We start from the raw sequence: 42,005 nt of genomic DNA on the forward strand, positions 1-42,005 counted from the left end.
ATTAAAAAATCAATTTACGAGAAAGATCTATTTACACAAAAGATTTGACAGTTTCATTTTTGTGTAGTAATATTAAAGGATGATAAATGTTTTTATTAATGATTAATGGAGGAGAAGTATGAGTTTAAAAGAGCTATTTAAAAGCAATGTGTTTCGAGCCTGCATTATTATCTTATTGTATGTTTTATACGCATTATTTGGGAGTTTTAGTGAATATTTATTTAAATATGCTCTGAATTCAATTACTGCTGGTAATTTTAATACATATGTTTATTGGCAAATAATGCAGTTTGTTTTAGCATTATTCACTTCGTTGCTTTTACCAATTACTACCGTTGTTTTCACTAGGCAGACGCAAAACTATCTGCATAAAATTCGGCAAGAAATCATGCATCATTACTATGATGAAAAAAGTGATGAAAAAGTCTCTAGTATGCAGAACCGATTAACAGCCAATTTAAAAATCTTATCAGATGATTATGCTACACCTTGGATTACTATTTTAAGTGGGGTTTTAGAGATTGTGATTGCTATTGTTTTACTAGCAAGCATGAACTGGATTCTAATTTTGGTTACTGCCATTTTAGCTGTGATTACACTTTTTGCTCCTAAAATTATGGAGAAGAAAACATCAGCTGCCACAGATAAAGTAAATAAAAAGAATGAAAAGCTGTTAAATACAATTGCTCATTGGCTTGGTGGATTGCAGGAACTACGTCGTTATAGTGCATACAGTCGTTTGGTTAAGCAAATTCATCGATCAAGTAGTGATTATGTGGACGCAAGTAAGGGTAGTGCAAAATTAAGAAGTGTAAGTTATTTGATTAATGCTTTTAGCACTTCAATTGCACAAATTGGTATGAGCTTTATTGCTGGAATCATGTTTTTGCTTAATATGATTTCATTCGGTGATTTTGCAGTTGCTAGTGGTTTTGCATTTACGATTTTTTCAGCAATTTGGAATATTACTCAGTCGTTAACGCAAGTTAAGTCAACTAAGGCTTTACGCGAACAGATTACCGATTTAAGAAAGCAAGTTCCTGATGAAAATAAAGATAAAGTATCAGCCTACGGTCTTAAAGTTTCAGGCTTGTCTGTAAAATACGATCAGGGGGAAACAATTTTTTATCCTGATTTTACAATAAAAAAAGGGCAGAAAGTTTTGCTTACTGGCGATTCAGGAACAGGAAAATCAACCTTGTTTAATGTTTTGTTAGGTAAGCTAAAACCTGAATCTGGTACGGTGACCTATCTAGATGAAAATGAAACTATCATTCCTGAAGGAAAAGCTAGAATTGGCAATATGCCGCAAAATCCAGTAGTTTTTCCCGCAACGATCAAAGAGAACATTACAATGTTTAACGAAAATTTGCAGGATAAGCTTCAAGATGTTGTTCAAGCAGTTCAACTCCAATCCGACTTAGCCAAAATGCCAGATGGTGTTAATACAACAATTGATCTAAAAAGTGAAAATTTGTCTGGTGGACAACGGCAAAAAGTTGTTTTAGCGCGAACGGAAATACACGAGCAATCGTTTGTTTTAATGGATGAAGTAACTAGTGCGATCGATCAAAAAGCTACCGAAAAAATCATTGATGAATTGCTCAAAACAGATCAAACTATTTTGATGATTGCTCACAACTTTACGCCAGAATTAAAAGCAAAATTTGATCAAGAAATTAAATTAAAAAGTAAGAAAGGGGATAAAGTAAGATGAATTTAAAAGCTTTTATTAAAACCAATCCAATTCGTTTCTGGTTAACTGCAATTGGTTGGATTATTATTCCTGCTTTATCAATTACCAATACTTACGTTGTACAAGAAGAGACGAATATCCTTTTAAGTCGTAATTGGACTAAGTTTATTTTAATCGATGTTCTTGCTTTTCTGATTATGTTAGTTGACTATGGTGTGAGTGCTTTAGTTGATTATCAGCAGCAGGCTCAGGTACAAGACTTAAATGATCAAGTTAGAGATAAAATTGTTAAGCGATATTATTATGACGGGAAAAAGCATACTGTTGCACAGATGCAAAATCGTTTGACTAATGATTTACAAATGCTTAACAATAACTACTTTATTAATGTCTTCTTATTGATTTATGGTGTGTCAACGATCGTTTTTGTTTTAATTTATCTTATTTTATTGAGTTGGCAATTATTGCTGGCTATTTGTTTGATGGTAGCTATTTCTCTTTTGCTGCCAAAGTTAACAGAAAAGCCGTTACAAAAAGCAACAGAATTAATTTCTGACAGCAATCAAAAATATTTAGATACATTAAATGATTGGTTATCTGGTCTGGATCAACTTCAACAATTTTTAGCTGGAGCTAAACTATTTTCCGTAATAGAAAAAACATCAAAAAAATTAGAAGATGCTAATGTTAAGCAAACGGCTTATATTAAACTGCTTAATGCTGTAAATGGAATTGTTTCCGCGGCTTTTGGTTTAGCATTGTTTGTGCTTGCTGGTTGGTTGGTTAAAAATCATCAAATTCCAATTGGTGCCTTATTGGTAGTCGGTAATTTTCGGTATTACTTAAATGGAGGAATTGATACACTTACTAACGGGTTAGGAGCAATGAAAGGTAGTAAAAAATTACTTGCCGAAGTTGATGAAGCTGCTAGTGATATTCCAGTGCAAGCTGAAAAAGACGTAGCTATGCCTAGTGTAATTAAGACAGAAGATTTAGTTTTAAAGTTTCCTAATGGAGAAAAATTGACTTATCCTGATCTTAAAATTAAGCAGGGTGAAAAGATTTTATTAACTGGTGATTCTGGTGCAGGTAAGTCTACTTTGTTTAAACTAATTTTAGGTGAACTTAAGCCTAGTGCAGGTAAAGTTGTTTATGAGGATAAGGCTGGTAAGAAAATTAATCCTGATTTGAGTAAGATAGGTTATTTACCGCAAGATCCAGTAGTTTTTCCAGCATCGATTGAAGAAAATATTACGATGTTTAATGAAAAACTGAATGGAAAAGTTAAACAAGTAATAAATGAAGTGAACTTTGCTGATGATATCGCTAAGTTTACTGAAGGACTAGATGAAAAGATTAATCTTGATAAGCTAAATATTTCCGGAGGTCAAAGACAAAAAATTGTATTGGCTAGAGCAAAAGTTCACAATAGTGATATTATCTTGATTGATGAGGGAACTAGTGCAATTGATCAGAAAGCTACAATGTTGATTTTGAAGAATTTATTGAAAAGCAAAACGACGATTGTTTTTATTGCCCATAACTTTAATGAAGGAATGCATCAGTTGTTTGATCGAGAGATTCATTTAGTAAAAGAATAGTTGAAGAAAGACACTGCATTTTTAGGGTTGCAGTGTCTTTACTTTAGTTTGGAAAGATATAGGTATTGAAACTGTTATTCTTATTTATTTTAAAATAGCTTAATAATTGATAAGCCATCCAGTCAGTATCGTCTGCTTCAAAAAATATTGAAGGATAATTTTGAAACATTTTAACTAGAATAGTTTCAATAAAATTATTAGAACTAAACCTATCCCAAGAACAGATGTATGCAATCTCGTTGTTTTCAGTGAATACAAGATTATCTATTTCTCCGAGTTCATTAGTACTATAATATCCAGTTTTTGTTGGAACTTCTTGGATAAACGTGTCAATATTAGCAGTTAATGGTGACACAGATTGATGAACTTGTTTGTAATATTTATAAAGTAATTGGCAACATGTTCTGTAATCGGGACTTTCTGTATTGAAAAAATGAAGAGATAATTTGTTATTGATCTCAATTTTTAAATCTTTTTTGTTAACGGTAAGCGTATAACAGTGTCGTTTGCAGATAAAACCATTTCTTAATAAAAAATCTACGATTGGATTTTCATTTGAATCAATCATGACTTGCAATGCTTGGTGCTCTGCTTGAACTATTTTTGAAAATGGAATATTTACAGAGTAATCACTTAGATTGAATTTTAGATAAATATATTTGTTATGAAAAAGATTGTGATAAGTAGAAATAGTGCCTAGATGCTTATCGTTATCAGTTACTTTGTAGATTTTAGGAGATATTTTTTCAATTTTTGTAGTCATTTTTTATCCTTTTGATAATTGAAATTAATTTTTGATCGGTTCCGTTTTTAATTATGAAGTTATAAATCGGTTCATAATTGAGCACAGGGAAAATAAGATCAGGATCAATTTTAGGTATAATGTCAATCATTGATTTCTTACTAATTACGTTGAGATTTTTAACTTCTTGAGCATTTCTTATCTTTCTTTTTGCTTGTGAAGGAGGATAACCTTGTCCCCAAGGCTGTTCAAAAAGATTTTTTATAGTCTGCTCAAAATTGATTTCACCACTCCAACCCCAATTAAGTCCTAGTGGAAAGGAGACAACACTGCCGTTATTGATATGACCAAAAAGAAAAGCATCTTGTGGAGTGGGGATATAACCACATTGAATATTAGGAAAAGTATTTCATGCAAGCATCATTCCTTGTCCAGAAGTACATCCTGTCACAATGAAGTCAGTCGCCTTGCTATTAATTAATAATGCAACAGCTAGGGAAACTTGCACGTAAGCTAGACTAGCCGAACTATCTTGATAAATACCAAAATTGAATACTTGATCATTGGATCCTACAGATTCTTGGATATACTTCTCTAATATGAAATTTTTACTTTTTTGCGATGTAGCTTGAATAATACCTATTTTCATAAGTTTTACCTCAAAGGTTTATTTTGAAAGCGCTTTATAATATTGTGTAGGAAAATAAATAAGAAGGTGAGCACAATGAAAGACAGAATTATTGTTGGAAATCCTGTTAAATTGAGTCATGTTTTAATCGGTATAATTGTGGTGATTTTTCTTTCACTGTTTTTAACAGGATTTGGTTATCAACCTTGGTGGCTATTTCTTATTGTACTAATTTTAGGCGTATTTGTCACTTTACCGACTTGTTTCAGTTCATATTGGCAAATTGATAGTAAGAATATCACATCTATCACTTATGATAGCAATGATGCACTAAAATTGCTGCAGTTACTTGGTTTGCGTAAAAAAGATAAGCAAATCATTAATTTGTCAGAGATAAAAAATGCTTCTGTTGTTTATCGTAAAAATTTGCGTCTCAGTCCCGTTGATTTTAATCCCGACTATCTAGATTTAATCTTAGATCTAAATAAAGGAACGAAGGTTACCTTATCACTTGGAAGTATTGATTATCAGAAACTAGATTCTATTCTAACTTTATTGGAGGATAAGGATACTGCAGTACATGATAAGCAGGGAGTTCAGCAATTATTGAAGGAAAATAAAAATTTGTTTAATCATTTTCACAGGAAAGAATGGACATCACTTTAGGTGAGTAAAAAACAGATAATTAGAGACTATTTCCAGTCATGGCTTAAACCAAATATTGAAGTTATTAAATCTATCTTTGATGAAAATGCTACATATAGTGAGTGCTATGGACCTATTTATAGAAATAAAAAGGAGATAATATATTGGTTTGAAAAATGGAACAAGCAGGGAAAAGTAATTGCTTGGCCAATAGAAAAGATATTAATTAATGAAAATACATGTATTGTTGAATGGCATTTTAAATGTAATTACCAGAAAAAAATTAGTGAATTTTACGGTATCTCAATTATAGATTTTAATGATCAAAATAAAATAATTTCAGTAAAAGAATATCAATCTAAATCTCAACATTATTATCCATATAGCAAATAAGACTTCTAGCCATGATAGGTTAGAAGCCTTATTTTGAATGATACAATCTAATTTCTATGGAAGAGATTACCAAACCAACTATGGTTCTTTTTAGCCTCTTCTTTTCGTCGTTGTTCACGATCTTCTAACATTGCCTTAGCCAGCATATCAACTGTTTGAGTTAATTGTGCTTGATTGTCTCGTTGTTGCTTATCTCTAAATGAACTACTATTTTGATACTTATTCATTAACGTATCATCATCAAGCCATTTATCAAAGTTTTCCACGTCAAGGATAAAGCCAGTACTAGTTTGTTGTGATGCAATGTGATATTTTCTAGGCAAATATTTAAAGTAGCGATCAAGCATAGTAGAGCCACTGTTTTTCGCCGTTTGATCGGAGATTTTATTGAAAAGCTCTTTATTGATTTGAGCTTTTAGCCGGTCATCTTGTTTAATAAATAAGATATCGCTACCAATTTTTGCTTGATTGATTAACATTCCCCAGTCATTTCGACCAACGAATAGGGAATAATCGTAATTTTCTTCAAAATACTTGCTGACTTGGTTATACATATCAAATTTATCAAGTGCAGTTTTTAAAACATGCTTGATTGGATATAAGAAGTCTCTTTCAATCTTCTGCGCGTCTTCAACACTAACGTTAGTAAAGAATTTTGCTAATTCAACTTGACAATATTTAAAAAGATCATCATTTGCACGGCTAAATAAGCTAGTTAATGCTGCATTACGTTGATCACTTCCACCTGAAAAAGTAGATTCAAAGCTTAAGTACCATAAACGACGCATAATTTCAGGCTTTAGTGAAAATTGTGATTTAATAGAGCTTTCTTGTCTATTCATCGTGAAAATGAATGCTGGTGAGGGATGAGTTAAATTACGGTTGTTAGTAACTTCCTTGATGAATCTTTCAAAGTAAGTACGCGTTGTAAGTTCAGGACTGACATCATCAATCATTAATGGACTTACAGGACCATTTGTATATACATAGTCACTTAGCGTGTTGGTAATTGTCATATTGATATTACTCTTGCCAAAGGCATAATTCTTTGGATCCATCATTCCACTATCTAAGAAATTATGAGCACCAATTAATTTAGCGGCTATTCTTTTCCCTAGGGTGGACTTACCAGTTCGACCTTGTCCGATTAGTGCTGTAGCAATAGGCACGTCCTCTCTAGATACGTTGCTTCCAGATAATTCATATAAATTGCGGATTTTCCAAAGCCATGGTGATTCATACAGAAACAACATAAAGTCACAAGCTTGCCAGCCTTCACCAACTTCTTTGTAAGTATTATATTCATGAGTGATATCACAGAAAAGCTGAAGTGCATTTTTTAATTGCTCTTCAGTTAAATCAGAAGTAATAACTTCAGAAGGGATGTTATCACCAATTTTAGAGGCTTGGAATAATTGACCATTATTGTAAAACTGAACAGGAACAGGGAAGAGATCTTCTTCTTTTTCAATTTGTGTTGTATCTGCTTTTGCCTTTTTGTCTTGACGAATAATGTGCTGAGTTAAGCTATATAAATCTTGCCCGATTGTATCTAGCTTACGTCTTTTATTGCCACCTTCACCAAATAAAGTAACTGTTTGTGAAGCAACAAGCTTTTCATTTTCAGATAATTTCTTTAATTCATCATCTTTGCTGTAATGGTCACGATACTTTTTGATCTCTTCAGCTGGAAGAATGATGATGTCTTTACCAGTTGAATTAGGACTATTTTTAATTTCTAGAGAAGAATCCTGCATCACATGAATGCGTAGCTCTTCTTTATCTTTGTCTTTTAAATAACCAGATAATTTTTTAGCATCAATGTATGTTGCAGCTTGATCAAGGTTATCCTGAAACATTTGTTGGTAGCAATTGAACAATGGATCAGAAGTATTGCCGTAGTCCCAAACTAATTGCTCCATATTTTTATTAACAGCCGCATCGGTAAGATTCATTGAACCCGAAAAGACGGAGTACTTGCTTTGATTTCTCATTAAATAAAGCTTAGTGTGAATCAAATTCTGTTTGGTGAAGAAAAGTTGTAAACTACCATCTAAAATGCGTTTAGTGAAGGTACTATCTTGGTGCTCGTAACTATATTCAATCAAATCACGACGCTTATTTAAAATTTGGTCAATTCTTTTGCCAATTGAATTTGATCCATTATCAGTTAGTCCAAGAATTAGTGTGATCTGGTCAAAACGTGGTAGAAGATTTTTCTCAATAAATTTAATGTTGGAAACAAAGGAAATACCTTTAAACTCAGAGAATTTATTTGATTCTCTTTGAAAATCAACTAATTGCCAAAAATCGGCATTGGAAATTAATTTTTGATCAGTATGATTGAGTATTTCTAATCCCATATGAAATCCTTTCGTGAGTATACAAATATTTGCTTTTAGTGTATCGTGAAAAATTGAATTAGAGCAAGGAAAAATTAAATTATCATTGAATTTATAAATTGGATTAAGTAAAATTTGATTCAAATAACGGTAGTAAAAAAATATATAATATGTTATTGCTTGGGAGACAATTATGACAACAGTATATTTTGTAAGACATGCTCAACCTGATTTATCAGTTCATGATGATTTAACACGTCCTTTGACAGAAAAGGGGTTGCAAGATAGAAAAAAAGTAACTGATTACTTTAGAGATAAACACATCGACCAAGCTTTTTCTAGTCCATTCAAGCGTGCAATTGATACAATTCAACCAGTTATAGACGAGAAGGAACTAACATTATCATCTATTTCTGACTTTAGAGAAAGAAAAATTGGTGATGAGTGGATTTCTAATTTTCATGAATATTGTGAAAGACAGTGGGAAGATTTTGATTATAAGCTAAGAAATGGCGAATCTTTAAAAGAGACGCAGAAGAGAAATGTTGTAGCTTTGAAGCTAGTTTTGTCCAAATATCAAGATCAAACTATGATTATTGGTGGACATGGTACAGCAATTGGATCAGTAATTAATTACTATGATCCAAGCTTTAAATATGAAGCCTTTGCTATGATCCAGCCAAAGAATCCATTTATTGTGAAAATGAACTTTGATGGAGAAAAATATTTGGAGTATAAAGTAGTTACTTTTTAGTAAAAAGATAATCTCATAAAGTAAAAATGGTAAATCAAGGTACTAATAACCAGATTTACCATTTTTTTATTTGTTATATTATAGCTTATGTTAAATTTTATCCTGAGCAATGAAATTATCATAAATGGTTTTGATAACTACTTCTTCATCTTGCCGTCTGGTACCAATCATAATTGAGATTTGGGATGCCCCCTGGTTAATCATTTGAATGGAGATGTTCTTTTTACCAAGAGGGTAAAGCAGGCTAGCACATAAAGTCAGCTTGTCCTTCATCCCTTCACCTACCACCATTGTGATCGCATAATCATCAATCCACTGCATTTGATCAGGATTTAGACTAGTTTGAATTTCATTACAGATAACATCAATTAACTGATCAGTTAGGACATCTTTTTTGAAAATAATGGTAATATCATCAATTCCTGATGGCATATGTTCATATGAAACGTGATGTTTTTGCAAAATTTCCATTAACTTCAAGGTGAAACCAGCACCTTTATTTAACATATATTTTCTTAAATAAAGGGCCGCGAAGTTTTTGCCTCCGGCAATACCTGTGATTGTGTGTTTAGGTATAAAGCCGTCCTCTGGTACGATCATTGTCCCAGGTTTTTCTGGAGCATTAGTATTTTTAACATTGACAGGAATTTCGCCTTGAATAGCAGGAATTAAGGCTTCATCGTGAAAGACGGAAAATCCCGCATAAGATAGTTCCCGCATTTCTTGATAAGTCATTCTTTTAATTGGCTTGGGCTGATCAACGATATGGGGATTGGCTGAAAAAATAGCATCGACATCGGTGAAGTTTTCATAAAGATCAGCGTTTAACCCCCTAGCTAGAATAGCACCGGTAATGTCAGAACCACCGCGAGAGAAAGTAGCAATATGTCCTGATGGTGTAATGCCATAGAAGCCAGGAAAAATGATCTTTTCATCTTTTGCAGCCTTAATTCTTTTTAAGTTCACATAAGTTTCAGGATTGACTTCAGCATTATTAGAAGTGCCAGTGACAATTAAACCTACATCTTTTGGCTCTAAAAATCGTGCTTTAATTCCTTGATGATTTAAAATTTTAGCAATCAAAATTGCATTAAGACGTTCTCCGTGTGCTTTAAAGGTTGCCATGCGGTAGTCATTATTAGGGTAACTTAGCTTCGGCAATGTAAGTAGAAGCTGCTTAATATCCTCTAATTCTGCTTCAGGCAGCTCAAAATATTGGGCAATTAATTCATAACGCTTAAAAATACGGGTAGCGATGTCTTGATAATTATTACTCCTCAAGCTCATATATGCGTAAGTGATCATTAGATCGGTTACTTTAATATCATCCTCAGTTCTTTTGCCCGGTGCTGAGACTACAACGACTTGTCTTTCGGGATCGGCATTAATAATACTTAGGGCCTTATCTACGCTATTACCTGAGGCTAGGGAAGAACCTCCAAATTTAACAACTTTCATATCTATTTTTCCTTAACTATTATTTCAAATCTAAAATTGAACTGATTTCTTTTTCCATATCATTTGGTTCAATAATTTTTTCGGTCTTGGGTTCACGATCAAAAAGGGCACGCACACCGATTGATAATTGACCGCCTAATTCATCATGCAATTCTTTAATTGCACCGACGCCAGTTTGCATACTAGGACCACCAGTGATGGCTTCATACACCGTTTCTGGGAACTTATATGGACTGGCCGTTGAAACAATGATCATTGGGGTTTGATCGCCGGTCTTCTTTTGATATTGATTTGCTACAAAAGAGCCAACAGCAGTATGTGGATCAATTACATAGCGGTCATAATTGTAGACCCGTTTGATTTCTGATTTAACCTCTTCTTCTGTTGCAAAACCAGCTGCAAAATTTTTTTGTAATTTAGTGAAAACTTCACCGCTAACTTGATAATGACCGCGTTGAGTCAATTGATTCATTAAACTAGCGACTTCATAGTTATTTTCGTCATAAAGGTCAAATAAAAGTCGTTCCAAATTGCTGGAAACTAGGATATCCATTGCTGGTGCATTGGTTAAATGGAACTTACGTCGCTTATCGTAGACACCATTATTAAAGAAATCAGTCAATACATTGTTTTCATTAGATGCACAAATCAACTTTTTAATAGGCAAACCTAATTTCTTAGCATAATATCCAGCTAGGATGTCACCAAAGTTACCTGTTGGCACAGCAAAGTTAACTTCGTCTCCTAGTTTAATTTCTTGTCTGCGTACTAATTGTCCATAGGTGTAGAGGTAGTAAGAAATTTGCGGAACCAGACGACCAATATTCATCGAATTAGCTGAAGAAAATTGATAGCCATTAGCATTAAGTCGGTTTTTGAAAGAATCATCGTTGAAGATTTTTTTAACTTCAGTTTGAGCATCGTCAAAGTTACCTTTGATTGCAATTGCACGCAAATTGTTGCCGCGTTGGCTGAGCATTTGCTTAAGTTGAACAGGACTAACGCCACCTTCAGGATAAAAGACTATGACATCGGTACCCTTTTGATTAGCAAAGCCACGCATTGATGCCGTACCAGTATCGCCAGAAGTAGCGGTTAAAATAATAATATCTTTAGCAATCTTTTCAATTTGAACAGCTCTGGTCATTAATTGTGGCAACATTTGCAAAGCTATATCTTTGAAGGCAAGGGTAGGACCGTGAAAAAGCTCCATGTAAAAACGGTTATCGTGCTTTTCGATTGGAACAATGCTGCGATCATCCCATTGTTCACTATAAGCGCTTTGAACTGCAGTGGTGATTTGCTCCTTAGTAAAGTCATCAAAGAATAAGCTAATAACCATGGCAGCGATTTGCTTGTAGGAAAGTTTGGATAAATCTTCTAACTTAAAATTAGCTTGAGGAAAGGCAACAGGCACGTAAAGCCCACCGTCTTGAGCTAAGCCTTGAATAATTGCTTGAGGTGCAGTTAAAGTGTTTTCTTTTGAACCTCTAGTACTACGATATTGCATAAACAATCTTCCTATCTTGTGAAATATTAATATTATAACTATTGTACCTTGATTAGCACCTATGATACAATCGTAAAAATAAGAAAATCATTAAAAAGAGGATAAGATCAAATGGCCATCAAAATTGCATTGCTTGGATTAGGAACAGTTGGTTCAGGTGTTTTAAAAATAATTAAAAATAATAAAAAGAAGATTAGACAAACAAGTGGTGAAGAAATCATCATTGAAAAAGCTCTAGTACGTAATCCAGAAAAACATCGTAATTTAGCTAACGAAGTGATGCTAACTACAAATTTCGATTCGATTTTGCAAGATCCCGAAATTAAAATTGTAGTTGAATTAATAGGTGGGCTTCATCCTGCTAAGGAATATATTACTGCAGCAATCAATGCTGGAAAAAATGTAGTTACGGCCAATAAAGACTTAATGGCAACTTTTGGTTCGGAATTGATTAATTTAGCTGCAAGTAAAAAGTGTGATTTAATGTATGATGCTAGCGTTGCAGGCGGGATCCCTATTTTGCGGACCTTGGCTACCTCTTATTCCAGTGACATTATTTCCGAAATTCAAGGAATTATTAATGGTACGACGAATTATATTTTGTCACAAATGGGGGAAAAGGGACTAAGTTACGAGGAAGCGCTGAAAAATGCTCAAGAGCTGGGCTTTGCGGAGGCTGATCCCACTAACGATGTTACAGGTAAGGATGCAGCATACAAGATTGTAATTTTAAGCAAGTTTGCTTTTGGTACTAAGATTAGTATTGATGATTTTACTATTCAAGGGATTAATAATCTAAAGGATTTTGACATTAAACAGGCTCAGAAGTTAGGCTATGTCATTAAGTTGATTGGGATTGCCCAAAATATTAATGGTAAATTATTTGTAGAAGTTGCTCCATGTTTGTTGCCAGAAAATGCGATTATGGCGCATATTAAAAATGAACTAAATGCTTTACAAATTAAGAGCCAAAGCCTAGGAACAGCAGTATTCACAGGCCCTGGTGCGGGTAGCTCTGCAACGGCTAATTCAGTCATGAGTGATGTGATTACTGAAATAAAAAACGTAGTGAAAAAGACCACCGGTCAGCCATTTAGTAATTTCTCCCATGTTATGCAATTAACAAGTTCGGAGGATGTGAAGTATTCCTATTATTTATCTTTCGAAGCAGAAGAGACCTTGTTTGATTTGAGTAAATTACTCTCTGATTTGGAAATTCCGGTTCGTGAGATTAAACAAGTACAATCAAGAATTGTAGTTGTAACCGAAAATATTAGTCGACAACAGCTCCAAGATTTAGCAATTCAAGATCAATATTTAAAAGCTAGCTATAAGATTTTACAGTAAAGGAAGGGAGAAAAATGATTATTAAAGCACCAGCTTCAACGGCAAATTTGGGCCCTGGCTTTGATTCACTTGGCATGGCGGTTTCACTTTATTTGGAAGTAGAAGTTTTAAGCTTAGCCGATCGCTTTCAGGTGGATCATGTGATGAAAGGAATTCCACATGATGAAAAAAACTTAATTGTTAAGACTGCACTAACAGTTTATCCAGGTTTACAACCGCTTCATTTACGCGTCAAAAGCAATATTCCGTTGGCTCATGGTTTAGGCAGCAGTTCAAGTGCTATTGCTGCCGGAATTGAATTGGCTAATCAAATTGGTAAGCTGGGACTATCAGATGAAGAAAGGGTTCAATTAGGAGCTAAAATCGAGGGACATCCTGATAATATTGCACCGACTATTTTGGGCGGCTTGGTTGTTGGTGCTGAAGTTAACCATCATTTTGATGCAGTTGAAGCACCACTTCCTCCATATGCGTTGGTGGCTTATGTACCCGATTATAATTTGGAAACTAAGACAGCTAGAGCAGTTTTGCCTAAAGAATTAGCTTTTGGCGTAGCTACGCATGGCTCAGCAGTTGCTAATACTTTAATTGCTAGTTTGTTTGCTCAAGACTACCCTAAAGCAGGAGAATTAATGGAACAAGATGTATTCCATGAAGTTTACCGAGAAAAACTAGTGCCAGAACTTGTAAAAGTGCGGGAGGTAGCTCATTCAAAACATGCCTTGGCAACTTATTTGAGCGGCGCAGGTTCAACTATTATGACGTGGATTGAAGATAAACATGTAGCTGGATTTTTGTCGGGCTTACGTAAACATGATTTAAAAGATGAGACATTGATCTTACATCCTGATGAACAAGGTATCCAAGTTATCCAATAAAAAAGACTGACCAAACGGTCAGTTTTTTAGTCATCAAAGGTTGCGGCAAAACTATCACCATCAACTAGCATTCTTTTAGCATTGACAGCATACCAATAAGGAATAACCTCAGTGCCATTTTCTTGCTCGAATTCGCAGTCGGCCATTTTTAAAATTTGATCTAAATTTTTAGCACTGACGTTAGGGTAGAGCTTCAGCAAAGCTTCTTGAGTAATGCCACTTTGCGTAAAGCCACTAGCGGGATAGTTGGCAGAAAAAATATCAGAAAAATCATCTAAGTCATATCTAGGCTTAAATTCTTCATCAAAGTATTTGATTTCGATGTTTTCAATTTCCATAAAGGCACCAAGCTGTTTTGCCATGTAAGGGAACTTATTAGCTAGTTGTTCAACAGTAAAACCATTGTTTGCTTTAGTTTGTGCATTGGGATGCAGTTTAAGCCAAGCTTCACGTATATTATGACTATCTTTTCTTTCAGTAAGAAGGTCTTTGACTTTTTGAATAGCTGCATTGTGTCTGTTCAAGGCTTTTTGCCAGTCTAGTCGATTAGGATATAGTTGTCTATAGCGTACAGACAAAGGATGGTTGATTGCGTTGTAGATAAAATTCAGCTTGTCAGTGGTATAAGAGGTTAGCTCATCGTCACGCCACATTAATTCATAGTAAGAACTCATGGAAAGACACCTTTCTATCTGGTTAGACTAATTAATAATTTAACTGAATAGTATCATTTTTGGCTCCATTTAACAAAAGTGATAAAAATGTCTATTTAGATTGGTCAGAAGCAAAACTTTTGTTAAAATTAATGTGTTTATTATTAGTATTCGCTCAAAGGATTTGACAAACTATGGATCAACTTGATAAGTTCAATCGACGCTACAATTTTCTTTCAAAATTGTCAGCTGCCTTCTTTTATTCAATTGCGGTTGCAGTTGCCCTGAACTTTTTTTGGACGCCGGGGCATATGTACTCGTCAGGAATCACGGGTTTTGCGCAATTAATTAATACTGTAAGTGAAAGATATCTACCGTTTACATTATCAACATCAATGATGTACTTTCTTTTGAACTTTCCTTTATTTATATTGGCTTGGTTCAAGATAGGACATAAATTTACTTTCTTCACCATCGTTGCTGTTGTTCTAGGTTCTATCATGATGCACGCTATTCAACTTTGGCAGATGCACCTGGATCCACTGGTTTGTGCGATTTTTGGTGCTTCGATCAACGGTGTTGGAACTGGGATGGCATTAAAGAACGGTATTTCAACTGGTGGACTGGACATTATTGGTATTGTAATTAGGCAAAAAACGGGCATTAGTTACGGAAAATTTAATATTTTTATTAATTTGATTATTATCGCTGCTGCGGGATACATGTTTGGTTGGACACGTGCTCTTTATTCCGCTTTAACTATTTTTATTAATGGGCGAGTAATCGATGCGGTTTACACCCAACACCAGAAGATGCAAGTAATGATTGTTACTCAGCACCCACAGCATATTATCGATGGTATTCAGAATCGAATGCATCGTGGAATCACTATTTTGCACGATGCTGAAGGTGCATATAGTCATATTGAAAAGACAGTTTTGATTACCATTATTGATCGATATGATATGTATGATATTCGCCAAATCGTGCAAGGAGCAGATCCGTATGCTTTCATGAGTGTTAGTGAAGTTGAAAAAGTATATGGCCGCTTCAAGGAGCAAGAAATCGTTTAATGGATAGCCCTTAAACCTTGATATATAAGGATTTATAAATAAAATTTGAATCCTAGGGGCACTTTGGGAGCAAAACTATTCAAAAAGAAGCAGAAATGCTCCTTTTTTATTTGGAGTGGCTTTTTGTAATTATGGCTTTATTATTGGTCTTTGTTAAAAGTGATTAAAAATGATATTATTTCGATTGAGGGATGTTGATATATCGTGGATCATTTAGTATTCTCCACGTATGTGGAGGTGATCCTTTCGTATATCGTGGTTATCCAGTACCACAAAAGTATTCTCCACGTGAGTGGAGGTTAAGTTATATGGAGAAAGATATGTTTACAAAGCAAGAATTTAAGCCGCAGGGTTATAAGGAAAATGTCGAAAGGCTTAAACTTTTTTATCACAGTGAATTTTATCAAGACTTGAAAAAGTTATATTCTAATTATTTGAATAAAGTTGAAGATGCTTTATATCAAGATCCGGATTCTAGTGATGAATTTCTTTATATTGCATTAGGTGAAAAATATAAACTCGATGTTTCTAAGAAAAATAACTCTTTTTGTCTTATTGATAAGGTGGGAAACAGTGAAATTGCATTAGGTCCAGATGCTATTTGCGGAGTAAAATGTTTAGCTAAATACTATCCTGATCTCGATGACTGGATCGATGCTTATGAAACAATACGAAGTCAAACATCCCTGCATTTTGTATGGCCAAGACATAAATTACCAACGATCAATACTCTTAGATACATTAAATATTTGGACCGTATTGATTTTACTTTATTTGATTTAAAAAATTATTTTGAAGGTAATAAAAACACGCCGCTTGCTAGAGCTTATAAAAATGAAGTGACTAATCTATGGTTATCTCAATTTTATGATTTTCCATCCTTTGTAAAAAAGATGCAATTAGGACGTTTTGTTGATAAAAAATATAACGTTTTGAACATTGCTAGTCGGCAAAATGAAATCATTAAAAAATTTCCTGCAAAATCAGAATTATCTAATTCTATGCCTATATATGCTGACTCCCTGATTTCTTTAGTAAAAGACAATATAATTTAATGAATGACCAGGCTGAAATAATTTGCAAGCACTTTGTGTAGGTTCTTTTTTATATCGATAGATATTAAAGAAACACTTTGTGTTAAAAGCAATAAAAAATGCTATGATTTTAGGTAGGGATTGTTGCTGTAGCGGGATTCATTTAGTGTATTCTCCACACATGTGGAGGTGATCCTCGCACAGGCTGTTAAGACTTTGCAAACCGATCAGTATTCTCCACACATGTGGAGGTGATCCCAAGAAACGTGCCGAGCTTAAGTCCAAACAGGCGTATTCTCCACACATGTGGAGGTGATCCTGTAATTGTTGTATCGTCGTGTGTATAACTAGTGGTATTCTCCACACATGTGGAGGTGATCCCTCAGCACCGTGAGTGATTCCGCCATTTCCGTAGTATTCTCCACACATGTGGAGGCTAAATAGCTGCTCTGAAAAATATTTTCTATAGAGTGACTGCTTTTGTATATTATTTAAAAATATTGTTGATGGTGCACGGAGATTGCGTTCACTTATATAGTGAAAAGATGCTAAGAAATCTAAAATAGAATCGAGATGAATTGGTAATCTGGTAATCGTAAGAAGGACTTAGCTACTAATCGTTGTATTCAATTTTGATAACAAATTAGTTAAAGAGCAAAAAATATGAAGAATTATAAATTTAATAAGTTTATGTAAAAACAGTGTCATTAAGTTAGGCTATTGATTTTGGTGAAAAAACAATTAAAGCATCATTTGGCTTTAGACGGCCAGATTGATGCTTTTTTGGCATATTTTTCTAAATATCATTCGCGTTACACGTAAAAGCGTGTGTTGTATATAGTGAAAGGAGGCTAAGAGAATCGGAGCTAAGAGGTGACAAATATGCCGAAAGCCCAATTGCAAAGTGCAAAAGAAAAAACCACAAATCAAAGTTCACTTCAAGTTAAATCTTGGGATCCTGGTTTTTGAAATTTCCATTAATTTGGAATGAATAATTGAAGAGGGGGACCGGAACTCCCTTCCTTTTCTATATTTTCATTTTAGTAAATTGAAAGTATTTTTACAAATGAAAAATATAAAATTAACTCATACTGGCAAAAATACTAAATGGTCATTAAAGTTCTATCCTAAAAGAGCTTTGTTAACTGGTGTTTTGATTGTGATTGCTATAGCATTATTGAAAGTGATTTTTAATAGCTAAATATACAGAAGTAAATAAAAAGTGGAATGATAAAAATGAGGCCCGTAAGCTTTACATTAATAAGAGGTCAACGACGAAAAACTTTATTTTAAATCTTGCTATCGAAGATGATTTAGAACAGATTGAAAAGTATATTGAAGAAAGACGCAATAATTTGTAAAGAAATAAAATGGGATGCATCAAGTAATAAAAAGTGCATCTCATTTTTATTTGTATATAATACTAGTTAACTTAAAAAAACAATAAAATTCAAATAAAATGGAGGTATTTCAAAGAATGACAGAGAATAATAAACAAGCCGAAGGCACTGATACCAAGACAAACCCCAACTACGACACAGCAATTTTCGCTGGCGGTTGTTTTTGGTGCATGGTCAAACCTTTCGATACAGTTGACGGAGTAGAAAAAGTAGTTTCTGGTTATACTGGTGGTCATGTTGCTAATCCAACATATGAGCAAGTCTGTTCAGGTACGACTGGCCATACTGAAGCTGTTGAGATTACCTTTGATCCAGCAAAAATATCGTATGATCAATTGCTAAACTATTATTGGCAAGTAACTGATCCAACAGATGCGATGGGGCAATTCCAAGACCGTGGTGATAATTATCGACCAGTAATTTTTTATAATTCACCTGCTCAAAAAGAAGCAGCTGAAAAATCTAAGCAAAGATTACAAGCTAGTGGTAAATTTGATAAACCAATCGTAACTAAAATTGAACCAGCTAAGCCATTTTATCCAGCTGAGGAATATCACCAAGATTTTTATAAAAAAGATCCACTTAGATATGCAATGGAAGAAGCTGGTGGAAGAGCTAAGTTTATCAAGGAACATTGGGATTAATAAAAAGCAGATCATAACTGTTATAAGCTGTGACCTGCTTTTTTACTTTCAATATTTTAGGTTATGTTAACTATTTCTTTAAGTTGCTTTTGATAACCTCGATTGGATTGAGCCAAGTTCCGTTGTTAACGTTCCAATTCTTACATGGAAAACCATATTTGTTTATGTAATCTTTATTTGTTTGAGTAACGCCAAGGTGTAAGTGTGAGCCAGTTAGCTTACCGATCTTTTGACCTAATTTAATCTTTTGACCAGTCTTAACATAAATGTCTTTTTTCTTATTAAAGCCTTCTTGGTAAACTTCAACGTAATTATCAGGACTAATAACCCAGATGAACCAGCCAAGGCCGTTGCCATAAGCAACCTTTTTAACAGTCCCTTGATGAATTGCATATACGTTAGAATGCCCAACTTCTGAAAAACCAAAATCCCAACCATCATGAAAGTAGGAAGGTGGTGTAGTAGAACGCATATAGTTAGTTATGCCAAAAGTTTGTGCATTATACATTGGACGAACACCATTTTTCTTGTTGGCTTTAAACGGATAAGCCCACTTGAGGTTCTTGGGTTGAACTTCAGTTGTATTTTGTGAGTCGTCAAGCGTATCAGCAGAAGCAGTGGTAGTTGATAAACCAACGCTTGAAGTTAATAATGCAGTACCTAACAAAGAAATTATTAATTTACGAAATTTCATTATAAAAACAAACCAGATAAGATCTGATTTTTGTCTCCTCTCTTAATTCACGTACACTATTGTAGCTCAGCAGTTTTACGATAAAGTTACAATTAAATTTCGATTAATAACAAAAAGTTAGTATGAGTATATGTGAATATGCTTTTGGTTAGGCTAGTTAAAAGCGGATGATAAAGCAGTGTCATGGCTAAAGTGTTTGGGTGAAATTCTTAATTGTGAGCAAGAAAGATTGGCAGACAAATAATATTTTTGTTTATTTGTTTAGGAGGAATCATAGCAGAATGATATTATGATTCCTCTTTTTATTTGAATATTATGTCCAGCAGATGTTGTCTATTTAATAAAAATCGATATACTTGGTAGTAGGATCAAAGTGATGAAAAAATGGTGTTTGCGTATTTTCATTTGGCGCTATAAAGGGATTTGTTTACTGTATTCTCCACGTATGTGGAGGTGATCCTACTTTGTAAATTAATATCTCTATTAAGTCTAGGTATTCTCCACGTATGTGGAGGTGATCCTCCAATTTACGATTGGATCAATAAGAAATGGTAGTATTCTCCACGTATGTGGAGGTGATCCCTATTTTAGGCGCTTATACAGCGCAAAATTATGGTATTCTCCACGTATGTGGAGGTGATCCTATTATAAGAAGTATTTTTATTAAAATCATCGGGTATTCTCCACGTATGTGGAGGTGATCCTGTCAATGATTTTATTCTCAAAATCAATATCAGGTATTCTCCACGTATGTGGAGGTGATCCTATAATGGTTTACCAGATACTCTAAAAAGTTCTGTATTCTCCACGTATGTGGAGGTGATCCCTAAGTTTGTCAAATTCACTATTTTTACCAATTGTATTCTCCACGTATGTGGAGGTGATCCCAAAATATTTAGCAGCATGTCCAGAAAATGCTTGTATTCTCCACGTATGTGGAGGTGATCCTAATTTCATTAGCAAGCGGTCTTCCGTTTCTATGTATTCTCCACGTATGTGGAGGTGATCCTATTGTTGTGAGTTTGCATGCCATCTGGTACTAGTATTCTCCACGTATGTGGAGGTGATCCTATCCTTGTTATACTGTTCAATGTAAGTTAAATGTATTCTCCACGTATGTGGAGGTGATCCTATATCTACTCGGCTGGAAACAATCCAAACCGGGTATTCTCCACGTATGTGGAGGTGATCCCAATTCTTCCAGTAACCGGCGCAGCAACATAAGGTATTCTCCACGTATGTGGAGGTGATCCTAACTCAATTAATAATGGTTTGTTAACTCCTTAGTATTCTCCACGTATGTGGAGGTGATCCTACCACTAAATGTTGGTTAGCAAGTGGTGTAAAGTATTCTCCACGTATGTGGAGGTGATCCTCAGAAACAAGGTTCAATAGATGTATACACCTAGTATTCTCCACGTATGTGGAGGTGATCCTGCCGTTCTTTATTGCAGTAAGGATTTAATTTGGTATTCTCCACGTATGTGGAGGTGATCCCCAAATCGTTGACGGCAATTTAAGTGTGATTGGGTATTCTCCACGTATGTGGAGGTGATCCTAAGTTAACTTAACATCACTATCAAAAACATCTGTATTCTCCACGTATGTGGAGGTGATCCTGACGCCCAGTGGAGAGCCCTCAATTTTAGTCGGTATTCTCCACGTATGTGGAGGTGATCCTACTGCAATCTTGTTGTCTTGATCTTTGTTAGCGTATTCTCCACGTATGTGGAGGTGATCCTGATGTAAGAGTTCTAGTGGCCTACATTGACGAAGTATTCTCCACGTATGTGGAGGTGATCCTACTCGGCTTATTAAAATCATTCAGATACGTCAGTATTCTCCACGTATGTGGAGGTGATCCTGTGTAAGGAGGTTGTTTACTAATGACTTTGGCGTATTCTCCACGTATGTGGAGGTGATCCTCACGGTTGAAATGGCTAAGCAACTAGCGATGAGTATTCTCCACGTATGTGGAGGTGATCCTGTATGAAGTAGTGCCCTGCAGATATGTAATAGGTATTCTCCACGTATGTGGAGGTGATCCTGAGTAAGGCAGAGAGAGCACAGTACTTAGCCCGTATTCTCCACGTATGTGGAGGTGATCCTCAAATACGCTATTTTTAGAAAATGGTGTGACAGTATTCTCCACGTATGTGGAGGTGATCCCATGTGTGAGCCACCTTTGCAATAGAACTTACCGTATTCTCCACGTATGTGGAGGTGATCCTAACCATTTTTGTTGTGAAGGGGAATCCCGAACAGTATTCTCCACGTATGTGGAGGTGATCCTAAGTTAACTGGTGGTACTTCATATTTTTGGAAGTATTCTCCACGTATGTGGAGGTGATCCCTAATCCACAGCCTGCTGGTGGTGGTCAAGATTGTATTCTCCACGTATGTGGAGGTGATCCTCACTTGCTCTTAATGCCAGACAGATTCTCTAAGTATTCTCCACGTATGTGGAGGTGATCCCACCAATATTAGCTGTTTTACCGTTTAAACCAGGTATTCTCCACGTATGTGGAGGTGATCCCTAGCAGCCGCAATCAACCAGCACTGTAGTAAAGTATTCTCCACGTATGTGGAGGTGATCCTAGCTTGCTTTGTAGCTTGTAACGTTTTTTCGCGTATTCTCCACGTATGTGGAGGTGATCCTTTGGTGCAGTGAATGAGAAATATGGGAATGCTGTATTCTCCACACATGTTGAGAGTGTTACTGTCCTTGAGCGCACAGATAAATAGCCTATAAACGCTGGTATGCCAGCATTTTTGATAGATGAAAAGTGTACTAATTCCTCTTTTGGTGATTGGAATTAGTACACTTTTTGCTTGTTGAGCTAGAGGGTCGAGTGGATAACGTGCTGGATTTTTAGGTTGTATAGATAAGTGTCCGTTTTGGGGAGTTGAGTTGGTTAAATTGATGAGAGAAGCAGTAATGGTTGATATGACGATAAGATAATGGATGTTAATTATTAAAGATATTTATAATCAAAGATTTAATCAATTTTTGTAAAATGCTTTTATGCTAGATTTATATCGCAATAATCAAATGGAAGGATGAGAAATATGGTTGACTATATTGCAAAAATTAAACCAATAAATGCGGATAAAATTGAAACACAGGCGCATGGAATAGCAACATTCAGTGAAAATGGTAATAGCCTTCATATTCATGTGGAAATGTTTGATACGCCTGCCAATATTGAACATTGGGAACATTTCCATGGATTTCCAGATGGGAAACAAGCTCATGTTCCGACGCTAATGCAGGACGTGAATCATGATGGCTTTATTGATTTACCTGAAACAGAGGCAGTATCTGGGACAACGATGGTTCCTTTTGATGATGCACCACAAGAAATGAACATTCCCCATGATGGCTACCCAGTTGCAGATAAATACGGTCATTATGAATATGATAAGGATGTCCCATTAAAAGATTTACAAGCAAAATTTAAGCAAGCATTTGGTAGTGACGATCTTCAATTGGATAAACTAGTAGTTTATGTTCACGGCGTATCAGCGGATCTTAAATTACCATCTAGCGTTGCCGGTAATGTTATGAGTTATGATGCACATACAACTTTGCCAATTGCTGCTGGAGAGATTAAATTGGCACATTAATTTTTATAGAATTGAAATTTGAAAGCTAGAGTCTATGCTTTTTGCATGGTTTCTAGTCTTTTTTTTGTATATTCTCTCTTTTATTAAACGAAATTTACACGATAAAACTGTGATTTTTTGCTTAAAAGATAAATATAAAAAGACACTAGTATCTTGATAACAGTCAAGTCACCTAAATTGTTTTTTACCTATGATATGTAGTGTCAAGAAAGGGAGAGGTGAAGTTTGAAAAAAAACAGTGAGTTGAAAAGTATTTTAAATAAAAAAGGACACACCAAATAAAGGTTAACATTAATTCAAAAAATTAAATATTAACCATAAAACCTTGACTTTGAGCAAATCTAATAGCCTGCTTAAAAAATTGAGAAAGCAAGTTAAACATTGACTGCGAAAACCTACACAAACGAGTCGTTTATACAAAAATAAGTTTACGTGCTCAAAGTCACATTCAGTTGTGCTTGAAAGGTTAAGCTACATATATAAAAATTCGAGGTAATAGAGGAACTATTCACTCATTTCCCCATGATTTGTAGTGTGTAAAACCGCTTCCTCACAACTAATATATTAAAAAGTAAGAGTAAGGGACAACGGATTTGTTTTTCATGGCTCTGTTGTCCTTGAGTCAAAGACGAAAGGAATGTTTATAAAAATGATTAAGTTACAACAATTTTTTATGAGGTACAAAAAGCAGCTTTTGCTTGTTAATACTATTCTGCTGTTGCTTGCTGAAGGAACTAAATGGCTATTGCACATGAATTTACCATACCAGGCTTTAATGCTTATCGTGGGGATTGTCGGAGTGCTTCCAATTGCTTTGACGGCTATTTCATCTTTAAGGGTTAAATTAATTCCTATTGATGTTTTAGTATCGCTGGCGGTAATCGGTGCCTTCATTATTGGTGAATTTAATGAAGCAGCCATTGTTACTTGGCTATTCATGTTAGGAGATGTACTGGAAGAATTAACCCTAAAGAAAACGCGGTCAGCCGTTGCTGATTTAACCAAAATGGCACCACAGACTGCGTTAGTTGTTCAAGATGATGGCTCAACTGAGAAAGAAGACGTCGATTTCATTGATCCTGGTGAGAAGATTTTAGTTAAAACTGGTGATCAGGTTCCAGTCGATGGCAAGGTTATTTCAGGTTCTGGTTATCTTAATGAAGCCAGTGTTAACGGTGAATCTAAATTAGTTAATAAAAAAGCCGGTAATGAAGTATATGCAGGAACTATCCTTGAAAACGGTACATTGACTGTCGAAACTACCGCAGTCGGTGAAGATACGACTTTCGGTAAAATTATTGAAATGGTTGAAGAAGCACAAGATACAAAGTCACATACAGAAAAGTTAATTAACCGGTTTTCCAAATATTACACTCCTGCCGTACTTGTAATTGCGATTGCTGTGGGCCTAATTACTAAAGATCTTAAGTTAGCTATTACGGTCATGGTGCTAGGCTGCCCAGGTGCTTTAGTTATTGGTGTGCCAGTATCTACAGTTGCTGGTATCGGTAATGGTGCTAAAAATGGCATTATGTTTAAAGGGTCGCAAGTAATGGATCAAACTCACCGGATTGATGAAATTGCTTTTGATAAAACCGGCACTTTGACTGTTGGACATCCAGAAGTTAGTGCAATTGAGGTATTAAATGGGCCCAAAGATGAAATTATTAAATTAGCTGCTCAAATTGAGCGTCAAAGTAACCACCCCTTAGCTCAGGCAATTGCCAAATTAAATAAACAAAAGCCAGCTTCAATTAAAGTGGAAACTGTTAAGGGTAAGGGAATCATCGCCACTTTAAATAATCAAAAATATTATTTAGGTAACCAAGACTTAATCGTTGAAAATACCCGTACCAATGCAAAATTAGATAAGACAATTGATCATTTGAGTCAATTAGGTAATTCAATTGTCACTTTTGCCAATGAGGACCAAAGTCAATTAGCTGTTTTTGGCATTAAAGATCAATTGCGTCCAGAAGCTAATGATGCTTTAACCCGCTTAAAAGAATTAGGGGTTAAAAAGTTAGTTATGCTTTCTGGAGACAATCAAGAAACTGCTGAACGAATTGCGGCGAAGTTGTCAATCGATGAAGTTCATGGTCAAATGTTGCCACAAGACAAGGCTGCTTTTGTTAAAAAAGAAAGAGCCAAGGGACACCATATTGCTTTTATTGGTGATGGGATCAATGATAGTCCGGCCTTAGCTAATGCTAATGTTGCAATTGCCGTTGGTAGTGGGACGGATGTTGCCATTGAAGTTTCAGACATAGTTTTAGTTAAAAATGACTTGCGGAAGATAGCTTATGCCATTGGCTTATCCAAAAAGACAATTTTGAACATGAATGAAAATATCGTGATGGCTTTACTGACAGTCTTATTGTTGTTCATCGGTTTGTTTGCGGGTTATGTTGAAATGGCAAGTGGGATGTTTATTCATGAATTTAGTATCTTAATTGTTATCTTGAACGGGATGAGATTAATCAAATTTCAGCAAAAAATTGACGATCATCAAGTTTATAATCAACAAAACAAAGTAGCATTAGATATGTAAATTAATAAGGAAGGGTGAATCTAATCATGAAAAAAGTAATTATGAAATTATCTGGCATGACCTGTCCTTCATGCTTAAGCAAAATTGAAAGGGCGGTTGGTAGTTTGGATGGAACCGACCAAATCAAAGTTTTATTCAATGCAGGAAAGCTAAAATTTACACTGGATCCTGATAAGACTAAAACTGTTGATGTCAAGACAGCTATTGAAAAAATGGGTTATGAAGTACAAGGAATTAAGGAAAAGGAGCTTAACTGATGAATGCAGAAGAAAAATACCAGGCGGAATTGAAGCAAAGCGACCTTGATCACCATCAGCCAACTGCAGCTGCCATGACTGGTCACATTATTTCTAACTTGTTAATCCATTCTTTAAAGATTAACCAAGCTAACTTATTTGCTAAAGGATCTGCTAGTCTTTTTTTAGCCGAAAAAGCTGCTGGTTGGATTGCTTATGAACGTCAGGAATTTGACCAATTGAATCACTTATTGGTTAATAATGGTGAAAGTATTCCAACAATTACAGCTCAATTTAAGGAATATACTATGCTAGAAGAAGATGGCAGTAGTAAATATTTAGCAGATGATAAGCAATTATTTGCCTTGGTAAAAGATTTTGATACGCAAACGCTCTTCATTACTAAGGCAATTGCTTTAGCTAATAATGAAAGTTGGCCAGAATTATCTGCTAATTTAACTAATTTAATGGCTTGGATTAAGGAGCAAATTCGGGTAACTCAAGACTTCTTAGGTCATGAACTAAAAGAAGGATTGTATGTCGAAGACGACGATGATGACTTTTAATTAAAGGACGATGAATTTAATGGCTGATTTATGTGTTAACTTAGTACCACTATTTAATGCTTTACCTCAGGATGAGAAGATGCAAATCGAAAAATTAGTTCAGCATAAAAACTATCAAAAGGGTGAAGTAATAATTGATCCAACGATAAATGATAATTTAGTAATTATCGCTGATGGTAACGCTAAGCAGTACACCTTAGATGAAAACGGCTATGAGAATGTTTTGCAAATCTTGCATACGGGTGATTATATTGGTGAGGATTGGCTTTTGGGTCAAGAAAATATCAATAATTACCTCTAGGCTATGAAATTTGTTTATTAAAACGGCAGGATCTACTGAAGCTGATGCATAAACAGCCAGAATTAAGTATTCGATTATTGGAACTAAATATTGTTAAAGTTTCGGAAATGCAAAAACAAATTCACTTGTTGGCTTTGCCGAAGGTTGAAGACCGGTTATTAAAGTATTTACAAACATATGCAGATGAAATTGGTAAAAATAATTTTAACTTACCCTTAAAAATGAAGGACTTAGCCTTATACCTTGGAACAACACCTGAGACCCTGTCTCGTAAATTTGCTTTATTAGAAAAGCAAGGTCAACTGAAGCGTCAATTACGTCGAATTGAATTATTCGAAAATTAGTTTAATTAGGCAATTATTGCTTAGTTGATAATATACACGTTATATCATTATGTTAATTTGGGGATGCATGTTTCCACTAATTCAAGGTAGTGATATTTGGTCATCGATAGTGGGGATGTTATGGATTGGCGCTTGGATACTAATGGGACCGTTGAAAAAGGGATTAACTATTAAATTTGTTACTCCTAAACTCGATAAGAAATACCCATTAACAATCAACCCCATTGATAAGAATCAAGAATAACGGAATTTTTCAGGAAGTTTAAATACCAGCAATTAATTGTGATTAAGGGCGACGGCTCTTTGTCAAATTAATCCTTAGAAAGCAGCAACAAACAGCACTGTCTCAGTGTTTGAGGCAATATGTGATTGGGATGAGTCGGACAACACATGTGGAGGTGATTAAAAAAGTGATAACTGTGTTCTGATATTCATTGGTATGAAGTAAACAAGTATACGAATTCCAATATGTATGAATTAAAGATTGTAAATTATACGAGAGAAAAGAATGATGAAATTAAAATATATAGGTGAAACTTTAGGGGTAACTGGCTTAACAAATGGCAAAATCTATGAATGTATAGCTGAAGAAGGACCTTTTTATAGAGTCATTGATGACAGTGATGAAGATTATTTATATTCCCAAAACAATCCAGCATCACTTGATGGTTCATCTAAGGGCGGAAAATGGGAAGATTTTAGCATTTGGTATTATGACAAATATGATCAAGTAATAAAAGACATCGATTATTCTATGTATATAAATGGAAATAGGCTGTAAAATAAAAAGTAATTATAAATATTAAATTAAGCAGATAATATAAATTGAGGAAAACATGACAAATTTATCAAATACGACCTTGTCTTTATGGGGTAAAAAGAATATTAGTGAAGATAGCGAAGAAGTATGGTTACCCTTAATTGCTCACTTAATTGACACAAAAAATGTTATTGGATGGTTATATAATCATTGGCTTAATGACGGCCAAAGACGCATTTTGAGTCAGGGATTTGAAAACTCAAATGAAGTTCAGAATCTTGTTGAATTTATTGGATACATTCATGATATTGGTAAGGCTACGCCTGCTTTTCAAATTAAGCAATCGTTTATCCATAATGAAGATTTAGACCAGGATCTGTTAGAGAGATTATTACAAAATGGATTTGATAATTTAGAAGAATTAAAGGCAAATATGGATACTAGACACTGGCTCCACGCTCTGGCTGGTGAAGTGATCTTAGAAAATAGTGGGCTAAATGAAAGTATTGGCGCTATAGTTGGCGGGCATCATGGTAAACCACAAAATAAGTATTTTGACTATGAAGATCAACTGATGGATGATACTTCTAAATATTATCAATCAGATTCTTGGGCCGAAAATCCAACTAGAGAAAAATGGGAAAATGTACAAAAAGAGATCATCAATTATGGTTTAGATTTGTGTAATTTTAAAAATTTAGAAGATATACCTACAGTTACTGACTCACAAGCAGTAATTTTAGAAGGCCTAGTCATTATGGCCGACTGGTTGGCATCTAGTGAATATACAATTAAAGATGGTAAGCGTGTTAGCATGTTTCCATTAATCTCGATGGATCAAGGTTTTAGCGATATTGATATGACATCAAGATATCAACAAGGAATTTTAAATTGGCTTAAAACAGATTCCTGGACGCCTCAATTGATAGTCGATACTAAAGAGCAATATCAAAAACGCTGGAATTTTGATCCAAGACAAGTTCAGGAACAAATGTCTCAAGCAATCGGAGATAGTGTGGATCCTAGCATGATTATCGTTGAAGCCCCGATGGGTATTGGTAAAACTGAAATAGCTCTAACCGCTGTTGAGCAATTAGCTGCTAAGACCGGTATCAATGGCCTGTTTTTTGGCTTGCCAACTCAGGCTACTGCAAATGCAATGTTTGATAGAGTAGATAACTGGCTGGGGAATATTGCCAAAGAACAGAGCGAAAATCTTTCTATTAAATTGATGCATGGAAAGGCACAGTTTAATCAAAAATATCACAATATTCCTGATGCTGATGATATTGAAACCGATGAAGGTGCAGTTGTTGTTAATCAGTGGTTTAATGGTAAAAAGTCAATATTAACTGACTTTGTAATTGGAACTATTGATCAATTGCTTTTGATGGGCTTGAAGCAAAAGCATCTGGCCTTAAGACATTTAGGGCTAAGCGGAAAAATAGTTGTAATTGACGAGGTTCATGCTTATGACGTATATATGAGTTCCTATCTTGAAAAGGCAATAGAGTGGTTGGGGGCATATCATGTACCAGTTGTTGCTTTGTCGGCTACGCTTCCAGTTGATAAAAGAAATGAACTTCTTACAGCATATTGTAGAGGAAAATATGGCAGTGAAAAATTTAAAGCTCAAAATACTAATTGGCAAACTTGTCAAGCATATCCCTTGTTAAGTATTTTGGATGGCAAAATTTTAAAACAAAAGTCAGATTTTTCTACTCAAGCTGATGATACTACAGTTAAAGTTACTCGCTTAAGCATTGAAAATTACGATTTAATTGAAAAGATTAATGATCAAATTGAAGATGGCGGTGTCGCAGGTGTCATAGTTAATACGGTAAAGCGAGCACAAGAATTGGCAAAAATTGCTGAAAAAGAGTGCTCTGAAGATACGCAAATTTTGGTGCTTCATTCCGCATTTTTGGCTAATGATCGTAGTAATTTAGAGTCCAAATTGGAAAAGTCAATTGGAAATCACCAAAAACGTCCAAAGAAAATGATAGTAATTGGTACACAAGTACTAGAGCAATCTTTGGATATCGATTTTGATGTTATGTATACGGATATTGCACCAATAGACTTGATTTTACAAAGAGCGGGGCGTTTGCATCGTCATCAAATTAAGCGTCCAGACAAATTAATTGAGCCTCAACTATTCATTATGGGTATTAATTCTAATGGGGACTATGGGGATGCAAATCAAGCAATATATGAGAAATATCTTTTAATTAAGACGGATCATTTCTTAAAAGACAAGATCAAATTACCTAGTGATATTTCTAATTTGGTTCAAAAGGTATATTCAGCGGATACTGATAATGAAGTACAAGATCTTCAGGAAGCGGAAGTTAAGAAATTCAACATTGATCAAGAAAAGGCAGAACAAAAATCGAAAGGGTATCAAATTAGAGCCCCAAGAGTTGAAAAAACTTTACACGGTTGGCTTGATAATGATAGTGACACTGATCTAAATGATGTTAAAGCAGAGGCTGCTGTCAGAGATACGAATGAAACAATCGAGGTTCTTTTGCTAAAAAAAGATGCCGATGGATTTTATTTAATGGATGGGCGAAAAGTGGATGAAGAAGTTCCTGATAGCGTTGTTGCTCAGCAGTTGATTAGGCTGCCCCATGCATTAACGATGGATATAAACCAATCTATACGAAATTTGGAACGAGATACTATTAGTAATTTTCCTGAATGGCAGAACAGTTCCTGGTTAAAGGGCTCGGTAGCTTTAATTCTTGATGCCAATAATGAGACAGAATTTAATGGATATAAAATTAAGTATTCATCTGACTTGGGGTTATCGTACGAAAAATAGTAAACTGTATTAAGTGTATTCCTCACTTAGGTGAGGGTGATCCCATTAATTAATCATTTATTAAAGTAATCCCCATGAAAATGGGCTTGGCGGTTTCATGAACTGAAATCGCTTTTTATTTTATTGTAAATTAAAAGTAAAAGTTTTATTATAAATATTAATTAATCATTTATGAACTGGAAGAGATGGTGATATATGAGTAATGATTTAAGTTTCAATCTGGTTACTGATCCTTGGATTAAAGTCCTGAAAAAGGATTATACCGAAAGTGAAGTCTCTTTAAATGAACTTTTTAGTAATTCTGAAGATTATCTTCAGCTTGCCGGTGATATGAAATCGCAGGACTTAGCGATTCTCAGATTATTGTTGGCTATCTTACTGTCAGTTTATACTAGATTCGATGCAGATGATACGCCATACTCATGGCTGGATTTAGATGACAAATGGCGAGTAATTCGGACAGATAATGATGGTAAGGATTTTGATAAACTGGAAAACACTTGGAGAAGTCTATATGATCAAAAAGCTTTTTCAAAAAAATTATTTGATTATCTAAATCTTTATCAGACTAAATTTGATTTATTTGGTGAAGATCCTTTTTATCAAGTTAATCGTCAAGTCTATGACCAAAATGTGCCGGAAAATAAAAAGGTAGCTAAAGGTGCGGGTACAGTATCAGTTAAACAAATTAATCGACTTATTTCTGAAAGCAATAACAGCCCGGCACTGTTTTCACCTAAATCAGGTATTGAAAAAGATAGTGTTAATAATGCGGAATTAGTTCGCTGGTTAATTACTTACCAAAACTTCACAGGTGTTACTGATAAGACCAAAGTTAAGTCAAAGGATAAGTTCTCTGTTTCTCCTGGTTGGTTGTATTCAATTAATCCTGTTTATATTAAAGGTAAAACTTTATTTGACACTTTGATGTTAAATCTAAGCTTAGTTACCAATGATTCTGCAGATGGAACAAACTGGCTAAACTCACAAAGACCAGTGTGGGAATACGATGATATTAATGATTATCTTCAACAAAGATTGAATGGAGTATATCCTGACAATTTATCTGAATTATACACTGTCTGGTCTAGAATGATTCATATTGATTGGCAAAATGGTCAGCCAGTTATATTTAGCGCAGGACTGCCTAAGTTAGATAGTGAAAAACAATTCCTAGAGCCAATGACGACTTGGCGTAAAAATAAAGATGGTGTTGTATATCCAGCTGCCAAGAATAAAAATAATATAAATGTCGCTATGTGGCGTAATTTTGGTCAGTATATAAGGACTAAAGCTAACGAAGATGAAAAAAGAATTCCAGGAATTGTTAGTTGGATTCAGGAATTGAAAAAAGAAAAATACATTTCTAAGCATACTAACATCAATATAGCTACAGTAGCTATGATAAGTGATGGAAATGCTACATCTCAATCACCTTATGCGGAAATCACTGATAATATGCAAGCTAAGGCAGGGGTCCTTTTTGATGATGAGCCTATGCTTGAAAATCGGTGGCAAGATAGAATTGAAAAAGAAGTATTATTAACACAACAAGTTGCAAATTATTTCTATTGGTTTGCAAAAGACATATCGAACATTCAAACCCATAGTGAGAAGAAAAAAAGTAATGATGATTGGGCAAGTCGAAAGGTAGCACAATTTTATGATGAATTGAATCAGCCATTTTATACTTGGCTTTCTGGGCTAGATTTAAGTCAAGACCGTGATGCTAAAACCAAAGAATGGCGTGAAACTTTAAATCGTTTTGTTGCGACGCAAGCTAAAAATATTTTTATCAATGCAACTGCTGATGAAATCATTGGCGGGAAGGAAGACAATATTTTTACAATTTATAATAAACTACGCAGAAACGTCTATGTTTGTCTCGGATTAAAGTAAGGAGAAAAAGATGAGTGATGCTTATACTGCTACGGCACGAATAATTAATCAGCTGTATGGTGATGGAACTCCTGATAAAGGTGCTTTGGCTGAACTTAGAAGGACAACAGCTATCACCGATAAAGGCGCTGAAAAAATCTGGCCTTTAATTTTTTCAGTCGTGCCTAAATTAAGTACAAATGGAAAGCCTACAAAGCTTGAAACAGCAGTTTATACTGCTCTTCACTGTTATGCTGCATTTCAACAAGGGAATGATTCATTTGTCTTTGGTCAAATTCCTAGATCAAAAGATAAGGAAGAATCTGGAGAAAATGGTGTATCTCTTTTTACTGCACTGAGGAAAATGAAAATAAACGACTCTAACGAAAAGAAGGCTTTAGATAGGCGAGTAACAGCTTTATTAGCAACTACAAATATCAGCAGTGCCACCAATTCAATTAATCATCTAGTAAGTATTCTTAAAGGAAAGAAAATGGGTGAAAAGATTGACTTTGCTCAATTGGCGGAAGACTTGTATAACTTTCAGTGGAGTACGAAAAATGCAAGATTCGTTGCCTTGAAGTGGGGAAAAGATTACTACTGGAACGTTTATAAGCTGGCATCAGACAACGATTAGTGAACAAAAAGCAAGGAGAAAATCAAAATGAATAAGAATCTTTATATGGACATTAATGTATTGCAAACTGTACCATCATCAAATATCAATAGAGATGACACTGGTTCACCTAAAACAGCTATTTATGGTGGCGTGACTCGGTCAAGAGTTTCTTCACAAAGCTGGAAGAGAGCAATGCGTTTAGCCTTTAAACAAGACTCAGAAAATGAAGAATGGCTTAAGAGCTATAGAACTTTGAAAACAGCTAGTCTTTTGGCGAATAAGTTACAAGAACTAGATTCAAATTTAAGTGAAGAAGATGCTTTAAAGAAAGTTGAAGAAGTCTTTAAAGTAGCTGGAATCAAATTAAAAAAGGACAAGAAAACGGGCGAAATGTTAACTGGAGCACTACTACTAGTAAGTGAAGGGCAACTCGAAAAGATTGCTAAACTTGCTTTGTCTGTTGATCAAATAGATAAAGATACAGCTAAAGAAATTAAGAAAAATTTGATGGAAGATCAATCTCTAGATTTAGCTTTATTTGGAAGAATGGTGGCAGATAATCCAGAATTGAATGTGGATGCTTCTAGTCAAGTGGCTCATGCAATTTCCACTCATGAAGTTACTCCAGAATTTGATTATTACACTGCAGTTGATGATGCAAATGCGAAAAGCCAAACAGGTTCTGCAATGCTTGGTACGATTGAATATAATTCATCTACTTTATACAGATATGCCAATGTTAACATTCTTGATTTATTGCACAATCTTGGTAATAAAGCTTTGACTATTGAAGGAATTAAGCTCTTTATCAAAGAATTTGTTTTGACAATGCCGACTGGTAAGGAAAATACTTTTGCTAATAAAACACTCCCTCAATACGTTATGATTAATGTTCGTACTGATACACCCGTTAACCTAGTATCTGCATTTGAAACACCAGTTAGATCTGAAGGTGGCTACGTTGATAAATCTATCGATCGATTAGAGGATGAATATAAAAATTCCTTGAAATTTGTAGATAAGCCTGTGTTTAATGTCGAATTGACGAATAGTGAGAATATAGTCGACAATCAGGCTGAAAATATTGATGATTTAATTAATCAAACTGCTGAATTCGTAAAACAGGAGTTAGAAAATGAAGACAGCAACGATTAGATTGACTGCGCCACTTCAGTCTTATGGCAATCCCGCATCTTTTAACCAAAGAACTAGTGATAGTTATCCAACTAAAAGCGCTATTGTAGGTATGATTGCAGCTGCATTGGGCTACGCAAGAGAAGATAATGAAAAAACTTTGGAGCTAAATAATTTATTATTTGCTGTTCGAATTGAGCAATCAGGCAAAATGTTGACAGAGTTTCAAACAGTGGAATACAGAAAGAGTGCAAGCAAGACTGCTCGAAAGTTAACGTATCGTGATTTTATTCAAGATGGAGTTTTCATGGTAGCAATTGGCAGCGATGATGATCAATTGATCGAAAACATCAAAGAAGCACTTGAACATCCAAAATTTCAGCTTTATTTAGGAAGACGGTCTAATCCGCCAGCTGGTCCACTTAAAATTGATATTTTTAATGGAAGAAATCCCTTACAAGTACTAGAAGATTTGCCTTGGCAAGCTTCAGATTGGTATAAGAGGAGCTTTAAGACGTCACAATTTCTAACTAGAATAATTGCTGATGCTAGTTTAGATTCTGAAAGTACCCCCTTAATGAAAAAAGATAAAGTGGGCTCTTTTGATCAAAAAGATAGATATTATCAATATCGTCCTATCGTAATCAAAAAAGCAGTTAAACTTAAAAATTCAGAAAATAATCAGACAGCAGATAATACTAATTGGGATTTTTGGTCATTTGTGTAGGAGGGTAGAATGTATATTTCGAGAGTTGAAATTGATACTAACAACCGACAAAAAATTAGGGATTTGTATCATTTAGGTGCATATCATAATTGGGTTGAGAATTGCTTTCCGAATGAATTAAAGAAAAAAGTAAGATTACGCCATTTATGGAGAATTGATGAATTAAATGGTAAAAAGTATTTACTTGTTTTAAGTGAAGAAAAGCCAAAATTAGATAAGCTTGAAAGATATGGTGTTGCCAATACGGCAGAGACGAAAGACTATGATCATTTTTTAAGTAGTTTAAATCAAGGAAAAAAATATCGCTTTAAACTAACGGCTAATCCTTCATATAGAATTACAGATGCAAAAACCGGTAAATCAAAAGTAGTACCGCATATTACTGTTTTGCAGCAAACTAAGTGGTTATTAGATCGATCAGAAAAATATGGTTTTGATTTAGTTAAATCAGAAGATGACGAAGAAACATATGAAATGAATATTACGTCAAGAGATTGGCCACGATTACGCCGCAAGGGCAATAAAATAGTAAAATTAAGTCGTGTTACTTTTGAAGGCTTATTAGAGATTAAGGATTTGCAACAATTTAAGCAGGCAATGGTAACTGGTATAGGGCGTGAAAAAGCTTTTGGGATGGGACTACTCACTGTAATTCCAATGGAATAATATAATGAAAAATAATTATGGTGCTAAGAAACCAGAACGTCAGGAATTAGGACGAGTTTCGGATAGAATAAGTTTTATATATGTAGAACATGCCAGAATAAATAGACAAGATAGTGCAATTCAAGTAGTTGATTACCGTGGAATTATTAATATTCCGGTTGCTTTAGTAAGTGTGCTTTTACTGGGACCAGGAGTTGATGTTACACATCGTGCGATGGAACTAATGGGAGATTCCAGTTTAGCTGTTGTTTGGGTTGGAGAATGTGGTGTACGTCAATATGCACATGGTAGATCGCTGAATCATTCTTCCAGATTATTAGAAGCACAAGCTAAGTTAGTATCTAATCGAAGAAGTAGATTGGCTACAGCTCGACAGATGTATGAGATGCGCTTCCCAAATGAAGATTTTTCTAATTTAACGATGGAAGAATTGCGTGGTAAAGAAGGTTCTCGAGTTAGGCGGATATATCGTGAACAATCTAAATTAACTGGTGTTAGCTGGAATAAGAGAGAATATAAAGTTGATAATTTTGAGGATGGAACTCCTATCAATAAGGCATTGACAGCAGCACACCAGGCTTTGTATGGCTTAAGTTATAGTGTTATCGTAGCTTTAGGTGCTTCACCAGGTTTAGGATTCATTCATACAGGTCATGACTTAGCCTTTGTTTATGATTTTGCAGATCTATACAAGGCTAAGTATTCAATTCCAATTGCTTTTAAAATGACTGCTAAATATGGAAATCAAGATATTGCCACACATACTCGGATTGCAATGAGAGATGAGTTTAAGAAAGGTAAACTATTGGCTAAAATGGTAAAAGATTTGAAAAGTCTTTTATTAAAAGATAGTACTGCCGATATTGAATCTCCTCAAGTAATAATGAGTTTGTGGGATAATCGTGAAGGCCTACAGAAATTTGGCGTTCAGTATCATGAGGCACAGTCATGATTGTGATTACTTTAAGCAAAACTCCACAATCTTTACGTGGAGACCTAACTAAATGGTGTCAAGAAGTTCAAACGGGCGTTTATGTTGGAAACTTTAGTGCACGTATTCGTGATCTTATATGGCAAAGAATCATATCTAATATTGGACAGGGTGAAGCAACGCTAATATATAGTACTAATAATGAATTAGGCTTCGACTTTAAAACTACGCGTCAAGATAAAATGGTGGCTGATTTTGATGGCATACCGCTGATGGTGCATTTAAATAGTCAAAATAAGTTATCTAGCAAAAAGAAATTAGGGTTTAGTAAAGCAACACAGCATCATAAAGTAAATACTTTTCGATCCCAAGTCCAGGATAAAGCAGATAGTTTAACTTCACTAGCGGTTCTTGATATAGAAACAACAGGACTTAATCTTGAAAAAGATAAGATTATATCAATTGGTGCTATAAAATATCTTGAAAATAATGATTGTGAGAAATTTTATCGATTAATCAAAGTTGATACTGAAGTGCCTGTTAATATAGAAAAAATAACCCAGTTAAATAAGGGAGTATTAGCTAATAAAGGAATCGATATCAAAACTGCTTTGCTAGATTTGAGAAAGTTCTTAGCCGATAGGATTGTTGTTGGTTATAACTTACCATTCGATATTAATTTCTTGAATAGAGATTTCAAAAAGTATTGTCATTATTCGTTATTGAATGAATGTGTTGATTTGCTTTCTGCAGTTAAAAAGAAAAATGTCTTTTTAGATAATTATCATTTGAGTACTGTGCTAGAAAATTACAATATTAAAAATTCAAATCCACATAATTCGTTAGCTGATGCTGTGGCCACAATGGAATTATTGAAAAAGCTAATTAAAAATGATAATTATAAGATAAAATAATCATTACAAAGTGAAAAAACGGTGCTAACCTTAATGGCTAGTACCGTTTTAATTATGCCTATTGAAAGTATCTATTATTACTTAGCGTAATCATCAATGCCCAAGTGCTCCAAAATAAGTGCAGCAGTTTCTTCAATGGAGCGGTGAGCAACGTTAATTACATAGCAACCTAATTTTTTATAAAGTGCTTGTGCTGATTCAAGCTCCTTGTTGATTGAATCCATATTAGAATAAGTAGTATCAGGATTCAAACCATAAGCGATCATTCTTTGACGTCTGATTTCGTTCAATACAGATGGATCGTTAGTCAAGCCAATAATTTTCTTAGGATCAATTTCATAGATTTCTTTTGGAATGTGAGTTTCAGGAACAAGTGGTAAATTAGCTACCTTTAAGTTCTTATTAGCCAAGAACAAAGATAGTGGAGTCTTAGAAGTTCTTGATACCCCAAGTAAAACAACGTCAGCTTCCAAGAAACCTTTTGGATCTTTACCATCATCATACATTACAGCGAATTCCATTGCAGAAATTCTATCAAAGTACTTTTGATTTAAGCTATGCTGTGCACCAATTTTTTGATCTGGTGTCATATGAGTAGTTTGTTGAATTGCTTCAACTACAGGTGAAAAGATGTCAACACATTCAACATTATGCTCACGGGCAAATTTGATAACTGGCATTTGCATTTCATCTTTAACCAAACTATAGATAATTACCAAGTTTGGATATTTTTCAATTTCTGTTAAAACTTCGTCCAACTTCTTTTGGTTAGTGATAAAGGGGTAACGACGATAGTTGATATTGCAGTTAGGAAATTCTGCAGCTGCAGCTGTGGCGTTACTAAAAGCAGTGTCACCAGCCGCATCAGAAATAATAATAATGTTTAATTCATTTTGGTCTTTTGTTTCTACCATATTAAGCTCCTCGTGTATTATTAAATATCTTTCTGAAAATAATTATACTATTAATGAAAGCGGATTAACAATAAAAACTCAGCTCTTTTATTAAGGTAAAGTAGTCGGTTTATTTAACTTAAAAATTTATCAAAAAGTTTTTGAATTGTATTGACCCTAAAGATTAGTTTGGTATAATTTAAGTAAATGTATGGCGTAACGCCAAGAAATGGAAGGAGGGATCACACATGGCTAAGACAATCGTTCACGAAAACGAGTCTATTGATGATGCTCTTCGTCGTTTCAAGCGTTCCGTTTCAAGAAGTGGTACCTTACAAGAATACCGCAAGCGCGAATTCTACGAAAAACCTAGTGTTCGTAGAAAGTTGAAGTCTGAAGCTGCACGTAAGCGTAGACATTATTAATAAACTACTGAGAAAGCTACCTGTTTTTGGGTAGCTTTTCTTTTTGACTTCTTGAAGCATAATTTTGATTATGTTAAGTAAATATTTGTTAGTTTTATTTTAGTTAAGAACATAGTTTGTTATAATACTATTGGGTTTTTAATAGAAAGAAGGATATTAGATGAGTTTGTCAGATCAAATCATGGCTGATATGAAATCAGCTATGAAGAATCACGACAAGACAACTCTTAATACTGTCCGGATGATCAAATCGGCCTTAATGAATGAAAAAATTAAAGCAGGACACGATTTAACTCCAGATGAAGAATTAACTGTTCTTAATCGTGAAAAGAAGCAAAGAGAAGAATCGATTGACGAATTTATTAAGGCTAATCGTGATGATTTAGCTGAAGAAACCAAAAAAGAATTAGCAGTTGTAGAAAAGTACATGCCTAAGCAAATGAATCAGGATGAACTTAGAGCAGCTGTTAAGGAAACAATTGATGAAGTTGGTGCTAAAGGTAAGTCTGACTTTGGTAAGGTAATGAAAGCTTTAATGCCAAAGATTAAGGGACGTGCCGATGGCAAGGCTGCTTCGCAAGCAGTTCGTGATCAGCTAAATTAGTAGTAACAAGAAGGAGCGGGTCTATTTGGCTCAAACAACTTTTACACCTCAAAGACCAGAAAATATTCAAAAACTAGTTGGAGTTAATGATGGAAATTTAAAGCTTCTTTCTGAAGGTTATGATCTTTCTGTGTCAGATGTCGGTAATGAGATTGTCATTGCAGGAGACGATGAAGAGAAGATCAAGAAGGTAGTTGCTGTTCTAAAGGCACTCGATAGTGTTGTGAATACTGGTGTTAACATCGGTGCGCCCGACACAGTAAGTGCGATGAAGATGGCTGACAAGGGTACCACAGAGTACTTTGCAGACCTATATAAAAAGGTTTTGATTAGGGATGCTAAAGGTAGACCTATCAGAGTCAAGAATATGGGACAAAAGCGTTATGTCGAAGCTATTGATAAATCTGATGTTGTCTTTGGAATAGGACCAGCTGGAACGGGGAAAACATTCTTAGCCGTAGTTTGTGCAATTGCCGCCTTTAAGAAGGGAGAAGTTTCTCGAATCATTTTGACTAGGCCAGCTGTTGAAGCTGGTGAATCACTTGGATTTTTACCTGGTGACTTGAAAGAAAAAGTTGATCCATATTTGAGACCAATTTATGACTCCTTGTATGCTATTCTTGGGACTAATACGACTGACCGTTTGATGGAACGAGGCGTAATTGAAGTTGCTCCACTTGCTTATATGCGTGGACGAACTTTAGATGACGCTTTTGTAATTCTTGATGAAGCCCAGAACACTACAGATGCCCAGATGAAGATGTTTTTAACTAGACTTGGATTTAATTCTAAGATGGTCGTAAACGGTGATATGACACAGGTCGATTTACCTGGTCGACAGCATAGCGGGTTAATTGATGCTAGACATATCTTGAAGAATATCGACCAAATTAAATTTATCAACTTTTCTGCTAATGATGTTGTTCGTCACCCTGTAGTTGCGAAAATTATTACTGCTTATGAAAAAGAGGACATTAAACACTAAAAATGGATCCAATTGATATTACTTATAATGATGAAGTTGGCTTTTTAGATGATGAAAAGCGTAACTGGCAAGACTGGATTATGAAACTTTTGCTGCTAGCTAAGAAGGAAATTGGCAAAGATAACAACTTAGAGATGAGTATTAACTTTGTTGACGAAGATCGTAGTCATGGAATTAATTTAAAGTATCGTGACAAAGACCGTCCTACTGATGTAATTTCCTTTGCAATTGAAGATGGTGAGGATTCAATTGATCTTGCAGCATTTGCAGATGATCCAGACTTTCAAGAGGATATCGGTGATCTATTTATGTGTCCTAGTGTGATTAAGCGTCACAGTAAAGAGTATGGTACAGGTTTTGATCGAGAATTTGGATATACAATAGTCCATGGCTTTTTACATTTAAACGGCTACGACCACATTAAGCCGGATGAGGCCAAAGAAATGTTTGGTATTCAAGGAAAAGTGTTAGAAGATTATGGTTTGCCATTGTATCCTGATCAATTAGATGAAGGCAGAGGTAAATAATGGAAGAAAAAGAGTTTAAGTCTGGCTTTGTTGCTTTAGTTGGTCGTCCCAATGTTGGAAAATCAACTTTAATGAACTATTTAGTTGGTCAAAAAGTTGCCATTACGTCTAATAAACCACAAACGACTCGTAATCGCATTTCGGGTATTTATACTTCAGATGAAATGCAAGTTGTTTTTGTAGATACGCCAGGTATTTTTAAGCCTCATTCAAAACTTGACGACTATATGGATAAGGCTAGTGTATCTAGTTTGAATGACGTTGATTTAGTTTTATTCATGGTTGAACCTGAGGAAATGGGTAAGGGCGATCAATACATTGCCAACTTGTTAAAAGAAGTAAAAGTTCCTGTTCTTTTAGTAATTAATAAAGTTGATGAAATTCATCCTAATAAGCTTTTGCCAATTATGGATTCATATCACAAACTTGAGGGCTTTAAAGAAATACTACCGATTTCTGCTACTCAAGGAATTGGGATTGAAGATCTGCTTAAAACGATTAAGGAATATTTGCCAGTAGGCCCACAATATTATGGTGCTGATCAGATCACAGATCGGCCTGAATATTTTGTGGTAGCCGAGTTAATTCGTGAACAAATTCTGCGACTGACTTCACAAGAAGTACCACATGCTACTGCTGTCGCAGTTGATCATATGAATACTCATCAAAATGGCAAGCTCTTGATTGAAGCGACTATCTATGTTGAGAAAGACGGTCAAAAAGGCATTATTATTGGTAAGGGCGGTAAGATGCTCAAGCAGATTGGGATTAATTCACGTCAAGAGATTGAAAGATTGCTTGGTGAAAAGGTCAACTTGCGTCTCTGGGTTAAGGTCCAACATAACTGGCGTTCTGACCCTAACTTTTTAAAGCGAATAGGCTATGACAAAAAAGAACTTTAGTTGAATTACTGTTGTATAAGCGTTGTCGAAAGATGACGTCTTTTTTCTACGTAAAGTCAAGCATAATAAGAAGTTTGGCTTCATTTTTTGTTTAAA

General features: G+C 34.9%; 37 protein-coding genes, 1 pseudogene and 2 CRISPR repeat arrays. Of the genes and pseudogenes, 30 read left to right on the forward strand and 8 right to left on the reverse strand.

Going from position 1 to position 42,005, the window contains the following annotated elements; all coding sequences use genetic code 11:
* Positions 1 to 118 precede the first annotated feature (118 nt).
* Complete coding sequence (locus tag CP366_RS04645; protein WP_165518574.1) at positions 119 to 1,717, forward strand: ABC transporter ATP-binding protein; 1,599 nt, start codon at positions 119 to 121, stop codon at positions 1,715 to 1,717.
* Positions 1,714 to 3,297, forward strand: a complete 1,584-nt coding sequence (locus CP366_RS04650) for an ABC transporter ATP-binding protein (RefSeq protein ID WP_089148054.1) — start codon at positions 1,714 to 1,716, stop codon at positions 3,295 to 3,297. The genes CP366_RS04645 and CP366_RS04650 overlap by 4 nt, the downstream gene beginning before the upstream one ends.
* A 43-nt stretch (positions 3,298 to 3,340) precedes the next feature.
* Here CP366_RS04650 and CP366_RS04655 read toward each other — a convergent pair whose 3' ends face one another.
* A complete protein-coding gene (locus CP366_RS04655; protein WP_057726910.1) occupies positions 3,341 to 4,060 on the reverse strand; it encodes a hypothetical protein in 720 nt (239 codons plus the stop codon).
* A 388-nt stretch (positions 4,061 to 4,448) separates the two neighbouring features.
* Positions 4,449 to 4,688: an RpiB/LacA/LacB family sugar-phosphate isomerase gene (locus CP366_RS04660; protein WP_089148055.1), complete on the reverse strand. Its 240-nt coding sequence runs from the start codon at positions 4,686 to 4,688 to the stop codon at positions 4,449 to 4,451.
* Positions 4,689 to 4,763: 75 nt separating this feature from the next.
* On the opposite strand from CP366_RS04660, the gene CP366_RS04665 reads away from it, so the two are divergent.
* Both CP366_RS04665 and CP366_RS04670 read left to right on the forward strand, forming a co-directional pair.
* On the forward strand, positions 4,764 to 5,333 hold the full coding sequence (locus CP366_RS04665; protein ID WP_089148056.1) for a hypothetical protein: 570 nt from the start codon (positions 4,764 to 4,766) through the stop codon (positions 5,331 to 5,333).
* Complete coding sequence (locus tag CP366_RS04670) at positions 5,334 to 5,705, forward strand: nuclear transport factor 2 family protein (protein ID WP_089148057.1); 372 nt, start codon at positions 5,334 to 5,336, stop codon at positions 5,703 to 5,705.
* Positions 5,706 to 5,752: 47 nt separating this feature from the next.
* Here the strand turns inward: CP366_RS04670 and CP366_RS04675 are convergent, their stop codons facing one another.
* Positions 5,753 to 8,068, reverse strand: coding sequence for a phospholipase D family protein (locus tag CP366_RS04675; RefSeq protein WP_089148058.1), 2,316 nt, complete (start codon positions 8,066 to 8,068; stop codon positions 5,753 to 5,755).
* 172 nt (positions 8,069 to 8,240) lie between these two features.
* On the opposite strand from CP366_RS04675, the gene CP366_RS04680 reads away from it, so the two are divergent.
* Positions 8,241 to 8,801: a histidine phosphatase family protein gene (locus CP366_RS04680; RefSeq protein WP_089148059.1), complete on the forward strand. Its 561-nt coding sequence runs from the start codon at positions 8,241 to 8,243 to the stop codon at positions 8,799 to 8,801.
* 90 nt (positions 8,802 to 8,891) lie between these two features.
* Here the strand turns inward: CP366_RS04680 and CP366_RS04685 are convergent, their stop codons facing one another.
* Both CP366_RS04685 and thrC read right to left on the reverse strand, forming a co-directional pair.
* Complete coding sequence (locus CP366_RS04685; RefSeq protein ID WP_054833014.1) at positions 8,892 to 10,259, reverse strand: aspartate kinase; 1,368 nt, start codon at positions 10,257 to 10,259, stop codon at positions 8,892 to 8,894.
* Between the two features lie 19 nt (positions 10,260 to 10,278).
* A complete protein-coding gene (thrC, locus tag CP366_RS04690; protein ID WP_089148060.1) occupies positions 10,279 to 11,769 on the reverse strand; it encodes a threonine synthase in 1,491 nt (496 codons plus the stop codon).
* 111 nt (positions 11,770 to 11,880) lie between these two features.
* On the opposite strand from thrC, the gene CP366_RS04695 reads away from it, so the two are divergent.
* Both CP366_RS04695 and thrB read left to right on the forward strand, forming a co-directional pair.
* Positions 11,881 to 13,116, forward strand: coding sequence for a homoserine dehydrogenase (locus CP366_RS04695; protein WP_089148061.1), 1,236 nt, complete (start codon positions 11,881 to 11,883; stop codon positions 13,114 to 13,116).
* 14 nt (positions 13,117 to 13,130) lie between these two features.
* A complete protein-coding gene (gene thrB / locus CP366_RS04700) occupies positions 13,131 to 13,994 on the forward strand; it encodes a homoserine kinase (protein ID WP_089148062.1) in 864 nt (287 codons plus the stop codon).
* 26 nt (positions 13,995 to 14,020) lie between these two features.
* Here the strand turns inward: thrB and CP366_RS04705 are convergent, their stop codons facing one another.
* The gene (locus tag CP366_RS04705; protein WP_089148063.1) at positions 14,021 to 14,668 is read right to left on the reverse strand and encodes a temperature-sensitive replication protein; all 648 of its coding nucleotides are present in this window, start codon (positions 14,666 to 14,668) and stop codon (positions 14,021 to 14,023) included.
* Positions 14,669 to 14,841: 173 nt separating this feature from the next.
* Between CP366_RS04705 and CP366_RS04710 the strand changes: the two genes are divergently transcribed.
* From CP366_RS04710 to msrA, 3 genes are all read left to right on the forward strand, one after another.
* Positions 14,842 to 15,720, forward strand: a complete 879-nt coding sequence (locus CP366_RS04710) for a YitT family protein (RefSeq protein WP_061204761.1) — start codon at positions 14,842 to 14,844, stop codon at positions 15,718 to 15,720.
* Positions 15,721 to 16,028: 308 nt separating this feature from the next.
* Positions 16,029 to 16,775 carry a hypothetical protein gene (locus tag CP366_RS04715; RefSeq protein WP_089148064.1) on the forward strand — a complete coding sequence of 249 codons (747 nt, stop codon included), beginning with the start codon at positions 16,029 to 16,031 and terminating at the stop codon, positions 16,773 to 16,775.
* Between the two features lie 147 nt (positions 16,776 to 16,922).
* Positions 16,923 to 17,196: direct repeats of the CRISPR family, unit length 28 nt; unit sequence GTATTCTCCACACATGTGGAGGTGATCC.
* A gap of 1,035 nt (positions 17,197 to 18,231) precedes the next feature.
* Positions 18,232 to 18,798 carry a peptide-methionine (S)-S-oxide reductase MsrA gene (gene msrA, locus CP366_RS04720; protein ID WP_089148065.1) on the forward strand — a complete coding sequence of 189 codons (567 nt, stop codon included), beginning with the start codon at positions 18,232 to 18,234 and terminating at the stop codon, positions 18,796 to 18,798.
* Between the two features lie 70 nt (positions 18,799 to 18,868).
* On the opposite strand, the gene CP366_RS04725 is transcribed toward msrA, so the two are convergent.
* Positions 18,869 to 19,492 (reverse strand): M23 family metallopeptidase, encoded by a 624-nt coding sequence (locus tag CP366_RS04725; protein ID WP_005719132.1) that lies wholly within the window; start codon positions 19,490 to 19,492, stop codon positions 18,869 to 18,871.
* A 432-nt stretch (positions 19,493 to 19,924) separates the two neighbouring features.
* A CRISPR array of direct repeats spans positions 19,925 to 22,211; the repeat unit is 28 nt; unit sequence GTATTCTCCACGTATGTGGAGGTGATCC.
* A gap of 350 nt (positions 22,212 to 22,561) precedes the next feature.
* On the opposite strand from CP366_RS04725, the gene CP366_RS04730 reads away from it, so the two are divergent.
* From CP366_RS04730 to cas2e, 15 genes and pseudogenes are all read left to right on the forward strand, one after another.
* Positions 22,562 to 23,119 (forward strand): hypothetical protein, encoded by a 558-nt coding sequence (locus CP366_RS04730; protein WP_089148066.1) that lies wholly within the window; start codon positions 22,562 to 22,564, stop codon positions 23,117 to 23,119.
* 649 nt (positions 23,120 to 23,768) lie between these two features.
* Positions 23,769 to 25,670, forward strand: coding sequence for a heavy metal translocating P-type ATPase (locus CP366_RS04735; RefSeq protein ID WP_089148067.1), 1,902 nt, complete (start codon positions 23,769 to 23,771; stop codon positions 25,668 to 25,670).
* 26 nt (positions 25,671 to 25,696) lie between these two features.
* Positions 25,697 to 25,927, forward strand: coding sequence for a heavy-metal-associated domain-containing protein (locus CP366_RS04740; protein WP_013086444.1), 231 nt, complete (start codon positions 25,697 to 25,699; stop codon positions 25,925 to 25,927).
* The gene (locus CP366_RS04745; RefSeq protein WP_010580181.1) at positions 25,927 to 26,472 is read left to right on the forward strand and encodes a DNA-binding protein; all 546 of its coding nucleotides are present in this window, start codon (positions 25,927 to 25,929) and stop codon (positions 26,470 to 26,472) included. The genes CP366_RS04740 and CP366_RS04745 overlap by 1 nt, the downstream gene beginning before the upstream one ends.
* A gap of 19 nt (positions 26,473 to 26,491) precedes the next feature.
* A pseudogene (locus CP366_RS04750) lies at positions 26,492 to 27,117 on the forward strand (Crp/Fnr family transcriptional regulator).
* Positions 27,118 to 27,184: 67 nt separating this feature from the next.
* Positions 27,185 to 27,361 carry a hypothetical protein gene (locus tag CP366_RS10690; protein ID WP_158227345.1) on the forward strand — a complete coding sequence of 59 codons (177 nt, stop codon included), beginning with the start codon at positions 27,185 to 27,187 and terminating at the stop codon, positions 27,359 to 27,361.
* 264 nt (positions 27,362 to 27,625) lie between these two features.
* A complete protein-coding gene (locus CP366_RS04755) occupies positions 27,626 to 27,898 on the forward strand; it encodes a hypothetical protein (protein ID WP_199161207.1) in 273 nt (90 codons plus the stop codon).
* Between the two features lie 55 nt (positions 27,899 to 27,953).
* A complete protein-coding gene (locus CP366_RS04760; protein ID WP_089148068.1) occupies positions 27,954 to 30,704 on the forward strand; it encodes a CRISPR-associated helicase/endonuclease Cas3 in 2,751 nt (916 codons plus the stop codon).
* Between the two features lie 195 nt (positions 30,705 to 30,899).
* Positions 30,900 to 32,603 (forward strand): type I-E CRISPR-associated protein Cse1/CasA, encoded by a 1,704-nt coding sequence (locus CP366_RS04765; RefSeq protein ID WP_089148069.1) that lies wholly within the window; start codon positions 30,900 to 30,902, stop codon positions 32,601 to 32,603.
* A 10-nt stretch (positions 32,604 to 32,613) separates the two neighbouring features.
* Positions 32,614 to 33,219, forward strand: a complete 606-nt coding sequence (gene casB / locus CP366_RS04770; protein ID WP_060462363.1) for a type I-E CRISPR-associated protein Cse2/CasB — start codon at positions 32,614 to 32,616, stop codon at positions 33,217 to 33,219.
* A gap of 27 nt (positions 33,220 to 33,246) precedes the next feature.
* Positions 33,247 to 34,356 carry a type I-E CRISPR-associated protein Cas7/Cse4/CasC gene (cas7e, locus tag CP366_RS04775; RefSeq protein WP_013086436.1) on the forward strand — a complete coding sequence of 370 codons (1,110 nt, stop codon included), beginning with the start codon at positions 33,247 to 33,249 and terminating at the stop codon, positions 34,354 to 34,356.
* On the forward strand, positions 34,337 to 35,062 hold the full coding sequence (gene cas5e / locus CP366_RS04780) for a type I-E CRISPR-associated protein Cas5/CasD (RefSeq protein WP_065990608.1): 726 nt from the start codon (positions 34,337 to 34,339) through the stop codon (positions 35,060 to 35,062). Before cas7e ends, cas5e begins: the two co-directional genes overlap by 20 nt.
* A 9-nt stretch (positions 35,063 to 35,071) precedes the next feature.
* Entirely contained in the window at positions 35,072 to 35,728 is a 657-nt protein-coding gene (cas6e, locus tag CP366_RS04785) for a type I-E CRISPR-associated protein Cas6/Cse3/CasE (RefSeq protein ID WP_013086434.1), read from the forward strand.
* Positions 35,729 to 35,732: 4 nt separating this feature from the next.
* Positions 35,733 to 36,680, forward strand: coding sequence for a type I-E CRISPR-associated endonuclease Cas1e (gene cas1e / locus CP366_RS04790; RefSeq protein ID WP_089143286.1), 948 nt, complete (start codon positions 35,733 to 35,735; stop codon positions 36,678 to 36,680).
* Positions 36,677 to 37,573 (forward strand): type I-E CRISPR-associated endoribonuclease Cas2e, encoded by an 897-nt coding sequence (gene cas2e, locus CP366_RS04795; protein ID WP_089148070.1) that lies wholly within the window; start codon positions 36,677 to 36,679, stop codon positions 37,571 to 37,573. Before cas1e ends, cas2e begins: the two co-directional genes overlap by 4 nt.
* A 77-nt stretch (positions 37,574 to 37,650) precedes the next feature.
* Here cas2e and CP366_RS04800 read toward each other — a convergent pair whose 3' ends face one another.
* On the reverse strand, positions 37,651 to 38,487 hold the full coding sequence (locus CP366_RS04800) for a pyruvate, water dikinase regulatory protein (RefSeq protein WP_005719759.1): 837 nt from the start codon (positions 38,485 to 38,487) through the stop codon (positions 37,651 to 37,653).
* Between the two features lie 227 nt (positions 38,488 to 38,714).
* Between CP366_RS04800 and rpsU the strand changes: the two genes are divergently transcribed.
* The 5 genes from rpsU (at position 38,715) to era (ending at position 41,909) form a co-directional block, all read left to right on the forward strand.
* Positions 38,715 to 38,891, forward strand: coding sequence for a 30S ribosomal protein S21 (gene rpsU / locus CP366_RS04805; RefSeq protein WP_002880182.1), 177 nt, complete (start codon positions 38,715 to 38,717; stop codon positions 38,889 to 38,891).
* 160 nt (positions 38,892 to 39,051) lie between these two features.
* The gene (locus tag CP366_RS04810) at positions 39,052 to 39,495 is read left to right on the forward strand and encodes a GatB/YqeY domain-containing protein (RefSeq protein ID WP_013086431.1); all 444 of its coding nucleotides are present in this window, start codon (positions 39,052 to 39,054) and stop codon (positions 39,493 to 39,495) included.
* Between the two features lie 25 nt (positions 39,496 to 39,520).
* Entirely contained in the window at positions 39,521 to 40,480 is a 960-nt protein-coding gene (locus CP366_RS04815) for a PhoH family protein (RefSeq protein WP_005723097.1), read from the forward strand.
* A 2-nt stretch (positions 40,481 to 40,482) separates the two neighbouring features.
* Positions 40,483 to 41,007 (forward strand): rRNA maturation RNase YbeY, encoded by a 525-nt coding sequence (gene ybeY / locus CP366_RS04820; protein WP_089148071.1) that lies wholly within the window; start codon positions 40,483 to 40,485, stop codon positions 41,005 to 41,007.
* Positions 41,007 to 41,909 (forward strand): GTPase Era, encoded by a 903-nt coding sequence (gene era, locus CP366_RS04825; protein WP_005719725.1) that lies wholly within the window; start codon positions 41,007 to 41,009, stop codon positions 41,907 to 41,909. Before ybeY ends, era begins: the two co-directional genes overlap by 1 nt.
* Positions 41,910 to 42,005 lie beyond the last annotated feature (96 nt).

It is taken from the genome of Lactobacillus sp. UMNPBX15 (assembly GCF_002553785.1).
Lineage (GTDB): Bacteria > Bacillota > Bacilli > Lactobacillales > Lactobacillaceae > Lactobacillus > Lactobacillus crispatus.

Bases quoted from the DNA above. Each gene is read 5' to 3' on its own strand.
- CP366_RS04645 (WP_165518574.1), top strand. From the start codon at position 119: ATGAGTTTAAAAGAGCTATTTAAAAGCAATGTGTTTCGAGCCTGCATT.
- CP366_RS04650 (WP_089148054.1), top strand. From the start codon at position 1,714: ATGAATTTAAAAGCTTTTATTAAAACCAATCCAATTCGTTTCTGGTTA.
- CP366_RS04655 (WP_057726910.1), bottom strand. From the start codon at position 4,060: ATGACTACAAAAATTGAAAAAATATCTCCTAAAATCTACAAAGTAACT.
- CP366_RS04660 (WP_089148055.1), bottom strand. From the start codon at position 4,688: ATGAAAATAGGTATTATTCAAGCTACATCGCAAAAAAGTAAAAATTTC.
- CP366_RS04665 (WP_089148056.1), top strand. From the start codon at position 4,764: ATGAAAGACAGAATTATTGTTGGAAATCCTGTTAAATTGAGTCATGTT.
- CP366_RS04675 (WP_089148058.1), bottom strand. From the start codon at position 8,068: ATGGGATTAGAAATACTCAATCATACTGATCAAAAATTAATTTCCAAT.
- CP366_RS04680 (WP_089148059.1), top strand. From the start codon at position 8,241: ATGACAACAGTATATTTTGTAAGACATGCTCAACCTGATTTATCAGTT.
- CP366_RS04685 (WP_054833014.1), bottom strand. From the start codon at position 10,259: ATGAAAGTTGTTAAATTTGGAGGTTCTTCCCTAGCCTCAGGTAATAGC.
- thrC (WP_089148060.1), bottom strand. From the start codon at position 11,769: ATGCAATATCGTAGTACTAGAGGTTCAAAAGAAAACACTTTAACTGCA.
- CP366_RS04695 (WP_089148061.1), top strand. From the start codon at position 11,881: ATGGCCATCAAAATTGCATTGCTTGGATTAGGAACAGTTGGTTCAGGT.
- thrB (WP_089148062.1), top strand. From the start codon at position 13,131: ATGATTATTAAAGCACCAGCTTCAACGGCAAATTTGGGCCCTGGCTTT.
- CP366_RS04705 (WP_089148063.1), bottom strand. From the start codon at position 14,668: ATGAGTTCTTACTATGAATTAATGTGGCGTGACGATGAGCTAACCTCT.
- CP366_RS04710 (WP_061204761.1), top strand. From the start codon at position 14,842: ATGGATCAACTTGATAAGTTCAATCGACGCTACAATTTTCTTTCAAAA.
- CP366_RS04715 (WP_089148064.1), top strand. From the start codon at position 16,029: ATGGAGAAAGATATGTTTACAAAGCAAGAATTTAAGCCGCAGGGTTAT.
- msrA (WP_089148065.1), top strand. From the start codon at position 18,232: ATGACAGAGAATAATAAACAAGCCGAAGGCACTGATACCAAGACAAAC.
- CP366_RS04725 (WP_005719132.1), bottom strand. From the start codon at position 19,492: ATGAAATTTCGTAAATTAATAATTTCTTTGTTAGGTACTGCATTATTA.
- CP366_RS04730 (WP_089148066.1), top strand. From the start codon at position 22,562: ATGGTTGACTATATTGCAAAAATTAAACCAATAAATGCGGATAAAATT.
- CP366_RS04735 (WP_089148067.1), top strand. From the start codon at position 23,769: ATGATTAAGTTACAACAATTTTTTATGAGGTACAAAAAGCAGCTTTTG.
- CP366_RS04740 (WP_013086444.1), top strand. From the start codon at position 25,697: ATGAAAAAAGTAATTATGAAATTATCTGGCATGACCTGTCCTTCATGC.
- CP366_RS04745 (WP_010580181.1), top strand. From the start codon at position 25,927: ATGAATGCAGAAGAAAAATACCAGGCGGAATTGAAGCAAAGCGACCTT.
- CP366_RS10690 (WP_158227345.1), top strand. From the start codon at position 27,185: ATGTTTCCACTAATTCAAGGTAGTGATATTTGGTCATCGATAGTGGGG.
- CP366_RS04755 (WP_199161207.1), top strand. From the start codon at position 27,626: ATGATGAAATTAAAATATATAGGTGAAACTTTAGGGGTAACTGGCTTA.
- CP366_RS04760 (WP_089148068.1), top strand. From the start codon at position 27,954: ATGACAAATTTATCAAATACGACCTTGTCTTTATGGGGTAAAAAGAAT.
- CP366_RS04765 (WP_089148069.1), top strand. From the start codon at position 30,900: ATGAGTAATGATTTAAGTTTCAATCTGGTTACTGATCCTTGGATTAAA.
- casB (WP_060462363.1), top strand. From the start codon at position 32,614: ATGAGTGATGCTTATACTGCTACGGCACGAATAATTAATCAGCTGTAT.
- cas7e (WP_013086436.1), top strand. From the start codon at position 33,247: ATGAATAAGAATCTTTATATGGACATTAATGTATTGCAAACTGTACCA.
- cas5e (WP_065990608.1), top strand. From the start codon at position 34,337: ATGAAGACAGCAACGATTAGATTGACTGCGCCACTTCAGTCTTATGGC.
- cas6e (WP_013086434.1), top strand. From the start codon at position 35,072: ATGTATATTTCGAGAGTTGAAATTGATACTAACAACCGACAAAAAATT.
- cas1e (WP_089143286.1), top strand. From the start codon at position 35,733: ATGAAAAATAATTATGGTGCTAAGAAACCAGAACGTCAGGAATTAGGA.
- cas2e (WP_089148070.1), top strand. From the start codon at position 36,677: ATGATTGTGATTACTTTAAGCAAAACTCCACAATCTTTACGTGGAGAC.
- CP366_RS04800 (WP_005719759.1), bottom strand. From the start codon at position 38,487: ATGGTAGAAACAAAAGACCAAAATGAATTAAACATTATTATTATTTCT.
- rpsU (WP_002880182.1), top strand. From the start codon at position 38,715: ATGGCTAAGACAATCGTTCACGAAAACGAGTCTATTGATGATGCTCTT.
- CP366_RS04810 (WP_013086431.1), top strand. From the start codon at position 39,052: ATGAGTTTGTCAGATCAAATCATGGCTGATATGAAATCAGCTATGAAG.
- ybeY (WP_089148071.1), top strand. From the start codon at position 40,483: ATGGATCCAATTGATATTACTTATAATGATGAAGTTGGCTTTTTAGAT.
- era (WP_005719725.1), top strand. From the start codon at position 41,007: ATGGAAGAAAAAGAGTTTAAGTCTGGCTTTGTTGCTTTAGTTGGTCGT.